General features: G+C 68.4%; 57 protein-coding genes and 1 tRNA gene (2 of these 58 only partly in view). 23 read left to right on the top strand and 35 right to left on the bottom strand.

Annotated features, from left to right (window positions below):
- From mepA to BLW83_RS09445, 3 genes are all read right to left on the bottom strand, one after another.
- Positions 1-343: the beginning of a penicillin-insensitive murein endopeptidase gene (gene mepA / locus BLW83_RS09455; RefSeq protein WP_090847965.1), read on the bottom strand. 509 nt of this gene lie to the left of the window's left edge; the window shows 343 of its 852 coding nt (coding positions 1-343); the start codon lies at positions 341-343; its stop codon lies beyond the left edge, outside the window.
- A complete protein-coding gene (locus tag BLW83_RS09450) occupies positions 340-1,698 on the bottom strand; it encodes an MFS transporter (protein ID WP_090847964.1) in 1,359 nt (452 codons plus the stop codon). The genes mepA and BLW83_RS09450 overlap by 4 nt, the downstream gene beginning before the upstream one ends.
- A 128-nt stretch (positions 1,699-1,826) precedes the next feature.
- Positions 1,827-2,417, bottom strand: coding sequence for an acyl-CoA thioesterase (locus BLW83_RS09445; RefSeq protein WP_090847963.1), 591 nt, complete (start codon positions 2,415-2,417; stop codon positions 1,827-1,829).
- A 164-nt stretch (positions 2,418-2,581) separates the two neighbouring features.
- Here BLW83_RS09445 and BLW83_RS15925 point away from each other — a divergent pair, with 164 nt between their 5' ends.
- A complete protein-coding gene (locus tag BLW83_RS15925) occupies positions 2,582-2,875 on the top strand; it encodes a YggT family protein (RefSeq protein ID WP_073067036.1) in 294 nt (97 codons plus the stop codon).
- Positions 2,875-4,896 (top strand): DNA helicase RecQ, encoded by a 2,022-nt coding sequence (gene recQ / locus BLW83_RS09440; protein WP_245728754.1) that lies wholly within the window; start codon positions 2,875-2,877, stop codon positions 4,894-4,896. Before BLW83_RS15925 ends, recQ begins: the two co-directional genes overlap by 1 nt.
- A 141-nt stretch (positions 4,897-5,037) precedes the next feature.
- Here recQ and BLW83_RS09435 read toward each other — a convergent pair whose 3' ends face one another.
- The 8 genes from BLW83_RS09435 to BLW83_RS09400 all read right to left on the bottom strand — a co-directional run bounded on the left by BLW83_RS09435 (position 5,038) and on the right by BLW83_RS09400 (position 16,099).
- Positions 5,038-8,106, bottom strand: coding sequence for an efflux RND transporter permease subunit (locus BLW83_RS09435; protein WP_090847961.1), 3,069 nt, complete (start codon positions 8,104-8,106; stop codon positions 5,038-5,040).
- A complete protein-coding gene (locus BLW83_RS09430) occupies positions 8,103-9,236 on the bottom strand; it encodes an efflux RND transporter periplasmic adaptor subunit (RefSeq protein ID WP_090847960.1) in 1,134 nt (377 codons plus the stop codon). Before BLW83_RS09430 ends, BLW83_RS09435 begins: the two co-directional genes overlap by 4 nt.
- 2 nt (positions 9,237-9,238) lie before the next feature.
- Complete coding sequence (locus BLW83_RS09425) at positions 9,239-10,333, bottom strand: efflux RND transporter periplasmic adaptor subunit (protein ID WP_090847959.1); 1,095 nt, start codon at positions 10,331-10,333, stop codon at positions 9,239-9,241.
- A complete protein-coding gene (kynU, locus tag BLW83_RS09420) occupies positions 10,333-11,520 on the bottom strand; it encodes a kynureninase (RefSeq protein WP_090847958.1) in 1,188 nt (395 codons plus the stop codon). Before kynU ends, BLW83_RS09425 begins: the two co-directional genes overlap by 1 nt.
- A 197-nt stretch (positions 11,521-11,717) precedes the next feature.
- Positions 11,718-13,850, bottom strand: coding sequence for a glycine--tRNA ligase subunit beta (glyS, locus tag BLW83_RS09415; protein ID WP_090847957.1), 2,133 nt, complete (start codon positions 13,848-13,850; stop codon positions 11,718-11,720).
- Positions 13,847-14,329: a DUF6446 family protein gene (locus BLW83_RS09410; RefSeq protein WP_090847956.1), complete on the bottom strand. Its 483-nt coding sequence runs from the start codon at positions 14,327-14,329 to the stop codon at positions 13,847-13,849. The genes glyS and BLW83_RS09410 overlap by 4 nt, the downstream gene beginning before the upstream one ends.
- On the bottom strand, positions 14,329-15,027 hold the full coding sequence (locus tag BLW83_RS09405; protein ID WP_218139110.1) for an FkbM family methyltransferase: 699 nt from the start codon (positions 15,025-15,027) through the stop codon (positions 14,329-14,331). Before BLW83_RS09405 ends, BLW83_RS09410 begins: the two co-directional genes overlap by 1 nt.
- An 85-nt stretch (positions 15,028-15,112) precedes the next feature.
- Positions 15,113-16,099 (bottom strand): glycine--tRNA ligase subunit alpha, encoded by a 987-nt coding sequence (locus BLW83_RS09400; protein WP_245728752.1) that lies wholly within the window; start codon positions 16,097-16,099, stop codon positions 15,113-15,115.
- A 96-nt stretch (positions 16,100-16,195) separates the two neighbouring features.
- Between BLW83_RS09400 and BLW83_RS09395 the strand changes: the two genes are divergently transcribed.
- Positions 16,196-17,617: a peptidoglycan-binding domain-containing protein gene (locus tag BLW83_RS09395; protein WP_090847955.1), complete on the top strand. Its 1,422-nt coding sequence runs from the start codon at positions 16,196-16,198 to the stop codon at positions 17,615-17,617.
- Here BLW83_RS09395 and BLW83_RS09390 read toward each other — a convergent pair.
- Both BLW83_RS09390 and BLW83_RS09385 read right to left on the bottom strand, forming a co-directional pair.
- On the bottom strand, positions 17,614-18,534 hold the full coding sequence (locus BLW83_RS09390; protein WP_218139109.1) for a glycosyl transferase family 90: 921 nt from the start codon (positions 18,532-18,534) through the stop codon (positions 17,614-17,616). The genes BLW83_RS09395 and BLW83_RS09390 overlap by 4 nt on opposite strands.
- Positions 18,535-18,780: 246 nt before the next feature.
- Positions 18,781-20,229 (bottom strand): TrkH family potassium uptake protein, encoded by a 1,449-nt coding sequence (locus BLW83_RS09385; RefSeq protein ID WP_090847953.1) that lies wholly within the window; start codon positions 20,227-20,229, stop codon positions 18,781-18,783.
- Between the two features lie 85 nt (positions 20,230-20,314).
- Between BLW83_RS09385 and BLW83_RS09380 the strand changes: the two genes are divergently transcribed.
- Positions 20,315-20,388, top strand: a tRNA-Gly gene (locus tag BLW83_RS09380).
- 241 nt (positions 20,389-20,629) lie between these two features.
- Here BLW83_RS09380 and BLW83_RS15715 read toward each other — a convergent pair.
- Both BLW83_RS15715 and BLW83_RS09370 read right to left on the bottom strand, forming a co-directional pair.
- A complete protein-coding gene (locus tag BLW83_RS15715) occupies positions 20,630-21,460 on the bottom strand; it encodes a PIG-L family deacetylase (protein ID WP_177172534.1) in 831 nt (276 codons plus the stop codon).
- 165 nt (positions 21,461-21,625) lie between these two features.
- On the bottom strand, positions 21,626-22,363 hold the full coding sequence (locus BLW83_RS09370) for a class I SAM-dependent methyltransferase (protein ID WP_090847951.1): 738 nt from the start codon (positions 22,361-22,363) through the stop codon (positions 21,626-21,628).
- A gap of 148 nt (positions 22,364-22,511) precedes the next feature.
- On the opposite strand from BLW83_RS09370, the gene BLW83_RS09365 reads away from it, so the two are divergent.
- The 4 genes from BLW83_RS09365 (at position 22,512) to truA (ending at position 26,186) form a co-directional block, all read left to right on the top strand.
- Positions 22,512-22,820 (top strand): hypothetical protein, encoded by a 309-nt coding sequence (locus tag BLW83_RS09365; protein WP_090847950.1) that lies wholly within the window; start codon positions 22,512-22,514, stop codon positions 22,818-22,820.
- A 33-nt stretch (positions 22,821-22,853) separates the two neighbouring features.
- Positions 22,854-24,182, top strand: a complete 1,329-nt coding sequence (locus tag BLW83_RS09360) for a glycosyltransferase family 4 protein (RefSeq protein ID WP_090848164.1) — start codon at positions 22,854-22,856, stop codon at positions 24,180-24,182.
- A 222-nt stretch (positions 24,183-24,404) separates the two neighbouring features.
- Positions 24,405-25,382 carry a 5-bromo-4-chloroindolyl phosphate hydrolysis family protein gene (locus tag BLW83_RS09355; RefSeq protein WP_090847949.1) on the top strand — a complete coding sequence of 326 codons (978 nt, stop codon included), beginning with the start codon at positions 24,405-24,407 and terminating at the stop codon, positions 25,380-25,382.
- A 3-nt stretch (positions 25,383-25,385) separates the two neighbouring features.
- Entirely contained in the window at positions 25,386-26,186 is an 801-nt protein-coding gene (truA, locus tag BLW83_RS09350; protein ID WP_090847948.1) for a tRNA pseudouridine(38-40) synthase TruA, read from the top strand.
- Here the strand turns inward: truA and BLW83_RS09345 are convergent.
- The gene (locus BLW83_RS09345; RefSeq protein WP_090847947.1) at positions 26,101-26,847 is read right to left on the bottom strand and encodes a sugar transferase; all 747 of its coding nucleotides are present in this window, start codon (positions 26,845-26,847) and stop codon (positions 26,101-26,103) included. The genes truA and BLW83_RS09345 overlap by 86 nt on opposite strands.
- A 171-nt stretch (positions 26,848-27,018) precedes the next feature.
- Between BLW83_RS09345 and BLW83_RS09340 the strand changes: the two genes are divergently transcribed.
- From BLW83_RS09340 to BLW83_RS09325, 4 genes are all read left to right on the top strand, one after another.
- Positions 27,019-27,474 (top strand): universal stress protein, encoded by a 456-nt coding sequence (locus tag BLW83_RS09340; RefSeq protein ID WP_090847946.1) that lies wholly within the window; start codon positions 27,019-27,021, stop codon positions 27,472-27,474.
- Positions 27,475-27,556: 82 nt separating this feature from the next.
- Positions 27,557-28,117, top strand: coding sequence for a NifU family protein (locus tag BLW83_RS09335; RefSeq protein ID WP_090847945.1), 561 nt, complete (start codon positions 27,557-27,559; stop codon positions 28,115-28,117).
- Positions 28,110-28,775: a tRNA (adenosine(37)-N6)-threonylcarbamoyltransferase complex dimerization subunit type 1 TsaB gene (gene tsaB / locus BLW83_RS09330; RefSeq protein ID WP_090847944.1), complete on the top strand. Its 666-nt coding sequence runs from the start codon at positions 28,110-28,112 to the stop codon at positions 28,773-28,775. The genes BLW83_RS09335 and tsaB overlap by 8 nt, the downstream gene beginning before the upstream one ends.
- A 154-nt stretch (positions 28,776-28,929) precedes the next feature.
- Positions 28,930-29,361 (top strand): GNAT family N-acetyltransferase, encoded by a 432-nt coding sequence (locus BLW83_RS09325; protein ID WP_090847943.1) that lies wholly within the window; start codon positions 28,930-28,932, stop codon positions 29,359-29,361.
- Here BLW83_RS09325 and BLW83_RS09320 read toward each other — a convergent pair.
- The 9 genes from BLW83_RS09320 to BLW83_RS09280 all read right to left on the bottom strand — a co-directional run bounded on the left by BLW83_RS09320 (position 29,343) and on the right by BLW83_RS09280 (position 36,343).
- Positions 29,343-29,726: a hypothetical protein gene (locus BLW83_RS09320; protein WP_090847942.1), complete on the bottom strand. Its 384-nt coding sequence runs from the start codon at positions 29,724-29,726 to the stop codon at positions 29,343-29,345. The two genes, BLW83_RS09325 and BLW83_RS09320, sit on opposite strands and share 19 nt — an antisense overlap.
- Positions 29,727-29,912: 186 nt before the next feature.
- Positions 29,913-31,007: a flagellar type III secretion system protein FlhB gene (gene flhB / locus BLW83_RS09315; RefSeq protein WP_090847941.1), complete on the bottom strand. Its 1,095-nt coding sequence runs from the start codon at positions 31,005-31,007 to the stop codon at positions 29,913-29,915.
- Complete coding sequence (locus tag BLW83_RS09310; protein WP_090847940.1) at positions 31,004-31,762, bottom strand: flagellar biosynthetic protein FliR; 759 nt, start codon at positions 31,760-31,762, stop codon at positions 31,004-31,006. The genes flhB and BLW83_RS09310 overlap by 4 nt, the downstream gene beginning before the upstream one ends.
- Entirely contained in the window at positions 31,759-33,840 is a 2,082-nt protein-coding gene (locus BLW83_RS09305) for a flagellar biosynthesis protein FlhA (RefSeq protein WP_090847939.1), read from the bottom strand. Before BLW83_RS09305 ends, BLW83_RS09310 begins: the two co-directional genes overlap by 4 nt.
- Positions 33,837-34,133, bottom strand: a complete 297-nt coding sequence (locus BLW83_RS09300) for a hypothetical protein (protein WP_143042804.1) — start codon at positions 34,131-34,133, stop codon at positions 33,837-33,839. Before BLW83_RS09300 ends, BLW83_RS09305 begins: the two co-directional genes overlap by 4 nt.
- Complete coding sequence (motA, locus tag BLW83_RS09295; protein ID WP_090847937.1) at positions 34,133-34,999, bottom strand: flagellar motor stator protein MotA; 867 nt, start codon at positions 34,997-34,999, stop codon at positions 34,133-34,135. Before motA ends, BLW83_RS09300 begins: the two co-directional genes overlap by 1 nt.
- A 3-nt stretch (positions 35,000-35,002) precedes the next feature.
- Positions 35,003-35,539 (bottom strand): MotE family protein, encoded by a 537-nt coding sequence (locus BLW83_RS09290; protein WP_090847936.1) that lies wholly within the window; start codon positions 35,537-35,539, stop codon positions 35,003-35,005.
- Entirely contained in the window at positions 35,532-35,870 is a 339-nt protein-coding gene (locus tag BLW83_RS09285) for a hypothetical protein (protein ID WP_090847935.1), read from the bottom strand. The genes BLW83_RS09290 and BLW83_RS09285 overlap by 8 nt, the downstream gene beginning before the upstream one ends.
- Positions 35,867-36,343 carry a flagellar basal body-associated FliL family protein gene (locus BLW83_RS09280; protein WP_090847934.1) on the bottom strand — a complete coding sequence of 159 codons (477 nt, stop codon included), beginning with the start codon at positions 36,341-36,343 and terminating at the stop codon, positions 35,867-35,869. The genes BLW83_RS09285 and BLW83_RS09280 overlap by 4 nt, the downstream gene beginning before the upstream one ends.
- 113 nt (positions 36,344-36,456) lie before the next feature.
- On the opposite strand from BLW83_RS09280, the gene fliF reads away from it, so the two are divergent.
- The 4 genes from fliF to fliP are packed head-to-tail and all read left to right on the top strand — an operon-like array spanning position 36,457 to position 39,608.
- Complete coding sequence (gene fliF, locus BLW83_RS09275) at positions 36,457-38,037, top strand: flagellar basal-body MS-ring/collar protein FliF (RefSeq protein ID WP_090847933.1); 1,581 nt, start codon at positions 36,457-36,459, stop codon at positions 38,035-38,037.
- Positions 38,034-38,591, top strand: coding sequence for a hypothetical protein (locus BLW83_RS09270; RefSeq protein WP_143042802.1), 558 nt, complete (start codon positions 38,034-38,036; stop codon positions 38,589-38,591). Before fliF ends, BLW83_RS09270 begins: the two co-directional genes overlap by 4 nt.
- A 1-nt stretch (position 38,592) precedes the next feature.
- Positions 38,593-38,844 carry a FliM/FliN family flagellar motor C-terminal domain-containing protein gene (locus tag BLW83_RS09265; RefSeq protein ID WP_090847929.1) on the top strand — a complete coding sequence of 84 codons (252 nt, stop codon included), beginning with the start codon at positions 38,593-38,595 and terminating at the stop codon, positions 38,842-38,844.
- Positions 38,841-39,608, top strand: a complete 768-nt coding sequence (gene fliP / locus BLW83_RS09260; protein ID WP_245728750.1) for a flagellar type III secretion system pore protein FliP — start codon at positions 38,841-38,843, stop codon at positions 39,606-39,608. Before BLW83_RS09265 ends, fliP begins: the two co-directional genes overlap by 4 nt.
- A 14-nt stretch (positions 39,609-39,622) precedes the next feature.
- Here fliP and BLW83_RS09255 read toward each other — a convergent pair whose 3' ends face one another.
- The 6 genes from BLW83_RS09255 to BLW83_RS09230 form a co-directional block, all read right to left on the bottom strand.
- Positions 39,623-40,582, bottom strand: a complete 960-nt coding sequence (locus BLW83_RS09255; RefSeq protein WP_090847928.1) for an acetyl-CoA carboxylase carboxyltransferase subunit alpha — start codon at positions 40,580-40,582, stop codon at positions 39,623-39,625.
- 114 nt (positions 40,583-40,696) lie between these two features.
- Positions 40,697-41,140 (bottom strand): molybdenum cofactor biosynthesis protein MoaE, encoded by a 444-nt coding sequence (locus BLW83_RS09250; RefSeq protein ID WP_090847927.1) that lies wholly within the window; start codon positions 41,138-41,140, stop codon positions 40,697-40,699.
- The gene (moaD, locus tag BLW83_RS09245; protein ID WP_090848162.1) at positions 41,140-41,385 is read right to left on the bottom strand and encodes a molybdopterin converting factor subunit 1; all 246 of its coding nucleotides are present in this window, start codon (positions 41,383-41,385) and stop codon (positions 41,140-41,142) included. The genes BLW83_RS09250 and moaD overlap by 1 nt, the downstream gene beginning before the upstream one ends.
- A 2-nt stretch (positions 41,386-41,387) precedes the next feature.
- Positions 41,388-42,011, bottom strand: a complete 624-nt coding sequence (pgsA, locus tag BLW83_RS09240) for a CDP-diacylglycerol--glycerol-3-phosphate 3-phosphatidyltransferase (RefSeq protein ID WP_090847925.1) — start codon at positions 42,009-42,011, stop codon at positions 41,388-41,390.
- A gap of 45 nt (positions 42,012-42,056) precedes the next feature.
- Positions 42,057-43,337: a YcjF family protein gene (locus BLW83_RS09235; protein ID WP_090847923.1), complete on the bottom strand. Its 1,281-nt coding sequence runs from the start codon at positions 43,335-43,337 to the stop codon at positions 42,057-42,059.
- A 64-nt stretch (positions 43,338-43,401) separates the two neighbouring features.
- Positions 43,402-44,778 (bottom strand): YcjX family GTP-binding protein, encoded by a 1,377-nt coding sequence (locus tag BLW83_RS09230; RefSeq protein WP_090847921.1) that lies wholly within the window; start codon positions 44,776-44,778, stop codon positions 43,402-43,404.
- Between the two features lie 234 nt (positions 44,779-45,012).
- On the opposite strand from BLW83_RS09230, the gene hrpB reads away from it, so the two are divergent.
- Entirely contained in the window at positions 45,013-47,418 is a 2,406-nt protein-coding gene (hrpB, locus tag BLW83_RS09225; RefSeq protein WP_090847919.1) for an ATP-dependent helicase HrpB, read from the top strand.
- Positions 47,419-47,421: 3 nt separating this feature from the next.
- Here the strand turns inward: hrpB and BLW83_RS09220 are convergent, their stop codons facing one another.
- On the bottom strand, positions 47,422-48,630 hold the full coding sequence (locus tag BLW83_RS09220) for a MalY/PatB family protein (protein ID WP_090847917.1): 1,209 nt from the start codon (positions 48,628-48,630) through the stop codon (positions 47,422-47,424).
- Positions 48,631-48,701: 71 nt separating this feature from the next.
- Here BLW83_RS09220 and def (BLW83_RS09215) point away from each other — a divergent pair, with 71 nt between their 5' ends.
- From def (BLW83_RS09215) to BLW83_RS09195, 5 genes are all read left to right on the top strand, one after another.
- The gene (def, locus tag BLW83_RS09215; RefSeq protein ID WP_090848161.1) at positions 48,702-49,220 is read left to right on the top strand and encodes a peptide deformylase; all 519 of its coding nucleotides are present in this window, start codon (positions 48,702-48,704) and stop codon (positions 49,218-49,220) included.
- Positions 49,220-49,720 carry a peptide deformylase gene (def, locus tag BLW83_RS09210; RefSeq protein WP_090847916.1) on the top strand — a complete coding sequence of 167 codons (501 nt, stop codon included), beginning with the start codon at positions 49,220-49,222 and terminating at the stop codon, positions 49,718-49,720. The genes def (BLW83_RS09215) and def (BLW83_RS09210) overlap by 1 nt, the downstream gene beginning before the upstream one ends.
- 64 nt (positions 49,721-49,784) lie before the next feature.
- Positions 49,785-50,678, top strand: a complete 894-nt coding sequence (gene fmt, locus BLW83_RS09205; protein ID WP_090848160.1) for a methionyl-tRNA formyltransferase — start codon at positions 49,785-49,787, stop codon at positions 50,676-50,678.
- Between the two features lie 58 nt (positions 50,679-50,736).
- Positions 50,737-52,116, top strand: coding sequence for an MATE family efflux transporter (locus BLW83_RS09200; RefSeq protein WP_090847914.1), 1,380 nt, complete (start codon positions 50,737-50,739; stop codon positions 52,114-52,116).
- Positions 52,117-52,146: 30 nt separating this feature from the next.
- Positions 52,147-52,383: an Lrp/AsnC ligand binding domain-containing protein gene (locus BLW83_RS09195; RefSeq protein WP_090847912.1), complete on the top strand. Its 237-nt coding sequence runs from the start codon at positions 52,147-52,149 to the stop codon at positions 52,381-52,383.
- On the opposite strand, the gene BLW83_RS09190 is transcribed toward BLW83_RS09195, so the two are convergent.
- From BLW83_RS09190 to BLW83_RS09180, 3 genes are all read right to left on the bottom strand, one after another.
- Positions 52,380-52,847: an NUDIX hydrolase gene (locus tag BLW83_RS09190; protein WP_090847910.1), complete on the bottom strand. Its 468-nt coding sequence runs from the start codon at positions 52,845-52,847 to the stop codon at positions 52,380-52,382. The genes BLW83_RS09195 and BLW83_RS09190 overlap by 4 nt on opposite strands.
- Positions 52,844-53,269, bottom strand: coding sequence for an alternative ribosome rescue aminoacyl-tRNA hydrolase ArfB (gene arfB / locus BLW83_RS09185; RefSeq protein ID WP_090847908.1), 426 nt, complete (start codon positions 53,267-53,269; stop codon positions 52,844-52,846). The genes BLW83_RS09190 and arfB overlap by 4 nt, the downstream gene beginning before the upstream one ends.
- A gap of 159 nt (positions 53,270-53,428) precedes the next feature.
- Positions 53,429-54,190, bottom strand: a complete 762-nt coding sequence (locus BLW83_RS09180; protein WP_090847906.1) for a double zinc ribbon domain-containing protein — start codon at positions 54,188-54,190, stop codon at positions 53,429-53,431.
- Positions 54,191-54,221: 31 nt separating this feature from the next.
- On the opposite strand from BLW83_RS09180, the gene BLW83_RS09175 reads away from it, so the two are divergent.
- Positions 54,222-54,403: the beginning of a class I SAM-dependent methyltransferase gene (locus BLW83_RS09175; RefSeq protein WP_090847903.1), read on the top strand. It continues 661 nt past the right edge of the window; 182 of the gene's 843 nt are visible here — the first part of the coding sequence; the start codon lies at positions 54,222-54,224; its stop codon lies off the right edge, out of view.

Raw genomic sequence — 54,403 nt, 5'->3', positions numbered from 1 at the left:
GGCCGCTGACCATCGGCCCGCCCATCGGCTGGCTCATGTCGCCGATATACAGCCCGGCCCAGCCCAGCTGGGTGGCGGCACGCGACAGGCCCATCAGGAAATCGACCAGCTGCGGGTGGCCCCAGTTGCGATTGCGCGACAGGCGCATCGCCTGCCATGTCGGCCCTGATTCCGGCAACTGGATGCTGCCCGTCGAGCAGCCGCGCGAATAGCCGCCGAAGGCACCGGCGGCGCCTCCGTTCGACTGGCGAAAGCTGCCGAACACATCCTTGGCCAGCGGATCTGCGGCGGCGGGAAGCGCAAGGCAAGACAGGGCCAATGCGGCCAGAAATCTGCGGATCACTGCTCGGGTTCTCCCTCTGGTTTGACCCATCCTAGCAGCCACAGCGACAGAAGGAACATCACGATCAGCGGCGAGATGCCCAGCCGAGGGCTGCCGCTGGCGGTGGTGACAAGCGCGATCAGCATCGGCGCGAGGAACGCCGTCGCCTTGCCCGACAGCGCGTAAAGGCCGAATGCTTCGGTTGCGCGGGCCTTGGTGGTGTGGCGCACCATCATGGTGCGGCTGGCCGATTGCAGCACGCCGCCCGCGCCGCCGATTGCCGCCCCGCAGGCAAAGAACAGCGCGTCGGGCAGGTGCGATCCGGGGGCAAGCGGCAGGCCGAATACCTGCTCGCGGCTCATGCCCACCACCAGCACGCAGACCGCGACCAGCACCAGCGTGCAGGCAGCGATGACCGGGCGCGGCCCCCAGCGCCGGTCGGCGCGCCCGCCCAGCCAGCTGATGATCGCGGCCGACACCGCCGTGACGATGCCGAAGATCCCCGACAGGATCACCGGCCAGCCCAGCACCGTGCCGGCATAGACGCCTCCGAACCCGTAAAGCCCGTTCAGCGCATCGCGCGAGAACATGGACGAGACCAGCCACGCCAGCAGCGACCGCCGCTGCGGCAGGCTGCGCAGCAGCGCCGCCAGATCGCGCAGCGCCGCCCCCAACTGCACGCCGCCGCGCCGCGCGCATGCGGGCTCGCGCACCCACAGAAAGAACGGCACCATGAACAGCACATACCAGATCGCGGTGAACGGGCCGACAAAGCGGGTGCCTTCGCGCGCGGCGCCGTCCAGCCCCAGCGCCGGCGGCCGCCCCAGCAGGGTCAGCCCGCCCGCGCCATCGGCAAACAGCGCCAGCATGATCGCCAGCGCCACCACGCCCCCCAGATAGCCAAAGGCAAACCCCGACCCCGAAATGCGCCCGATCTCGTCGCGCCCGGCAAGCGAGGGCATCAGCGCGTTGGTAAAGATGGTTGCGAACTCCATCCCGATCAGCCCGATGCCGAACAGCACCAGCGCCGGGACCAACCCCGCCCCCGAGGGATGCAACACCCACAGCCCGGCCGAGCCTGCGACATAGAGCCCCGAAAACAGCCAGATCCAAGGCAGCCTGCGCCCCGAACGGTCGGCCACCGCCCCCAGCACCGGGGCAAGCACGGCGATCACCACCCCCGCGCCCGCCAGTGCCCAGCCCCACAGCGCCTGCGCCTGCGCGCCCGCATGTATCTCGTCGGCGCCCTGCGCGACGAAATACCCGCGCGCGACCTCAGAAAAATAGATTGAAAAGACAAAGGTCAGCAGCAGCGTCGCATAGGGCTGGCTCGCCCAGTCGAAAAACCACCAGCCCCAGATGCGTTTGCGGTTCATGCTCCCCCTCCGGGCATATGCCGGCGAGATAAGACCGCAAGACCACCCTTACCGCAAGCCGGCGGCGTGGCTTCTTTCTGGGATAAATACCCCGGGGTGCGGGGCAGCGCCCCGCGTCCTCAAGCTGCTCAGCCCGCCCGAGCGTCCGGCAGGTCTGGCGATTGCCCCGCGATCCCGCCGGGCAGTTCAGGGGGCCAGGGGCGCAGGGCGTCGGCCTCGATCCAGGCGGCGACCCAGGCGGGCAGTTCGGGGCTGGGGCCGTGGTGGCCCAGCGCCTGCATGAAATCCTGCGGTGCGACCAGCCCCTTGCGGGCGGCGCCGCCGACGATGGCCACGCGCAGCAGCATGTGGTTCACGCAGTCGCCCGCGCTCCACATCGACTGTTCCATATAGACAAAGCGGTTGTCCCAGCCCAGCACCCGGGACACCTGCGTCACCCGCTGAAACACCCGGATACGGCGGCGATAGCGCACGGTGTTGCCGGCGACGGTGAACCCCCAGCCCTTGCGTTTCAGCGTGTCGATGATGCCCAGCCGCACCGCCATGGGGATGCGGCCCAGATCATACAGCGTCAGGGTGCGGCCGTTGTTCAGCTCGCGCCACGGGTCGATGTCCAGCGGCGAGATCCGGTGGGTCGAGACATGCGCATCAAGCGGCGCCAGCGGCGCGGCGCGGCGGGCGCTGAGGATTTCGCGGGCGAAACGCAGAAACGGATACATGGCGGCTCCCTTCGCGGTCGGGCGGTAGTCAGCGGCGCGCCGCGCGTCAACCGCAACGCTGCGGAAACCGCGGCGAAACCGGCGCAATGATCCGGCTAATGCTTGCGCCGGCGCGCCGGCTGCCCTACCTCGGAGCCGCGGGATGCAAGGGAAGGCTGGCAGGAATGACGACGCTGTTTCAGGCGCTGATGCTGATACTCGACGTGGTCTGGTTCATCATGATCGCGCATATCATCATGTCGTGGCTGATCAATTTCGACGTGCTCAACCTGCGCCAGCCGCTGGTCGCACAGGTCTGGGACGGGCTGTCGCGGCTGCTCGAACCGATCTACCGCCCGATCCGCAACGTGCTGCCCAACATGGGTGGGCTGGATCTGGCGCCGCTGGTGGTATTCATCGGCATCATCATCCTGCAACGGGCACTGGCGAACAACGCCGGGTTCTTTCTGGGCTACTGATGCCCGCCGATCTGTTGCGGCAGGTCTGGGGGTTCGACGGATTCCGCCCCGGCCAGCAGGAAATCGTCGAAACCGTGGCCGCGGGCCGCGACGTGCTGGCGATCATGCCGACCGGCGGCGGCAAGTCGCTGTGCTATCAGCTGCCGGCGCTGATGCGCGACGGGGTCACGGTGGTGATCTCGCCGCTGATCGCGCTGATGCGCGACCAGGTGCGGTCCTTGCGCGAGGCCGGGGTGGCGGCGGGCGCGCTGACCAGTGGCAATACCGACGCCGAAAGCGACGAGGTATTCGCCGCCCTGCGCGACGGCAGCCTGCGGCTGCTTTACATGGCGCCAGAGCGGCTGGCCTCGGGCGCGACGGTGCCGATGCTCAGGCGCGCGGGCGTCACCGCGATTGCGGTGGACGAGGCGCATTGCGTCAGCCAGTGGGGCCATGATTTCCGCCCCGATTACCTGCGCGTGGGCGAGCTGAAGCGCGCGCTGGGGGTGCCGCTGGCGGCCTTCACCGCCACCGCCGACGCCGAGACGCGCGACGAGATCGTGGCGCGGCTGTTCGACGGCGCCGCGCCGCAGGTGTTCCTGCGCGGCTTTGACCGCCCGAACATCCATCTGGCCTTTCAGCCCAAGGACGGCCCGCGCCGGCAGATCATGGATTTCGCCCGCGCCCGCCGCGGACAGTCGGGCATCGTCTATTGCGCCACCCGCGCCCGCACGGAAACCCTGTCCGCTGCGCTGAACGCCGAAAACATCGCCGCCGTCGCCTATCACGGCGGGATGGAGGCCGACCAGCGCCGCGAGGTCGAGGCGCGGTTCCAGCGCGAGGACGGGCTGATCGTCACCGCCACCGTCGCCTTTGGCATGGGCATCGACAAGCCCGACATCCGCTGGGTGGCGCATTCCGACCTGCCCAAATCCATCGAAGCCTATTACCAGGAAATCGGCCGCGCCGGCCGCGACGGGGCACCCGCGGAAACCCTGACGCTGTATGGTCCCGACGACATCCGCCTGCGCCGCACCCAGATCGACGAGGGGCTGGCCCCGGCCGAGCGGAAAGAGGCCGACCACGCGCGGCTGAACGCGCTGCTGGGTCTGGCCGAGGCGATTTCCTGCCGCCGCCAGCATCTGCTGGGGTATTTCGGCGAAACCGCCGAGCCTTGCGGCAACTGCGACCTGTGCGACACCCCGCCCGAGATCTTTGATGCCACCCAGCCGGTGCGGATGGCGCTGTCGGCGATTCTGCGCACCGGCGAATGGTTCGGGCAGGGGCATGTGATCGACGTGCTGCTGGGCAACGCCACCGACAAGGTGGCGGCGCGCGGGCACGACCAGCTGCCGACCTTTGGCGTCGGCAAGGCGGTGCCCAAGGGCGAATGGCAGGCGATCCTGCGCCAGATGCTGGGCCGCGACCTGATCCGCCCCGACCCTGAACGCCACGGCGGGCTGCGCATCACCGCCGCCGCGCATCCGGTGCTGCGGGGCGAGGAAACCGTGACGCTGCGCCGCGACCTGATCCGGCGCGCGAAACCGGCGGCGGTGATCCGCACCCAGGTCTCGGACGAGGACGCGCCGCTGCTGTCCGCGCTCAAGGCGAAACGCCGGGCGCTGGCCGAGGCGCAGCGGGTGCCGGCCTATGTGATCTTTCCCGACCGCACCCTGATCGAGATGGCCGAAAAACGCCCCCGGACGCTGGACGAGATGGCCCATATCAACGGCGTCGGCGCGAAAAAGCTGGAAAGCTACGGCGAGGCGTTCCTGTCGGTGATCGCGGGCGAGGTGGCGCCCATGCACCCGGCCCGCCGCGCGCTGGCCGGGCAAGAGGCCGGGGCGCTTTACGACCGTCTGGCCGAGGCCGCGCTGCGTCTGGCGCGCGGCGAGGACGGCACGCTGAAACCGCTGTCGCTGCCCGCCAGCAAGCTGCGCCGTATCGCCACCGACCGCCCGCGCGAGCTTGCGCGCTATCTCGACGCCCCGGCGCTGGAACGCTTTGGCGCGGCCTTTGCCGAACTTATCGCCGAGGCGTGACCCTCACCGCCGGTTCGGGGGCCAGCCCCCGAACCCCCGGGATATTTGAAACCGCCCGAAGACCACGCGCAGGATTTCGGGCGGTCCGAAATATCCTCCGGGGGTGCGGGGGTGGAAAACCCCCGCTTGCGGCGTTGCCGTTCAGGCAGGCGGTGCCTGATCGGGCGCGGGCGGGCGCACTCCGAACACCACGCAGTAAAGTGCCGGCACGAACAGCAGCGTGATCAGCGTGCCGGCGATGATGCCGCCCATCATCGCATAGGCCATCGGTCCCCAGAACACCTGCCGCGAGATCGGGATCAGCGCGAGGCTGGCGGCCGCCGCGGTCAGCAGGATGGGCCGTGCGCGGCTGTCGGATGCCTCGAACACCGCGTTCCAGCGCGAATGGCCGCGCGCAATCAGCACCTGGATTTCATGGACCAGGATCACCGAGTTGCGGATCAGGATTCCCACCAGCGCAAGGATTCCAAGGATCGCCACGAACCCCAGCGGCACGCCGAACGGCAGCAGCGTCGCCACCACTCCGATCAGCCCCAGCGGCGCCGCGGCGAACACGATCAGCGACAGGCGGAACCCCTGCATCTGGATCATCACCAGCGTCGCGATGACCAGCAGCATCATCGGCACCACCGCCGCGATGGGGGCCTGGCTTTCGCCCGAGGTCTCGACCGTTCCGCCCACGTTGATGCGGACCGAAGCCGGCAGCCCCGCCGCGTATTCCGCCACCTGCGGCGCCAGCGCGGCGACGAGGGTCGCGGGCTGGTCGGCGGTCTCGACCGCTGCCTTGACCGTCACCGTGGGCACGCCGTTGCGCTGCATGACCAGCGGCGCCTCGGTGTCGTAGCTGAGCCGGGCCAGTGCCCCCAGCGGGATGGGCGAGGCGGTGGGCCGCGCCAGTTCGAGGTTGCGGATCGATTCGAGCGACTGGCGGTCGGCCTCGGCCCCGCGGGCGATCACGTTGATCAGGAAGATGCCGTCGCGCAGCTGCGTCACGATCTTGCCGGAAAACAGCGCCGCCAGCGCGTTCGACACGTCCTGGCTGGACAAGCCCAGCTGGCGGGCGCGGTCCTGGTCCACCTCGACCCGCACCACGCGGGCGGGCTCGTTCCAGTCCAGCGCGATGTCGCGCAGCCGCGGCTCGGTCGCCAGCACCGCGGCCAGCCCGCGGGCGGCGTCGCGGGCCTCGTCGGGGTTGGCAGAGCTGACCCGATACTGCACCGGCTTGCCGACCGGCGGGCCGATTTCCAGGTTCTTGATGTAGATGTCCGTCCCGGTCAGCTCGGATTCGGCGAATTCGGCCAGCTTCAGCTTCAGCGAATTGCGCGCGGCGATGTCGGGGGTCTGCACCACCATCTGACCCATGAACGGCCCCGGTGTCTGCACGTCCATCGCCAGCACGAATCGCGGCGCGCCCTGACCGACATAGCTGGTCCAGAACAGCGGCTCGGGCTGCTGCGACAGGAACGCATCCAGCGCCGCGACCGAGGCATCGGTGCGCGCGATCGAGGCGTTGTGCCGTTCGGTGATGTCGATCAGCACCTCGGTCCGGTCGGACGAGGGAAAGAACTGCCGCTCGACCCCGCCCATGCCGACCACCGACAGCAGAAACAGCGCCAGCGTCGCCAGCACCGTCGTCCAGCGAAACCGCATCGCCAGCCTGAGAGCCGCGTGAAAGCCGCGGCGCAGGGGGCCGGCGCGGCCCGTGTGGTGTTTCAGCTTTGCCGGCAGCAGCGTGACGCCCAGCAGCGGCGCAAACAGCACCGCCACCACCCAGCTGACCACCAGCGACACCGCGATCACCACGAACAGCGAAAACGTGAACTCGCCCGCCATCGAGTCGTTCAGCCCGATGGGAATGAACCCCGCCACCGTCACCAGCGTGCCGGTCAGCATCGGGAATGCGATCGAGGTCCAGGCATAGCTGGCCGCATCCCCAAGGCTTGCGCCCTGTTCCAGCCGCGAGATCATCGTTTCAATGGCAATCATCGCGTCGTCGACCAGCAGCCCCAGCGCGATGATCAGCGCGCCCAGCGACACCCGCTGCAAGGTGATGCCCCAGACATTCATGATGACAAAGGTGATGGCCAGCACCAGCGGGATCGTCAGCGTGACGATCAGCCCGGCGCGCAGCCCGAGGCTGAGAAAGCTGACCAGCAGCACGATGCCGACCGCCTCGGCCAGCGCCTTGACAAAGGTGCCGACGGCCTTTTCGACCACCTGCGGCTGGTCGGCGAATTTATGCATCTCGATGCCCACCGGCAGGTCGGCGGCGATGCCGGCCATCAGCGCGTCCAGTTCCGCGCCGAAGCTCTGGATGTTTTCGCCCTGACGCATGGCGATTTCCAGCCCGATCGCCTCGGCGCCGTTATGGCGAAACAGGGTCGAGGGCGGGTCGGCATAGCCCCGGCTGACCCGCGCGACCTCGCCCAGGTTGAAGAAACGGTCGCCGATGCGCAGGTTGACCGCGGCGATGGCCTCGGCCGTGTCGAACTGGCCGCCGACGCGCACCAGCACCTGTTCCGGCCCCGCTTGCACGATGCCCGACTGCGCGATGGCGTTCTGCGCGGCCAGCGTCTGCAACACCTGCTGTTCGTTCAGCCCCATCGCCGCCAGCCGCGCCGAGGAAAATTCCAGATAGATTTCCTCGTCCCGCACCCCCAGCAGCGCGGTCTTGCCGGCGGAGGGCAGGGCCTGCACCTGCTTGCGGATCGCCTCGACCCGGTCGCGCAGCTCGCGCTGGGTAAAGCCGTCGGCGGTGAATGCGTAGATATTGCCGAACACGTCGCCGAACCGGTCGTTGAACTGAAAGCCGGCGAATTCCTGCGGAAACTCGGGGCGCAGGTCGTTCATCATGTTGCGCACCTGCTGCCAGGTGCGGGTGACGGCCTCGCCGCGCACGGTGGGCAGCAGCTCGACATAGACCACGGTCTGTCCCGGCATGGTGACCGAGCGGGTGAATTTCAGCTCGTCCAGCTCTTCGAGCTTGGTCTCGATGCGGTGGGTGACCTGTTCCAGCGTCTCGGCGGTGGTGGCGCCGGGCATGGCGGCCGAGATCACCATGATCTTGACGGTAAAGCTGGGGTCTTCTTCGCGGCCGAGGCCGCGATAGGCCAGCGTGCCGGCGATCATCGACACGATCAGCAGGAACCACACCAGCGAGCGGTGGTGCAGCGCCCAGTCGGACAGGTTGAACGAACGGCGTTCTGTCACGGGTTGACCCTTCTGCCGACCTGCTGACCCTCGGTCAGCGAATTGACGCCGCGGATCACGACTTCGTCGCCCGCGGCGAGCCCTTGCGTCACCTCGACCCGTGCCGCCATCTGTCCGCCAGCCTGCCCGCCGGTGACGACGGGTTGCAGCGTGACGGTGGCCGCGTCGGGGCCGATCCGCCGCACGACCCAGACGGCGCTGTCATTGTCGCCCGAGGGCCGGGCCACCAGCGCCTCGACCGGCACGGTCAGCGCGTCCGAGGCATCGGCGGCGCGGCGGACCCGGATCAGGCTGCCCAGACGAAAGCCGCTGCCAGAGGGCAGGGTGATATAGACCCGCCGCGTCCGCGTCTGGCGGTCCGCGACCGGAGAGATGCGGTTGACATGGCCGCGCACCGGCTCTTCGGTCTCGCGGTCGCGCCAGATCAGACATTCGGTGCCGCGGGCGATGCCCTGCAACTGTGTCTCGGTCAGGTCGATGGTGGCCTCCAGGTCGTCCTCGGACGACAGGGTCAGGATCGGATCGCCCGCGGCGACCACAGCGCCCGGGGTGGCGCGCACGGCGCTGACCACGCCGGAAATCGGGGCGGCCATCACGGCGTAGCCTTCGGCGTCGCGGGCGCTTTCCAGCCGCGCCCGCGCCTGATCCACGGCCGACAGCGCCGCCGACAGCGCCTGCTGCGCCTGTTCCAGCTGCGCGGCGGGCGCGACGTTGCGTTCCGACAGCGACCGCACGCGGTCCGCGGTGTTGCGCGCGGTGGTCAGGTTGACCTCGGCCGCGGTCAACGAGGCGGCGGCGGCGCGGGTATTGCCGGCCAGATCCTCGGGATCGAGCCGGGCAAGCACGTCGCCGGCCGCGACCCGGTCGCCCACGTCCACCGGGCGTTCGATCATCCGGCCAAGGGTCTGGAACGCCATCTGCACCTCGGTCGCGGCGGCGATCACCCCGGGGACGCTGCGCCTCAGCGCGCTGTCGTTCGGGGCAACGATCTCGGTCACGACGGGGCGGGGGGCAGGCGCGTCGGCGGTCGCCGGGGTGCGGGCGAAAGGCAGCTCAAGCGCCATTGCCGCGGGTGCCGCCAGTGCAAGAACCAGCGTGAAGGCCGGTGCAAGGATATGGGCGTTGCGCATCGTCAGCGTCCCTTTCCGGGCCGGACATGGCGTCCGGGATACATCAGCTGCGAGCCCTCGCCCACGACGATATCGCCGGGGGCGACCCCGGATTTCAGGACCACGCCGCCGGTGGTGAAACGCTCGATTTCGACCGGGGTGACATGGACCGCGCCGGCGTCGTCGATCCGCCAGACTGCCGGACCTTCGCCGGTCGCGGTCAGGGCGGTCCACGGGATGTCGATGCCGGTGCCGGCTTTCAGGTGGACCACGCCTTCGACCGCGGCGCCCAGCAGCCCCCCGTCCAGCACCTCACCGATCGCGGTTGGGTCGATGGTCGCGCGCACCGTCACGGCGGCGGTGGCCGGATCGACCAGCGGCGCGATTTCCGTCACCGTTGCCGACAGCGTCGCCTGTGGCCGGTCCAGCGGCACAAGCGAGACCGGCGCCCCCAGCGCCTGATCCAGATGCGGCGCGTCGGGGACGTTGAACACCGCCTCGAACCCGGTCAGCGCGGCAAGCGTCAGGATCGGTTGCGCGGCGCCGACGACCTGCCCCGGCTCGGCCATGCGGGCGGTGACCATCGCGGTGCGGGGGGCATGGACCACCGTGTCGTCAACGGCGCGCTGCGCCTGATCGGCCCCGGTGCGGGCCGAGGCCAGCTGGCCCTGCGCGGCCGACAGCGCCTGACCGGCCATGTCGCTTTCGGCGCGGGTGCCGACGCCCCGGCGCAGCATCTCGGCGGCGCGGATCGCGGCCTGGTCGGCCTGCTGCAGCATCGCCTCGGCCGCGGCGACGGCGGCCAGCGCCTGGTTCAGCGCCTGCTGCTGCTGGACGCCGTCGGTGCGCGCCAGAGGATCGCCGGCCCTGACCCGGTCGCCGGCGCGGACCGTGATTTCGGTGATGCGCCCGCCGGCGGGAAAGGACAGGTCGATGCTGTCGCTGGCTGCGATGGTGCCGACCAGCCGCAGGTCCAGCACCAGCGGCTGCTGGCTGACCTCGACGAATTCGACGGCGAGCGGCTGCTGCGCAGGCTGCGCCGGGGCGGCGACAGGCACCGCGGCCCCCGCCAGCAGGGCCAGCACCGCCGGGCCGATGTAATGCGCGCGCCCCGCCATCAGGTCACGTCGGCGCGCTGGTGGAACTCCGGCCGGTCCCAGCGCCCGTCGCGCAGGATCGCGGCCAGCCTATCGACGGCCCGCGCCACGTCGTCCAGATCGTTGTAAAGCGGCGCGAAACCGAAACGCAGCACGTCGGGGGCGCGGAAATCGCCGATCACCCCCTCGGCGATCAGCGCCTGCATCACCGCATGGGCATGGGGGTGGCGGAACCCCACCTGGCTGCCGCGCCGGGCGGGGTCGCGCGGAGAATGCAGGGTGACGCCGGGGCAGGCGGCCTCGACCCCGTGGATGAACGCCTCGGACAACTCGATCGAACGGGCGCGCAGGTCGGGCAGCGCCACGCCGTCCCACACGTCCAGCGCCGCATCCAGTGCGGTCAGCGCGATCACCGGCGGCGTGCCGACCCGCATCCGCTCGATCCCCGGGGCGGGGGCATAGGACTGGTCGAATGCAAAGGGCGCCGCATGCCCCATCCAGCCTTGCAGGCAGGGCTGCGCAGCATCGGCATGGCGCGGATGCGCCCAGATGAAGGCAGGTGCCCCCGGCCCGCCGTTGAGATATTTATAGGTGCAGCCCACCGCGAAATCCGCATCCGCGCCCAGCAGGTCCACATCGACCGCCCCCGCCGAATGCGCCAGATCCCAGACCGCCAGCGCGCCGGCGTCATGCGCGGCGGCGGTCAGTGCGGCCATGTCGTGGCGCCGGCCGGTGCGGTAATCGACCTCGGTCAGCATCAGCACCGCCAGATCGCTGTCGATATTCGCCGCGACATCCTCGGGGGCCACCACCCGCAGCTCGGCCCCCACCGCATCGGCCAACCCCTGCGCGACATAGAGATCCGAGGGGAAATTGCCGCTGTCCGACAGGATCACCCGCCGTCCCGGACGCAGCCGCAGCGCGGCGGACACCGCCTGGAACACCTTGACTGACAGCGTGTCGCCCATGACGACCTGCCCCTCGCCCGCGCCGATCAGCCGCGCGATGCGGTCGCCGACGCGGCGCGGCTGCACATACCAGCCGGCGCGGTTCCAGCCGGTGATCAGCATTTCCGCCCATTCGTCCCGCATCATCGCGGCCGCGCGGTCGGCGGCGTGGCGCGGCATCGGCCCCAGCGAGTTGCCGTCCAGATAGGTGATGCCCGGGGGCAGGTGAAAGGCGCGGCGGGTGGCGGTGAAATCGGTCATGCGGTTCCTCCTGCGCAGACGCTAGCAGCCTGTGGCGCCGCTGCAAGATGGGGCTTTGCCCCCGGCCCGTGCCGGGCCTCCCCCAGGATATTTGAGAACCGCCCGAAAGGGGGCTTCGGGCGGTTTTGAAATATCCTCGGGGGAAGAGGCCGCAGGCCTCGCGGGGGCAGACGGCCCCCGTCCGGCGGAGCTGCGGGCTACCCCTCGATCCGGCTGAAATCGGCGATGAGGCGGCCGGTTTCGCGAATGCGCGACAGCAGGTTCAGGCGGTTGCGGCGCAGGATCTGGTTGTCGCTGTTGACCTGCACCGCCTCGAAGAACGCATCGACCGGGGCGCGCAGGGCGGCGATGGCGGACATGGCGGCGGGGAAGTCCTCGGCCTTGACGGCGGCGCGGATGGCCGGTTCGGCGGCGTCGAGGGCGGCAAACAGCCCGCGTTCCTGATCGGTGTCGGCGTATTTCGGATCGGCCCCGAAGGAGTATTCGACGCCGTCCTTGTCCTCGGCCTGCGCAAGGATGTTGTTGGTGCGCTTGAGGCCCTGCAACAGGTTGGTGCCGTCCTCGGTTTTCAGCATGTCGTTCAGGGCAGTGGCGCGGCTGACGACCAGTGTCAGGTCGTCATTGCCGGGCATGTGCAGCAGCGCGTCGATGATGTCATGGCGGATGCCCTGGTCGCGGAGGTGGACTTTCAGGCGATCGTGGAGGAAGGCGAGGAGGTCCTGTTCATCATTCGTAAGGGATTCGCTGGCAGTCTCGGGGGCATGAGGCTGATTCGAAGCATCCTTGCCCTCCTGCGCCTGATGATGGGCGCCGAACGCCGTGTTCATCCACGCGGACAGGCTTGCGCGCGCTCCGTTCCCCAACACCAACCGTATCACCCCCAACGCCGCCCGACGCAGCGCGAACGGGTCTTTCGAGCCGGTGGGTTTTTCGTTAATCGCCCAGAACCCCGTCAGCGTGTCCAGCTTGTCGGCCAGCGCCACCGCGACCGATACGGGGGCCGAGGGCACCTCGTCCGATGGACCCAGCGGCGAATAATGATCGCTTGCGGCATCGGCTACCGCATCGGGCAGGCCGGCGGCCTTGGCGTAATAGCGGCCCATGGTGCCCTGCAATTCGGGGAATTCGCCCACCATGGCAGAGCGCAGATCCAGTTTCGCAACCCGCGCCGCCTGTTCGGCCAGCGCCGGGTCCGCCCCCACCGCGGGCGCGATCTCGCGCGCCAGCGCGGCGATGCGTTCCACCCGGTCGGCCTGCGAGCCGAGCTTGGCGTGAAAGGTCACGGCCTTGAGCCCCTCGGCCCAGTCCTGCATCCCCGCGCGGGCCTCGCGCAGGTCGTTGTCCCAGAAGAACGCGGCGTCCGACAGGCGGGCGGCCAGCACGCGCTGGTTGCCGTGCAGGATGGTGGCGCCGTGGTCCGGGGTCTCGATATTGGCGACGGTGACATAGCCCTCGATCCGCCCCGTTTTCGGGTTGCGGGCGGACAGGAATTTCTGGTGTTCGCGCATCGAGGTTTGCAGCACCTCGGGCGGCAGGTCGAGAAATTTCGCCTCGATCACCCCCATCAGCGGCACGGGCCATTCGACCAGCCCGGCCAGTTCCGCCATCAGCCCCTCGTCCGGGACGATTTCCCAGCCGCGGGCAAAGGCGAGATTGGCGGCCTCTTGCCGGATCGCGGCCTCGCGCTGGGCGGAGTCCAGCATGACCTTGGCGCGCAAAAGCTTGGCGGCGTAATCGTCAAAGCCGGAAACGCGGATCGGGTCGGGGGCTATGAAGCGATGCCCGCGCGTGGTGTCGCCGGCGGCGATGTCGTCGATGGTCAGCGGCACGACCTGCGCGCCGGCCTCGTCCGACAGGATGCACAGGATCGAGTGCAGCGGCCGGACCCAGCGCAGGTTGCCGCTGCCCCAGCGCATCGACTTGGGCCACGGGAAATTGCGGATCGCGGATTCGAGCACCTCGGCCACGATGTCGGGCGCGCCGCGGCCGGGGCGCTCGATGATGGCGAAATACGCCTCGTCCTTTTTCTCGGGGCGGCGTTCAAGCTGGTCCAGCGTCAGGCCGGTGGCGCGCAGGAAACCCTCGATCGCCTTTTCGGGCGCGTCGGTGCGGGGGCCCTTGCGTTCCTCGCGCACGGGCTTGGACTGCGGGGTCAGCCCCTCGACCGCCAGCACCAGCCGGCGCGGCGTGGAAAATGCGCCGGCGGAAACATAGGTCAGCCCGGCCTCGACCAGCCCGTCGGTGACAAGGCGCCGCAGATCGTCGCGTGCGCGCGGCTGCATCCGGGCGGGGATTTCTTCGGAAAACAGCTCGATCAGCAGATCCATCAGTCCATGACTCCGCGCGCAGGGTTCTTTTCGTTGAACTGGTGCCAGCCAAAGGCGCGGCCGTCTGGATAGACCACGATCACCCGGTCCACGTCGGGGCGGATCTCGGACTGGCCCAGCACCGCGACCGCATTGCCGGCGGCGAGATCGCTGGTCAATGCGCGGGCGGAATAGCAGCGAAACCAGCCGGGACCGTTCAGGGGGGTCGCGCCCTCATACGGCACGGCATCGGCGACCTGCGCCGGGTCCAGCGTGAAACACGCCCGCCAGCGGATCGGAGAGGACGCCGCGTCGATCGCGTGAAACCCGCCGACCGGCACCGCACGGGAGGTTCCGTCGGGCAGCGTCACTACCATCTCGGCGGCGCCGGTGATTTCGTCCACCTCTTCGTAAAACCCGTAGACCTGCAAATACCAGACCGCCGCGCCGGTCAGCGCCGCGACCAGCAGCAGCATGGAAATCATGATCTTGCCGGTGCTCATCAGATCCAGTCCATCTGAAATTTCGGATGGCTTCGGGTGCGAGCCATTTCCCGGAAATGCGCCGCAGTTGCCTCTCGACTAGGGTCCGACCATTCATGCGTCTCGACCAGAACGTGATCGATTCGGTCGAAGGAACCTTCGCGGTCGAGATGCGGAATCAGATCCCATTCGCCCCCCTCGATATCCATCTTCAGCAGGGCTATGTCTTCGTCGATGTCACGAAGATATGCGGCAAGATCGACGACGCGCACATCCACGGCATCTTCGGCTTTTCGTCCGCTGGTCTCGACCAGTGACGAACCTTCTGAGCCGTATAACGTCTCTGGATTCCATTCCTTGTCACGCATCAGCGTTGCTGTTCCTTCGGCAGTGCCGGCCGCTGCCTGCACCAGCGTAGCCCCCGCGCGCGTCCCAACGTTTTCGGCAAGCACCTTGAATGTTGCAGGATCAGGCTCAAAGGCGATAACCCGGTGCCCATGATCCAGCAGGATGTCGGTGATCGTGCCGATATTGGCGCCCAGATCCACGCACAGAGAGTTGGGTGGAAGGCTTTTCGCCAGATCGAGAAAATCCCGTTCGATCATCCGTTTCAGCGACCGACGCAGTTTGCGCGCGGCACTGCGGCCGGCGGCGCCCGGAAGATGCATGGAACGCCACAAGACAGTCTGCCAAAGGCCGCGTGGCTGGCGCTTGGTCATCATTGCCCGAAACCAAGGCTCTTGCAAAAGATGAGTTGTTCTGGACGAGCTCATTGCACGGCCCTCTCGATGTGCTTTTTGCTGCTCATGCCGCGTCCTCCGTGCTGGCGCCGGTGGCGGCCTCGGTGGTCAGGAACAGGTCGGCGCAGCCCTTGGCCAGCGCCCGCACCCGGCCGATATAGGCTTGCCGTTCCGTCACGGAGATCACCCCGCGCGCGTCCAGCAGGTTGAAGATATGGCTGGCCTTGATCGCCTGGTCATAGGCCGGATGCGCCATCGGGATGCGGCGGCCGGCGGCGTCGGTTTCGGCGGCGGACAGGATGCGCGCGCATTCGGCCTCGGCGTCCTTGAAATGCTGAAACAGCATGTCGGTGTCGGCAACGTCGAAGTTCCAGCGCGAATATTCACGCTCGGTCTGGCGGAAAACGTCGCCGTAGGTCAGCGGGATCGGCGCGTCGGGGTCGTTGAAGGGCATGTCCATCACATGCTCGACCCCCAGCACATACATCGCCAGCCGTTCCAGCCCATAGGTCAGCTCGCCCGAGACCGGGCGGCAGTCATGGCCGCCGACCTGCTGGAAATAGGTGAACTGGCTGACCTCCATTCCGTCGCACCAGACCTCCCACCCAAGGCCCCAGGCGCCCAGCGTCGGCGATTCCCAGTCGTCCTCGACAAAGCGGACATCGTGGATCAGCGGGTCCAGCCCGATGGCGCGCAGGCTGCCCAGATACAGCTCTTGCAGGTTGGGGGGCGAGGGTTTGATGATGACCTGATACTGGTAATAATGCTGCAACCGGTTGGGGTTTTCGCCGTAACGCCCGTCGGTCGGCCGGCGCGAGGGCTGCACATAGGCCGCCGCCCACGGCCGCGAGCCCAGGGACCGCAGGGTGGTCGCCGGGTGAAAGGTGCCGGCCCCGACCTCCATGTCATAGGGTTGCAGCACGGCGCAGCCGGTGGCCGCCCAATAACCCTGCAAGCGCAGGATCACGTCCTGAAAACACCGCGGCCGGTCGGGCGGCGGCGGGGGGGAATTGCCGATGTTGGCGCTGCGGGTCGGGTCGGGGCTGGTCATCCCTGCGTCCTTTCGCATATCTGACGCGAATGCAGGCCGCTAATAGGGGGCGGCCGGGGCCGGGTCAATCAGACCGCCGGAACAGGGGGACCGCCAATGCGCAGGCTTGGGTTTCTGATCGTCGCGATGTTGCCGGGCATGGCCCTGGCCGAACCGGTGGTCCTGCGGGTCGAGGCCAAGCGCGGCCCCGACACCGCCGCCGTGGTGGAAAGCTGGTCCGCGCGTTTCCCCGAGGTGGTGACATTCCCGCTGGCCGGCGGCTGGACCGGCATCGGCATCGGCCCGATGGAACGCGAGGCCGCGCAGGCCGAGATTTCCCGGCTCAAGCGGGCCGGGCAGATTCCGGCGGACAGTTTCATCGTGCCGGTGCCGTCGGGCGCGGTGCCCGTCACCGCGCCAGAGGGTGGTGCAGAGGCCGCGGCAGATGTCGAGGCTGGCGAAGATGATGGGCCGGATGGGGCGCCGGACGCGGGACCGGCGGCGGGGCCGGCCGCAGGGGCATCGACCTTTGCGTCCGGGGCCGAGGCCGAGGACGCAGCCGAGCCCGAACCGGCAGTCGAGTTGCCCTCGGGCGATTATCTGCGGCTGCAACGCTATGACACCCGCGAATCGGCGGATGCGGCGCTGGCCGAATGGCGCGCGGATTTCCCCGAGGCGGGGCTGTGGCAGCAGCAAGACGGCGGCTTTGCCATCACGCTGGGTCCGGTCGCGCCGGGCGTGGCCGAGCCGTGGCTTGCCGCATTCCGCGCGGCCGAGCGGGTGGGGCGTTTTGCCGCTGTGCTGCCGGCCTCGGATCTGGGCGAGCCGCTGGACGAGGGCGCCGACCCGCAGCTGCCGCCCGCCGGCAATGCCATGATGCCGCCGATGGACGAGGTGCAGCGCGCCCTGCGCTGGGCCGGGCGATACGAGGGCGAGATCGACGGTGCCGCCGGCCCCCAGACCCACGCGGCCATCGCCGCCGAGGTGCTGACCCTGCGCGCGGCCCCCGACGCGGGCTCGGCCATGCAGGCGTTGATCGAGCGCCGCGAGGCGTGGCGCGCGGACATGCAGCTGACCACGCTGAATGACCCGCAATCGGGGCTGAGCCTGACCGCGCCGATGGACCGCATCCAGTTCCTGCGCAACGAACAGGGGCTGTCGATCTATGGCCCGCGCAACGAATCAGGCGCGGCGCTGATCCTGTATCGCGCGCCCGGCGGCCAGCAAGAGATGCTGGATTTCACCGGGCTGGTCACGGCGCTGGGCTGGGTTCCCGCGCCCGAGCGGCGGATCGCGCAAGGAAACGCCAGCCTGATCGGCCGCAACGACACCCATATCGGCCAGGCCGAGGCGCGCGTCGTGAACGGCCAGGTCGAAGGCACGGTGCTGATCTGGCCGCTGGCGGATGCCGAGGACCAGCCCCGCCTCGCCGCCGAAATCGCCGACAGCCTGCGTTTCGCGCCGGTCGAGGGGGCGGCGGGCGACGGTGCCATTGCTAAGAGCGCGGGCGAGGAGCTGCCTGATACCGCAGCGGATTAACCAGCCGCCGTTGCCGTGATCCGCTCGGTCACGCGCTGGATCACACCGGCCAGCGCCTCTGCCCGCAGATCGGTGCGGTCCAGCAGCGCGCAGACCCTGGTTGCCCGCTGGACCATGGCCCGGCATTCCTGCTGGTTTGCCTCGGCCCAGTCCAGCCGCGCGGGCAGGTCGCTGCCATCCTCGGCAAAGGGGATGTAATGTTCCCACGGGCGGAAATGCCCCGAGGCAAAGGTCTCATACGGCGTTTCCTGAACGAACCCCACGCTGCCGCTGTTCATGGTCCAGTAAAAGCTGGACCCGACATCATTGCCACGCAGCACCGCGATATAACGAAAGCGCTGCATGTCTTGCGGCGTCAATCGGGGACGTTCCAAATATGCGTGCAGTGGGGTGTCGGAAATGACATAGTCGGCAGAATCCACGAAACCCAGATCGAAACGCGGGTCGTCCTTGACGCGATCCAGCACCAGCCAGCGATGGGTGCTGCGGATTACCCGCTCGAGCTTCCGCCGGCCAAGCGTGCCGGCGCGATGGCGACGAAGGGCAGAGATCAGGCGCATCCCCTCGCCGTGGCCGGCGCCGCTGCCAAGGGCGCGACCCCCGGTGCCGCCACGCCAGACCACCCGGGGCAGCCTGTCATCCCAGTCGATACGACCCGATTCGAGATTGCCCAGAAAGCCGGCGCTGGAGGGATCGTGAAAACCCGCCAGCGGCCACAGCACCCGGCCCGGCTCACCCGCCAATCGGTTGAAGCTGAACACCGGAAATGGAGGGGTAATATTGTCGCTGGTGCTGCGGGTGCGGCGGTCCCACATGTCCACGATGTAGCCGAAGCGCGGATGAAAGGTGCCGATGTCCGCGCTTGCGGCAATGGATCTGGGCGACACCGCCTTGGGGCGGGCGGGTTTTATGCGCAAACCGTCGCCAGAAAGCGTGTGGTATCGTGGGTCAGCCGGCAGGAGCGCGACGGCAGAGGCGCTCGACCCCCGCAAGGCGCGCAGCATTACGCCCTCGCCCTGCGCGAAGCCCGAGGGGTTGCTGCCCAGCATCAATGCGATGGATTGCTCGACGAATCCTTGCTCTGCGGCGGTCCGGCCTGTCGTCGCATACTTCCGTCATGCGTTTTGTGGCACGATATTGTTATCATGCAATAATGCAATGCATTACCGCCGCCAGAACCGCGGCATCAGCACCACGAACACGGTGATCAGCTCAAGCCGGCCCAGATACATCCCCGCGATCATCAGCCATTTGGCCGAGGGCGGAAATTCCGCCACCCCGCCGTTGGCGGACACCTCGGGGCCCCATACGGGGCCGATATTGGCGATCGCGGTCCAGGCGGCGGTCAGGGCGGTGCGCGGGTGCAGGCCGGTCAGCGCCAAGGCCACGATCAGCACCCCGAAGCTCAGCACAAACATGGTGAAAAAGGCCATGACCGAGTTCACCACCTCGGGGTCCAACCGTCGCCCCTGCAACCGCAACGGCCGGACCCGGTGGGGCGATTGCATCTGGGTCAGCTGCCCGCGCAGTGCCTGAAACAGCACCTGATAGCGAAAGACCTTGATCGAGCAGACGGTCGATCCGGTGCAGCCCCCGACCAGCCCCACAAAGAACAGCAGTGCAAAGGGCAGATACCCCCATTGCGTCACATCGACCGAGGCAAAACCCGTGCCCGAGATGATGGTGACGACGTGAAACATCACCTCGCGCGCAAGCTCGGCCGAGGGCAGGACCGACCGCCACAGCGCCTCATACACCAGAATCAGCAGCCAGACGGCGGCGATGATGCCCAGATAGGTGCGGATCTGGCTGTCGCGCCACAGCGGCGCGGGGTCGCCGTGGACCAGTTGCAGCATCCGCACAAAGGGGATCGACGCGAGGATGGTAAAGAACGACGCCGCCAGCTCGATCGGGCCGGAAAACGCCGCGAAACTGGCGTCATAGCGCCCGAAGCCTCCGGTCGAGCAGGTGGTCAGCGCGTGCATCACCGCATCGAACCCGCCCATCCCCAGCGCGGCATAGGTCGTTGCGCAGGCAACGGTGATGCCAAGGTAAAGCTGCGACATCTCGGCCGCGATCTGGCGCGCGCGGGGCATGACCTTGCCCATGGTGTCGAAGCCCTCGGAGCGGAAAAACTGCATCCCGCCGACCCGCATCACCGGCAGGAACACCATCGCCACGACCACGATGCCCAGCCCCCCCGACCATTGCAGGGTGCCGCGCCACAGATGCGTGCCCAGCGGCAGTTGGTCCAGCCGGCGAAAGACCGTGGTGCCGGTGGTGGTCATGCCGGACATGGATTCGAACATCGCGTCGGTCCAGCCCGCCGCCGGCGCCCCCAGCATGAAGGGCAGCGCCCCCAGCACCGGCAGCACCACCCACAGCCCGGTGGTCAGCAGAAACGCCTGTTCGATCACCAGCGGGCTGCCGTCGCCCGGTGTCGCCAGCGCCACCAATGTGCCCAGCACGATTGCGCCGCTGCCCGCCATGGCAAAGGCGCGCCAGTTCGGGTCGCCGTTCGCCCAGTCGATCACCGCCGGCGCCAGCATGAGCACGCCCATCGCAACGCAGAGTTTCGAGATGGTGTGGACCACCGGGCGAATGTCGATCATGCCGACCTGAGTGCCCCCACCGCCCCCTCTGGTCAAGCGCAGCCGCTTGCGCGGGGCGCAGCGGTCGGGTAATCCTGCGGAGGTCGCGGGTGTAGCTCAATGGTAGAGCAGCAGCCTTCCAAGCTGAATACGTGGGTTCGATTCCCATCACCCGCTCCAAAAACCTTTTGAAACCAGATGCTTGACCCCGCGGTCGCCGATGTTTTCGCATGGGTGGACACAGGCGAGGCAGATCTTGGGGAAATCCCGGCGGTTGCAACGGGGTAGGGACCGGTCACCCGGCAGGCGGGCGGGGAACGCTGCCGAAATCTGTGTCACGACGCCCGAATTGCCAATTCCTGTTCCGAATTATCCCGCCGGTCATGGTATTCGGGAAATGGTCATCGCGGCGGGGTTTCCGTTATTCATTCCTGATTGATTCAAGAACGCGGCCAAAGCCCGGGGAACGTCGCACCAGCCGGTATTTCACATGGCGCAGGCTGCTTTTGATAAATCCGGCGATGCGCCCCAACGGCTTGAATTCAAAGCGGATCATGTTCATGTGAACCGACTGCACCTGGCAGGGGGAAACCGGCGGGGCCTCGGTCGAATTTGGCAACAGCGGATAGAACCATTCCTGATCCGGCCAGATATAGGCCTGGGGCCAGGTCCAGCAGCCGTTCTCGGTATAGATCTGGCGCAATTCATCGCCAAGCGCCTTGTCTGTGCCAAGTGGTGCCGAGGGCTGACCCAGCCGATAAAGATGGCGCTGCATCAGGATCACGGCCTTGTCGCTGACATAGCAGCTTACCCAAATCCGGAAACCCAATTTCCGCTGCACTGTCTCGACGGCGCGAAAGACCTGAACGTGATCTTCGTGCCCATATTCGCCCCATGGATTATGGGTCACGACATCTGCCACTTCGGCAAGGCGATCTTCGAGCAGGCGGCAAAGAGTTTCAAAGTTTTCCCGATAGGCGGTCAGCCCGGCGCCATGCAGGTTGAACGGCAATTTCCGAAGCGCCAGCCCCTCGGGGGTATCTTGGGGAATGGGCCAGCTGGCTTGATCGAATGCCGACGCCTCAACAATCTCAAGCGTTTCAACCCCGTTCAACGGCAGGGCGTCGACCGCGCGGCGTCGCCCCTCTGAAAAGGCGGGACGGCCCGGGGAATCGCCGAAACACAGGATCACCCGGCCTGCACTTGCCAGAACCGAGCTGGCCCAAAGCACCTCGTCATCGGGATGGGCCATTACGACGGCACAGCCGGGGGGCGGCGAAAGCATCATGTCCGTGGATGTCATGGCGGTTATGCAAGCCTTTCCTGCGGGACAAGCCGGGTTTGAAAAATAATGACTGCCGAATGCTTCAATGACGAGGCTGCTTTCGTGAATTTGGCAATTCCGTGTTTCTCGGACTCAGCCCGCAGATTTCTGCGCCGTCAGCATTAGGCCGTTGCGCAAATGCGGCACCAGGCTGACCGGAGCAATCAATTTATGCGCCACCCGCGCCAGCAGCGTCTCGCCCCGCCAGCCGCAGGAATATTGCCGGGCGGATGACACGCGCATTCCCGAGCGTTCCAGCTGCCATATCATCTGGTTAAGCGTATATTCATGCTGCACGCCCAGGGCTTCGGTCCCTTGGGGGTATCGGAAATGATCCAATACCTGCCTGCCGGCCAGCAGATACAGCACATTGCGGAACCGCGATCCATTCGGCGTCGTCAGGAAAAGAACGCCGTCCTTTTTCAGGAAACTCTGGATCCGCTTGAACACGATATAGGGCGGGTGCGGCAAATGGCCGACGACCTCTTGCAGGATGACCAGATCGAATTGCTCTTGCGGAAGCTGCGTGTCCGACAAAAGATTGAGTTCGATGAAACGGATGCCGAATCCGTTTATATCATCGGCCGCGCGTCTGTTCACGTCGCCCACGGTAACCTGCATGCCGTGGATCCGAGCCAGCAAAACCCCCATGATACCGCCGCCGATGTCAATGACCCGGGCCGAAGACGGCAGATTCAGCCGCTGGATGCGATCAAAGGCTTTCCACAGGCGGGACACCGAATTTTCATAATATGACTCGGATTCCACAAACTCTTTGCCACGGATCAATTCTCTATAATATTTTACAAAGTCAGTCTTATTGCAGATCATCGTAACCGTCCGTAACAAGGCATATCGTGGTATGCTACAGTATTTGAAGTGAAATCTGAACACAAGAATCCTTGGTATCGTTCACGCGGGACGATGTGCGGCGATGGGTCGTCCGCCCGATACCGCTGCACGGCCCGGCCAGAGCAGGATGCATGGGGCGATCAAATTTCGCGGCCGCGCGACCCGCCGGATGGCGCGAGAACATGATGTGGACGCGAAAACGAACGACGTTTGCAACCATGGCGTGTGCAGCAGTGCCGTGTTCGGCCCCGGCACAGAAAAATTTGGCGGCAATATCATGGAATTTAGGCAAGATGCCGCCTTTCTTTCCTGCCGATATGTTCGTTATGCTGGGCAATGCGACACTGACGCCGCTGAAGTGGATGGTGTGACGACAGCAATGGCCATGCCCGGCCTGGACGAATTCGGTTGCGACAAAGGCAGCCGCAAAGAGTGATGCGACGAGCGAGGCGAACCCATGGCGCGGGAAATGACAGGCACGGCAGCGCCAAAGGTTCTGGTGATCGCTGAGGCGGCCAATCCCGAATGGGTGTCGGTTCCGTTGGTCGGCTGGTCGCTGGCGCGGGCACTGCGCGACGTGGCCCAGGTGCATCTGGTCACCCAGATTCGCAACCGTGAGGCGATCCTGCGCGCCGGTCTGGTCGAAGGGCGCGACTTTACCGCCATCGACAGCGAGGCGCTGGCCCGGCCGCTGTGGAAACTCGGCGCCTTCCTGTCGGGCGGCGAGGGGCGGGGCTGGACGATCCAGCAGGCGGTGAACACGATCAGCTATCCGTATTTCGAGCATCTGGTGTGGCGGCGGTTCGGGCGCGCGATCCGCGCGGGGGAATTCGACCTGGTGCATCGGGTCACGCCGCTGTCGCCGGTGCAGCCAAGCCCTATGGCCGCGAAATGCCGCCGTGCGGGGGTGCCGTTCCTGCTGGGCCCGATCAACGGCGGGGTGCCGTGGCCCAAGGGGTTCGAGGCCGAGATGAAGCAGGAAAACGAATGGCTGTCGCGCCTGCGCTGGGTGTCTCGGATGCTGCCCGGGCGGCGTAACACCCTGCGGGCGAACGCCATTCTGGCCGGATCGCGCCAGACGATCAGCGATATTCCCGCCCGGCACCGGGACAGGGTGATCTATCTGCCCGAAAACGCCATCGACCCGGCCCGGTTCTGGCGGCGCGCCGATCATGGGCCGACGCTGGCCGGGGGGCCGCTGCGCGCCTGTTTCATCGGCCGTCTGGTGCCGCTGAAAGGCGTCGACATGCTGATCGCGGCGGCAGAGCCGCTGCTGGAATCGGGCCGGATGCAGCTGGACATCATCGGGGACGGCCCGATGCTGCCCGAGCTGAAAGCGCGCGCGCGACACCTGGGCGGCGCAGTGCGCTTTCACGGCTGGAAGAAACACCAAGAGGTGCAGGACATCGCGGCGGAATGCACGGTGCTGGCCTTTCCCTCGATCCGCGAATTCGGCGGTGGCGTGGTGCTTGAGGCGATGGCGCTGGGTCTTTGCCCGGTGGTGGTCGATTATGCCGGCCCGGCCGAACTGGTGACGCCGGAAACCGGCTATGCCGTCCCGATCGGAGACCGCGCCGAGGTGGTCGCCGGGCTGCGCGCGGCATTGCAACGCTGCGCCGACAACCCGGACGAGGTCGCGCAAAAAGCCTCGGCGGCGCGGGCGCGGGTCGATGGGTTGTTTACATGGGCACACAAGGCCGCGCAGGTGCGCGAGGTCTATGACTGGGTGATGGGCGTGCGGACCGTGCGGCCCGATCCGATGGCGGTTCGCGTGGCTGCCGGTCGTGGCGAGCCGTGATCCGGGTCCGGCGCGGACCCGGCCATTGCCACGGAACGACTTGCGCCGCGCGGGGTTGACCGTCCGGCCGGACCCGTGCGACCGCAGTAAGGCCCAGTGAAACGCCAGCCGAAAGGCCCTGCCATGTCCCGTCCCGCGATTCAGCGCCTTTCGTTCTTTCTGTTGATGGGGGTGACGCTATACGCCTCGCTCTTCGGTGCGGGCTGAAGGGGGCCAAGGGGCATGGCGATAAGATTTGGTGGCAGGTATTCACCCGACGGGCAGCCGGGGACCGGACCCGCAGCGGGCACGGGGCTTGCCCGCCCCGCGCCGGGCCAGGCCCGCCACCGCTACGAATCGCGCACGAAATGGGTGACGGCGATGGCGGCGCCGCTGCTGGTGGGGGCATTCTTTCAGGGCGATCCGGTGGCGATGGCGTCAAGCCTGCTGGGCTTTGGCATCATCGCGGCCGGAATGTGGATGACCCGCGAAGGCTTGCAGGCCGAGGCTGCCTATGACGCGCGGCGCATCGCGCGCCGCCCGGCAATTCCGCGCAAGCTGTTCGGCGGTGTCCTGACCGGGGTGGGCATCGCGGTCGGCGCGTCCGAGCCGGGCGCCTTTGCCGGCGCGGCGGTGCTGGGGGTTACCGGCGCGGTGCTGCACTGGCTGGCCTTTGGCCCCGACCCGATGCGCGACAAGGGGATGGAGGGCATCGACGGTTTCCAGCAGGATCGCGCCGCCCGCATGGTCGAAGAGGCCGAGACCCATCTGCGCGGCATGACCGATGCGATCCAGCGCACCCGCGACCGCAAGTTGCAGGCCCGGGTCGCGACCTTTGCGGCAACGGCGCGGGCGCTGTTCGAGCGGGTCGAACAGAACCCCGGCGCGCTGACTGCGGCCCGACGCTATCTGGGTGTCTATCTGATCGGCGCCCGCGACGCGACGGTGAAGTTTGCCGATCTCTATGCCCGCAGCCCCGACCCCGGGGCGCTGCGCGACTATGAGGCGCTGCTGGCCGATCTCGAAACCAGTTTCCAAGCAATTTCGCAGCGGCTGCATGACGGGGTGCGCACCGACATGGATATCGAGATCGAGGTGCTGCGCGACCGGCTGGCGCGCGAAGGGGTGCGGCCTCCGCCCGGTGCGGCGCTTGAGGATCACAGCGCCGAACCCACCGCCGCAGAGCTGCTGCGCAGCGCCGATCACGAGCGCACGCGCTAGGCGATGCCTCGTTTCGCCCTGAAAATCGAATATGACGGCGGCCCCTTTGCCGGTTGGCAGGCGCAGGCCGGGCAGCCCTCGGTCCAGGCGACGGTCGAGGCGGCGTTGGCGCGGCTCGACCCCGGTTTCGCCGCGGGCGCGCGGATTGCTGCCGCCGGGCGCACCGATGCCGGCGTCCACGCGCTGGGGCAGGTTGCCCATGCCGATCTGGAACGCGACTGGGATCCGTTTCGGCTGGCCGGCGCGCTGAACTGGCACCTGAAGCCCGCGCCTGTGGCGGTGCTGGCGGTGGCGCGGGTGGATGAAAGCTTCCACGCCAGGTTTTCGGCTATTGGCAGGCGCTATCTGTTCCGGCTGCTGTCGCGCCGGGCGCCTGCGACCCATGACCGTGGCCGTGTCTGGCAGGTGGTTCATCCGCTGGATGTCGGGGCGATGCGCCAGGCGGCGGGGCTTTTGACGGGGCTGCATGATTTCACCACCTTTCGTTCGACCATGTGCCAGGCGGCAAGCCCGGTGAAGACGCTCGACCGCATCGACATCCAGGAAACCGTGCTGCCCCATGGCGCCGAATACCGCTTTCATCTGGCGGCGCGTTCGTTCCTGCATAATCAGGTCCGCTCGATCGTAGGCACGCTGGAACGGGTCGGCGCCGGGGCATGGAGGCCCGAACGGGTCGCGCAGGCGCTGGCGGCGCGCGATCGCGCGGCCTGCGGTCCGGTCAGCCCGCCGCACGGGCTGTATCTGGTGGGCGCGGATTACCCGCAAGACCCCTTCGCCGCCGGTGTTTCCACCCCGGCCGGATGACCGTCGCAACCGTATTGGCGATGATCCACAGATCCAGCCACAGCGTCCGCCGGCGCAGATAGACCATATCGAGCCGCAGCTTCATGGGCAGGCAGCGGCGGTAATAGGCGGATTCAGTGGCGGCTGGCGACAGGCAGCGCGCAAGAATGCGATCCTCATGCGCGTGGCAGATCAGTGTGGCGAGCCCGGTCACCCCGGGGCGCATCTGCATGACCTGCCCATAGCGCACCGGAAAACGCTCGACATATTCCCGCAGCGGCGGGCGGGGGCCGACAAAGCTCATGTCGCCGGCCAGGATATTGAAGATCTGCGGCAATTCGTCACACCGGCTGCGGCGCAAGATGCGGCCCAGCCGGCTGATCCGCCAGGATTTATGCCCCCCGGTGGCGCCGCTGTCGCTGTCCACGGGGATCATGGTGCGGAACTTGATCAGCCGGAACACCTGTCCCGGCGCCCGCATCCGTTCGGACAGATAAAATACCGGCCGTCCCTGCGCCAGCAGCAACACCCCGGCCACCCCCAGCATCACTGCCGATAACGGCAGCAGCAGCGCCAGCGCCAGCGCCACGTCAAACAGCCGCTTGCCCGTCGGCCCTTGCAGCCGCGCGGTCCGGATCGGCACTAGCCCTGCGTCCGCGTGCCAGTCATGATGGATCGTCATCCGCGCCACCGCCCCGTTTGTCCCGTCGAATCCACCTCGTCCTGTCCGGCGTAACGCAAAGTCCTCAAGGAATAGCTAACGCCCGAAACATTCCGGACTTGTGGCAGCGTTGCGGTTTTGCGAGTTTGCCGGACAGGCCGACCGCAGGGTCGCGCGCAGAAGGAGCAGACGATGCGCAAGTTTCTGGTGGTGCTGGATGACAGCAAGGAATGCCTGAACGCCATCCGTTTCGCCGCGCTGCGGGCGGCCGCGACCGGCGGCACGGTGCAGGTGCTCTCGGTCATTCCGGCCAATGAAATCCAGCACGGCATGGGGGTGGCCGAGGTGATGCGGGCCGAGGCCCGCGAACGGATCGAGGCCCAGTTCGAGGTATTTGCAAAATGGATGCGCGACCGCCCCGGGGTCGAACCCGAGCTGGTCCTGCGCGAGGGTGACCCGGGTGCCGAGCTGGTGGCCCAGATCTCTGCCGACCCCGATATCGCCGCGGTGGTGCTGGCGGCGGCGGTCGACAGCGGCGGCCCGGGGCCGCTGGTCACGCGGCTGACGCGAGAGCTGGGCTCGCTGCCTTGCCCGCTGACGATCGTGCCGGGCGATATCTCGCGCGAGCGGCTTGAACAGATCACCTGACCGCCGCGGACAGCGAAAACCGGCCCGACCTTGACTTGCACCCCACCGGGGAACCATATCTCTCGGGACCGAGGAGCATCCCATGTTCATTCAGACCGAGACGACCCCGAACCCCGCCACGCTGAAATTCCTGCCCGGAGAAACCGTGCTGGCCAGCGGGACAGCCGATTTCCCCGACGCCGAACAGGCCGCCGGCAGCCCGTTGGCACGGCGCATCTTTGCGGTGCCGGGGGTGACAGGCGTGTTTCTGGGGTCGGATTTCGTCACCGTCACCAAGACCGATGCGACGGCCTGGGACCAGATCAAGCCCTCGATTCTGGGCGCGATCATGGACCATTACCAGTCCGGCGATCAGGTGATGACCCAAGCGGCGGCGGCTGGTGGCGGCCATGCCGAACACGACGGGCCGGATGTCGAAATCGTCAACCAGATCAAAGAGCTGCTGGATACCCGCGTGCGCCCGGCCGTGGCACAGGACGGCGGCGATATCACCTTTCACGGCTTTGACCGCGGCGTGGTCTATCTGCATATGCAGGGGGCCTGCGCCGGCTGCCCCTCGTCCACGCTGACCCTGAAGATGGGGATCGAGAACCTGCTGCGCCATTATATCCCCGAGGTGGTCGAGGTTCGCCCCGTTGCCTGACCGGCGGCGGGTTCTGGGGTTCGACACGTCGGCCGCGCATTGCGCGGCCGCTGTCATTTGCGGCGACCGGGTATTGGCGCAGCGGATCGAACCGATGGCGCGCGGGCAGGCCGAGCGGCTGTTTCCCTTGCTGACCGAACTTCTGGCCGAGGCCGGGCTGGGCTGGTCCGATCTCGACGCCATCGGCGTGGGCGTGGGGCCGGGCAATTTCACCGGTGTGCGCATTTCCGTCGCGGCGGCGCGTGGGCTGGCGCTGTCGCTGGGTATTCCGGCGGTCGGAATCACGGTGACCGAGGCTTCGGCCTGCGACGCGCCCCGTCCCTGCCGAGCCGTCGTGACGCTGCGCGGGGATGAAATCGCCTGGCAGGATTTCCCGGCGTCCCCCCCCGACTCATCCCTCGGCTCTGCCACAGGAACCCCGGCGCCTGCCGCGCTGGGACGAAATGACACGATTCCGAACGGACCCGAGGCTTGCCGCTCGCCCCACCCCTTGCCGGTGGCGATCGCAATTCTGGCAGCAAGACTTGTGGCCGCATCAGCGGCGGAGCCTGTGGGCGCGCCGGCTGATCGGGCGGCCATCGCGCGCCCGGCGCCGCTGTATCTGCGCCCCGCCGATGCGGCCCCGCCGCGCGATCCACCGCCGCTGATCCTGCCGTGATCGCCGCGCGGCCGAATTCTGCCGCGGGATCTTTGCGCCCGCTTGACCCAATGCGCGGCAGATGGCGGTGGGTGTGCCGGGGGTGGGGCCGGTGAAACGCCGCGCGTATCGACCGCCGCGCCGTCGTGCGATCTGGTGAAAGGGCCGCATAACCATGACGCCGCAACAGCTTGCCGCGCTGCACGCCAGCTGCTTCACCCGGCCCCGACCGTGGAGCACGGGGGAATTTGCCGCGCTGCTTTCGGCGCCCGGCGTTGTGCTGCTTGTGCGTCCACAAGGTTTTCTGCTGGGCCGCATCGCAGCGGGCGAGGCCGAGCTGCTGACGCTGGCGGTCGCCCCGCCCGCCCGCAGGACCGGAGAGGCGCGCGCCTTGGTCCGGCGTTTCCTTGCCGATTGCACGGCCCAGGGGGCGGCGGCCGCATTCCTGGAGGTCGCGGCCGACAATGCGGCGGCGATCGGGCTTTATCGCGCGACTGGCTGGCAAGAGGCCGGGCAGCGGCGGAATTACTATGCGCCGGGGCTGGCTGCGCTGGTGATGCGGCATGATCTTGCGGATCAGGCACCGCATCAGCCCCCCCGCCGCTGACGGTCAAGCTGGATCTGCGCGCGGGTCAGCGCCTGCAATTGCGTCAGGGCCTCGGCCCGGCCAAAGGCCCGTATCGCTGCCTGACGTGCGGTTTCCAGACCGGGCCTGATGCGGGTCAGCGCCGCCTCGGCCTGCTGCAATTGCTCGGAGCGATAACCGACCAGCGCGGTCGTCCGCCGCCACTGCTCAAGCGCGTCCGAGCCGGGCGAGGCGATGGCCTGCCTCAGCTCGTCGCGAACTGCGTCAACCTGACGCTGCATCGCGTCGGCCTGCGCGCGCCGGGCCGAATAGGTCCGCAGCTCGCCATCCGCCTTGACCCGCGCAATCCGGGCAAGCTGGCCCAGCCGGTCCGTATTCCTACCCATGACCCGCCCCGTGTTCGCAGCATCTTTCAAGGCATCTTTCGCGCCGCCGTGACCGCAGGCGGCCGCCGGGCATCGCCCCGCGCTGCCGATCCGGGCCAGAGCGTCCTGGCGCCCGGACACGCAAAGCCGCCACGCCCCTGGCCGTCGCGGCCCTCGGGATTTCCAACGGCTTGCCCAGCGCTGGCGTCATCTGGCCGCCCCATCCAGTCCGCCCTCGTATCCACGGCGCATCTTGGCCCGCATGGCCTCGGCAAAGCGGATTGCGGCGGCGACGGGGCCGAACTGTTCCGGCGGGATTTCGTCGCCGATGCGGGTGGTTGCGTGCAGCGCCCGGGCGCAGGGCGGATCGGACCAGATCGGCACCCGGTGTTCGCGCGCCCGCTCGCGGATGCGGGCGGCGATTTCGTCGACGCCTTTGCCAAGACAGACCGGCGCCCGACCGCTGCCCCGTTTCCATTCCAGCGCGACGGCATAATGCGTCGGGTTGACGATCACCACATCCGCACGCTCGACATCGGCCAGCATCGAGCCAAGCGCCAGATCGACCGCCTTTTGCCGCCTTGCGGCCTTCATGTGGGGATCGCCTTCGGAATCCTTGTGCTCGTCCTCCAGTTCTTTGCGGGTCATCCGGTTGCGGCGGCGGAAATCATAGTGTTTCCAGAACAGATCGACGGCCGCAAAGACCACGGCGACGGCCAGCGCCAGCACCAGCACCTGACGGATCAGCTGCGGGATCGCGGTAATCCAGGCGGCGGCCCCCATGCTGGCCGATTGCACGATGGTCCGGCCGAGGTTGGTGAACAGGACCACCCCACCGGCGCCCACGCCCGCCAGCTTGGCCACCGAGATCGCAAAGGCCACCAGCCCCGACTTGCCGAATTTCTGCCCGAAATTCTTTACCGGATTGATCCGCTTGATGTCTGGCGCCAGTTTCGAGGGCGTAAAGACCAGCCCCCGTTGCGCAATCAGGCCCAGCATCACCACCAGCGCGACGGCCAGCGCCACCCCCACCACCGCGCCCGAGGATAACAGCCCCAGCGCGCGGACCAGCGGCGCGCCGCCTTGGGGCAGGTGTTCGCCCCCCATCAGCCGCTGCGCCATCCGCAGCCAGGCGGGAACGATCACGGCCGAGCCGACGGTAAAGGCCAGTAGAAAGCCCAGCCAGGACAGTGCGGCCGTCACCTCGGTCGAACGCGGAATATCGCCTTTTTCCCGGGCTTTGCGCAGTTTCTGCTCGGTCGGTTCGTGCTGGCGGTCGTCCTTGTCGGGGGAATCGCTCATCGCAGCACCGCCGGTTGCAGGGACAGCACGTCGCGGGCCCAGATGCTCAGCAGGCCCGGTGCCAGCAGCGTCAGCACCGTCAGCCCCAACAGGATGGCGGCGGGGGCGGCGACAAAGACGATGGGCATGGCCGGCATGACTCGCGCCACCACCCCCGCCAGCGTCTGAAAGAGCAGCCCCCCAAGGATAAAGGGCGACGCGATCAGCATTGCCAGCGTCAGGCTATGGATCACCAGCCGCCAGAACTCGGGCCAGATCGCGCCGATATCGGGCCACAGACCCGCGGGTTTTAGGGCGAAGCTGTCGGTCAGAACCTGACAGATGAACAGCGGCAACCCCAGCGCCATCAGCGCGGCCATTCCGGCCATATGCAGCAGATTTCCGATCGGATGCGGGGCCATTTCATCCGAAACTCCAAGCATTGCCGACAGCGAGGCGCTTTGCGCGATTGCGGTCGCACCGACGTCCAGCGCCATCGCGACGACCCGGACCATCAGTCCCAGAACAAGCCCCGAGGCGATCTCGACCCCCATCAGCGCCGCCAGCGGCAAAAGCCCCGGCGGCGGCATCGCGGGGGCGGCGCCTGCGTAAAGCGGCACCAGCGCCACCGCCGCAGCAACCCGGACACGGACCGGCAGCACCCGTTCGCCGATTGCGGGCATTGTCATCAGGCAGGCCTGAATACGCGCATAGATCAGCAGCAGCGGGGTCAGCCAGCCCGGCAGATCCAGCGGAAGTGCCGCGTGCAGCATCATGGCTCGACCGTTCCGACCAGCCGGACCCTGGCCTGAGGGTCGACCTCGTCGATCCCCAGCACGGGCCAGCCCAGACCTGCCCCCGCGACCACCGCCCGCACCAGACGCCGTCGATGATCGGGCACGACCAGCGCCGGCGACATCCCCGGAGAAAGGGCGCCGGCCGCAAGTCGCAGGCTTTCGGTCAGTTTCTGCATCAGCGGCGGGGTCAGCGCCCCTTGCGCCCGGCCGGGTTCGGATTCGGCGCGGTGGAATTCGGCCTCCCAGCCCGGGTGCAGCTGCATCACGTCCAGCCGGCCGTCGGGGTCGGACAGCTGCTCGGTGATCTGGCCGCGCAGGCGGCGGCGGACGAACTCGGCCACTGTCTCGGGGTCGGACGAGCGGCTTTCGTGGATTGCCTCGACGATCAGCGGCAGGTTGCGGATCGAGACCCGGTCCTCAAGCAGGATCCGCAGCACCGACAGCAGCTGCTCGGGCGCGACCTTGTCAGGGATCAGGCTGTCAAAGACGCGCTGATACGCTTGCGCGCGCGTCTCGTCGCTGAGCGAGCGCAGCTCTTGCATCAGCCGCTGCATCGAGCCCAGCGTCAGCAGTGCCGGCATCTGCGCCTTGACCGTTTCCATCAGATGGGTGGACAGCACCTCCATCGGGGTGACCACGCTGGCGCCGGCAATTGCCGCCTCGTCCTGGCGGGCAGGGTCGATCCAGCGGGCCGGGCTGTCGTAGACGGGTTCCCGCGTGCGGTCGCCGGGCACTGCATCCAGCGTCTCGTCATTGCCAAGCGCAAGGATCTGATGGGGCACCAGCAGTCCGCGCGCGCGGATCACGCCATGCACGCGGATGACATATTCGCCCCCCGTCAGGCCGGGGCCGTCGGTTATCCGCACCTCGGGCAGGATCACCCCGTAACTGCGGGCGATATGGATGCGCAGGTTGTTGATGCGGCTGCCAAGGCCCCTTGCCGGGTCCAGCGCCGATGCGATCAGATCGGCGCCGATCTCGACGCTGATTTCGTCGGTGTCGATGATGTCGCCGATGCGGGGGCGCGGCTCCTGGGCGGGTGTGGGCGGCAGAATTTCGCCGTCGGCCGCGGAACTGGCCATCCGCGTGGCGTTGCGCCAGGCAAACAGCCCTGCAACAGCGGCGATGACCAGAAACACCAGCGTCGGCATTCCGGGCACGAGGCTGAGCACCGCCATCGCCCCCGCAGCCAGCGCCGGGGCGTGCCAGCCCTGGGCCAATTGCCCCGACAGCATGTCGGCGGTCGATTCCGTCGCACCGCCGCGCGACAGCAGCAATGCGGCCGCCATCGAGGTGATCAGCGCCGGCACCTGCGTGACCAGCCCGTCGCCGATGGTCAGCTTGGAATAGGTGGCCAGCGCCTCGGCCATGGGCATTCCGTGCGACAGCAATCCGACGCCCAGCCCGACAAAGAAATTCACCGCGGTGATCAGCAGACCTGCAATTGCGTCGCCCTTGACGAATTTCGATGCCCCGTCCAGCGAGCCGAAAAAGCTGATCTCGCGCTGGTCCTGCGCGCGTCGCTGCTTGGCCTCGTCATGGGTGATCGCGCCCGAATTCAGGTCGCCGTCGATGGCCAGCTGCTTGCCGGGCAGCGAATCCAGCGCGAAGCGGGCCGAGACCTCGGCCATGCGCCCCGAGCCCTTGGTGATCACCATGAAATTCACGATCGAGATGACCGCAAAGACAGTGATCCCGACCATCAGCGAGCCGCCGGCGACAAAGCGCGAAAAGCCCAGGATGACCTCGCCCGCTGCATGAGGCCCGGTATGGCCCTCGGTCAGGATCAATCTTGTGGACGAGACGTTCAGCGACAGCCGGATCAGCAGGGAAATCAACAGCATCACTGGAAATGCCAGGAAATCTGTCGGCCGGCTCACCACGCTGGCCATGACCAGGATCAGGGTCGAGGTGGCAATCGAGAGGGCAAATCCGACATCCAGCAGCCCGGCCGGAATCGGGATCACCATGGATATCACGATCAGCACCAGCCCGCCGGTGATGGCCAGCGGCCTGGTCGAGGCGGGTATGCGGGACACGGGGGCGATCGCGCTCATTCATGCGCCTTTGCGTTGTCGGAGCCGAGGGCGGCGTCGGAGTCGGTGGCGGGGTCGGGACCGGCAGGCGACAGGATCCAGTCGAGCGGCATGACCACATCGGCGAGATAGCCCGCGCGGCGCAGATGCACGATCGCCAGCAGCCGCTGGTCCGGTGGCAGCGCTTGCAGCCGGACCGGAAAATCCGGGGACAGCTCTTCGCCGGCGATCAGCCGCGCTGTCGCATCCTCGACGAATGCGGTCGCCGCAGGGCTGAGCGCCTGTGCGACCGCAAGAACCAGCGCCTGAAGCATCATGCCGCCCTTTTCAGCTCGCGTAGCGCATCCTCGACCTCGAGAAAGCTGGGCCGCAGATGTTCGGGGGCGGCCTGCCGCCCGACCTCGACGCACAGCGTGGTGGCGTGCTGGTGAAGCCCGGCGATCAGCACCGACTTGATGACCTCGTAAAAGGCAAGATCCTGCTTCATCACTGCGGCCAGCCGCTGCGACAGCGGTGCGACCAGCCCGTAAGCCAGGAACACCCCCAGAAACGTGCCCACCAGCGCGCCGCCGATCATGCCGCCCAGGACTTCCGGCGGCTGGTCGATCGAGCCCATGGTCTTGATCACCCCCAGCACCGCCGCCACGATCCCCAGCGCCGGCAGTGCGTCCGCCATGTGCTGCAAGGCGTGGGGGACGTGCATGGCCTCTTCCCTCATCAGGTTCAGGCGGCGGCTGAGCATGTCCTCGACCTGATAAGGATCGTCATAGTTGAGGCTGGCAGAGCGCATCGTGTCCGTGATCAGCGTCACTGCGTTTTCATCGGCCAGTATCGTGGGATAGGCTTGGAAAATGGTCGAATCCGCGGGGGCTTCGATGTGTTCTTCAAGCTCGATGGGATTGGCCCGGGCGATCTTGAGCAGCTGGAACAGCAGACACAGCATCTGCGTGTTGTCCGATTCCGTCCATCGCGGTCCCTTGAAGGCCCGGACGATCCCCGGCAGCGTGTGTTTCAGCACGCCTCCGCTGTTCGACAGCAGATAAGAGCCGATCGCCGCGCCGCCGATGATCATCATCTCGAAGGGCAGCGCGTGGGTGATCACCGCCATCTTGCCCCCGGCAAGAATATAGCCGCCGAACACCATGGCAAAAGTCAGCGCGATTCCGACAATCCCTGCCATGGTTCAGTTCCCGCTCAGCCGGCGCGAACCCATATGGGCGGTCAGGACCGCAGCATGGGCCGGCTCGATTCGCGCGATGATCCGGGCACCGGCGTCGGGTTGGACCCGTGCGAGGATCTCGGCCGCGAAATCGGGGGGCAGGGCGGCCAGAATCATGGCGGCATCGGCGGGCTTCATCGCGTCATAGACGGCGATCAGGCGCTCGATCCCGGCGGCGGTTCCGCTGTCGCGGGCAGTCCGCGCATCCCCCACCGAAGCCTTGGCCTGTTTCAGCGCCGTGAGCCGCCGGATCAGCTGCTGCTCGGCAGCGGCCAGATCGTCCTTGCGGCGGTCGAGGTCGGCCAGCACCCGGTCCACCGCGATCCCGCGCAGCCGCAAAGTTTCGGCCAGAGCCACGGCCTCGGGGACGTCGGTGCAGCCGCCCAGCAAGGCCCCGGGGGCCGCCAGAGCCATCGGTGCGCGGGCAATCCAGCCCCCGGCCGCCGCGGTCATGCCCACGGCAAGAAAGGTAATGCAGGTCCAGAACAGCCGGTTACGCATCGGCGGCCTCCGTCGTGCGGCGGCGGCGCAGTCGGCGGGACTGGGCGGCCTGCGGCATGAATTGTTGTTGCAGCGCCCAATAGGCGCGTTCGGACTTGGCCTTCTCGATTTCGCGCGCAAGACCGTCCGACGCATGGGTGGCCCCTGCCTGCGCCACGGCCAGCGCGGTTTCCAGTCGGGAAATCTCGGCCGCCATGACGGCGATGGCACCGCCCAATCCGGTTTCCAGGTCATTGAGCTTGCGCAGCCTGCGCGCAAGCACGTTGCAAAAGCCGGCGACGGACAGTCCGGCGACCACCAGCGCGGCCTGAAGGAAAAGGGTCATCGTCATTGGATTCTGAACTCGGTGATCAACAGGTCGCGGACGGCGGTGTCGCCCAGAATAAAGCGGGTCCGCGTGGCAAGCTCTTCGCGGATGATTTCCAGAATGCCGCGACGACTGAACGCCGCCGCGTCGATCTGGGAAAGAAAACCGTTAAAACTGTCGGTAATTCGCGGCATCAGCAGATGCGCGGTGGCGGCTGCCGCCGGCTCGACGTCGATGACCACCGCCAGCGCCAGCGTCTGTGTCCGTTCGCCCGGAATGGTCAGGATGATTCGCGGCACATCCAGAAACACCACCTCTGGTGTCGTCTGCTGGGCCGGCGCGGATGGCGCAGTCAGCATGGACAGTGGCGACAGCAGGCCCGAATAGGTCGCGCCAAAGCCGACCCCCAGCGCAAGCACCGGCAGCATTATCGGCAAAAGCCTTTTCCCCAGCGATTTTCGCGGCACGTCTTCGATCGGTTCGCTGATATCGGTCATCTGATTCTCCGTCCTGTGAGGATCAGATAGCAGCTTCCCACTAACCGATTATTAATCGGCGCCGTGCAATCACCGTCCTGTCGAAGCGAGAAACGATTCGTAGGGGCGTCGGAATGCAGAAGCTGGCCGAATACTGGAATGAACGCAGCAGCAGCCAGAAGCAGCTGATCGTCGCGGCGTTCCTGACCACGTTCATGGTGGTGTCGGGCTTTGCCTGGCTGGCCAATCGAACGCCGATGGCGCTGCTTTATGGGGGACTTGATTCGGCCCGCGCCGGCGAGGTGATGGCCGAACTGGACCGCACCGGCGTGAAATCCGAAATCCGGGGTGATTCGATCTGGGTGGATTCGGCGCAGCGCGACCGGATGCGCATGACGCTGGCCGGCATGGGGCTGCCTGCGGCAGGTGGCGCGGGCTATGAAATACTGGACGGGATGTCCGGATTCGGCACAACCTCGCAGATGTTCGACGCCGCCTATTGGCGCGCCAAGGAAGGCGAGCTGGCCCGGACGATCCTGACGGTGCCGAACGTCAAGGCGGCGCGGGTCCATATCGCCCCTCCCGCCTCGCGCGGGTATCGCGCCGAAGCCGGCGGGGCGGCCTCGGTGACGGTCACCATGGGGGGTGGCACGCTGGACGCCCGGCAGGCGCGTTCGCTGCAATTCCTGGTGTCCTCGGGGGTGCCGGGGCTTGACCCCGACCGGGTCAAGGTCATCGACAGTGCCCGCGGCATCGTCTCGACGGGCGAAGAAACCGTCGCTGCCGACCGGGCCAGCGAAATGAAACGTAACGTCGAGCGGATTCTTGAACCCCACGTCGGGCCGGGCAATGCCATTGTCGAGCTGAACGTGGATCTGGTCACCGAAACCGAGCAGCTGTCCGAGCAGACCTTTGACCCCAACGGCCGCGCGCTTGTGTCGCAGGAAAGCGAAGAGACCAGCGACCAGGCCTCGAACGCGGATCAGGGGGCGGTCACGGCATCCTCGAACCTGCCCGAGGGGACGGGCAGCAGCGGCGAACAAAGCAGATCCAGCAGTTCGGAAACCCGGCAGCGCCAGAATTTCGAGGTCAGCCGCGTCACCCGCGAGGTATTGCGTCAGCCCGGCGCGACGCGGCGGCTGACCGTGGCGGTTCTGGTGAACGGCACCGAGCAGAAGGCCGCGGACGGCACCGCCAGCATCGTCCCGCGGGCCGAGGCCGAGCTTGAGGCGCTGCGCGAGCTCGTCGCCTCGGCCGTGGGCTTCGACGCGGCGCGGGGCGATGTGATCACGGTCAAGTCGCTGCCATTTTCGGCGATCGGCTATGACGGCACCATGGCGCAACAACGCGGTATTCTGGCCAGCCTCGCGCTGAATGATCTGGCCCGGCTGGCGCTGATCGGCCTGTTTGCGCTGGCGGTTGCGATGGTGGTGCTGCGGCCGGTGCTGCGCGCCCGCCCGCCGGCAATTGCATTGGATGATTCGGGGACGGCACCCCGCGCGGTGCTGGCGCCCGCGGCCTCCGCCGCGCATGTGGACGAGACCCAGGCCGCACTACCCGCCCCCAGCGTGGCGATCACCGCTGCGGACTTTGAGCTGCCGCCGCCTTCAGGGCAGGCGGATGCGGTGGCGCGGCTGCGCGAGCTGATGCGCGAACGGCAAGATGAAAGCGTCCGCATCCTATCGGGCTGGATCCGGCAAAAGGAAGAGGCGTGATGGGCGCGATCCTGCAACTTGAACGATTCGACCGCGGGGGCCGGTCGGCGTCCCCCATGTTCCGGCAGGCGCAACTGGATGCGGCGTTTGCCGATGGTGTGGCCGAGGGGTTGCGTCAGGCTGAGGCGATGCGATCGGACCAGCTTGGCGCCGTGCTGACCGAGCTTTCGGCAAATCTTGAAAGCGGCCGGGCGATGCACGCGCAATCGCAGGTCGCCCAGATGCTGGCCATGGCCCCGTTGCTGGATGCCATGCTCGAACAGCTGACCCCTGTGGTCGCGAGGGCGCGGCTGCGCGACGCCGTGCTGGCGCAGATGGCGGATATTGCCGGCGCGGTGTCGCCGCTGGGCGTGAAAATCCGCTGTGACGCCGGGACGGGCGAGTTTCTGTCGGCCCATCTGGCGCGGCTGGGGCTGTCTGCCGTGCAGATCGACGCCTCGGGCCCCGAAGGCATCGTCGAAGCCGAGATGACCGGTGGCGAAATCACCTGGGACGAAGCAGCCATTTCCACGCAGCTGCGCCGCCTGATCGAAGAAATGATGGAGACCGATTGACATGGACCTTGGCCAAACGCTTATCCCCACGCATCAGATTCAGGTCGAGATCGCGATCCGCATCGGCCGGACCCGGCTGTCGGTCGCCGACCTTGCCCGGTTGCAGGCCGACGATGTGCTTCCGCTGGATCAGGATGCGACGGACGGGGTCGAAATTTGTATCGGCGACCGGGTCGTCGCGCGTGGCGAGTTGATCGACCACGGCGGCGAAGGCCGGTTGGGGGTGCGGATTCTTGGCCCGGTCGAGCAATGAGCGCCCGCGCGGACCATGGGTTGCGCGCCATCGCCATGCTGCTGGTGATGTTGACGGCCGCGCCCGTGGCCGCGCAGGAGTTCTCGGATTTCGCAACCGGCGCGGTTAACGGAATCAGCCAGAATGCCGTGCTGCTGGTGGTCGGCCTGACGCTGCTGTCGCTGGCGCCGGCGTTGGCGATTATGGTGACCTGCTTTCCCTTTATCGTCACCGTCCTGTCGATTCTGCGCCAGTCGATCGGGCTTCAGCAATCCCCGCCCAACATGCTGATCGTCAGCCTTGCGATGTTTCTCAGCTGGTATGTCATGGACCCGGTGCTGCGTGACGCCTGGCAATCGGCCGGGGCACCGCTGCAACGCGGGGAAATCGCACTGGACATCGCGTTCGAGCGGGGGATCGAGCCTTTCCGGCGCTTCATGGCGGAACGCATCGACCCCGACACCATGCGCGCCCTGGCCGAGGTGGCGCCGCAGCCTGCCGCGGCTCAGCCTGCGGGGCTTGACCCTGAAACGGCGCCGCTGTCGCTGCTGGTGCCGTCCTTCATGTTAAGCGAGATCGAGCGCGCCTTTGCGATCGGCTTTCTGGTGTCGCTGCCGTTCCTGATCATCGACCTGGTAGTGTCGGCGATCCTGATGTCGATGGGGATGATGATGGTGCCGCCGGTGGTGGTGTCGCTGCCGTTCAAGCTGGCGTTCTTTGTGGCGGTGGATGGCTGGGGGCTGATCGCCGCGGCACTGGTCCGCGGCTATCAGGGGGGCGGGTGATGCCGGCGCCCGCCTCAGGCGGCCAGGCCGCGCGCGCCCATGTCCAGGTATTTTTGGCGCCGCTTGCGGATAAGATCGGCGCGGTTTGTTCCCTCAAGTTCGCCCAGCAGCCGCGCGATCTCGTCGCCGACCTGCCGGATCGCCTCATCCGGGTCGCGCTGGGCGCCGCCCGTCGGCTCTGGGATCACCGAATCGACCACGCCCAGCTTGCGCAGATCCTGCGCGGTCAGTTTCAGCGCCTCGGCCGCCTCGCGCATCTTCTCGGCGTCTTTCCACAGGATCGAGGCGCAGCCTTCGGGCGAAATCACCGAATAGATCGAGTGTTCAAGCATGGCGAGGCGGTCTGCCGTGGCAAAGGCGACCGCGCCGCCCGACCCGCCCTCGCCGATGATGATGCTGACCAGCGGCACCCCGATCTGAAGGCATTTTTCAGTCGAGCGGGCGATCGCCTCGGACTGCCCGCGCTCTTCGGCGCCTTTGCCGGGATAGGCGCCGGGCGTGTCGACCAGCGTGATCACGGGCAGGCCGAAGCGGTCGGCCATGTCCATCAGCCTGATCGCCTTGCGATACCCCTCGGGGCGCGACATCCCGAAATTGCGATGGATGCGCGAGCGGGTGTCGTTGCCCTTTTCATGCCCGATCACCACGACCGCCTGATCGCGGAACCGGCCCAGCCCGCCCATCACCGCATGGTCGTCGCCAAAGGCGCGGTCGCCGGCCAGCGGTGTCCATTCGGTGATCAACGCCTTGATATAGTCGATGCAATGCGGCCGGTCGGGGTGGCGCGCGACCAGGGTTTTGCGCCATGGGTCCAGATTGCGATACAGGCTGCGCAGCATGTCCCCGGCCTTGAGGTCGAGGGCCGCGGCCTCTTTTTCCAGGTCCACGCCCTCGCCCTTGCGGGCCAGCGCGCGCAGTTCTTCGGCCTTGCCTTCGAGATCGGCCAGCGGCCGTTCGAACTCCAGATAGGTCATCGTCGCGCCTCTCGGTGGTCGGCTGGTTTTATGATGGGCCTGCGCACGGATTGCAACGCAAGAGGATGGCATCGCGTGGCGCGCGGCAATCGGGTCACTGCGCCCGGCGGCGGGTCATTGCGGGTTTGTCCAGCGGTCCAGTGCGGCCTCGTCCGTATCCTTGGCAACGACCCAGCCGCGCGGGCCTTCGGCGCCGATTTCGCGTTTCCAGAAAGGTGCGCGGGATTTCAGCCAGTCCATCAGGAAATCCGCCGCGTCGAATGCCTCGCGCCGGTGGCGGGCGGCGGTGGCGACCATCATGATCGGCTCGCCCACCGCGATGCGGCCGTGGCGATGCGCGACCAGCACGTCGCTCAGGGCAAAGCGTTCGGCTGCGGCCTGCGCGTGACGGGTCAGCGATGCCTCGGTCATACCGGGGTAGTGTTCGATTTCCAGCGCCACCAGCCCGTCGTCGTCGCGCACCAGCCCGGTAAAGGTGACAACCGCCCCGGCGCCGGCGCCAAAGCCCTGCATCAGCGCGGTGGCGTCGAAGGGTTCGGTTTGCACAAGGATCCGCATCAGCCGCCCGTCATCGGCGGAAAGAATGCGACCTCGCGCGCGCCGCCCAGGGGCGCGTCGAGGTCGGACAGCACCTGGTCCACGGCGACCCGAACCGCGCCCAGATCGGACAGGGCGGCGGCATGGCGTTCGCCGCGGGCAACCAGTTCCGCCACCAGGTCGCGGACCGTTGCGGCCGAGGTCTCGATCTGCTCGCGTGGGGCGCCGATCCGTTCGCGCAGCCATGCGAAATAAAGGATATCCAGCGTCATTTCGCGTCCTTCAACCAGGGGAGGGCCTTGCGGAAGTAATCCCACCCGGTGATCGCGGTCAGGATCGCCGCGATCCACATCAGCAGCAGCCCCGCCTGCGTCGCCAGGTCGGACCAGTCGGTCGACCAGGGCAGGCTGCGCTCGCCAACCCGCGGCGGGTGCCCGGTTTCATAATAGTCCAGCCCGGTGCCCATGAACATCGTGGCGATGGCAATCATCTGGGCAGTGGTTTTCCATTTCGCAAGCGGGGTGACCGCAAGATGCCGGGAATCCGAGCCGAGGAACTCGCGCAGACCGGCGACGAAGACCTCGCGGAACAGGATGACGGTGGCCGGCAGGATCAGCCACGGGTTCATGCCGGAATAGCCTGTGATCACAACCAGCGCGATCACCACCATCGCCTTGTCCGCGATGGGATCCATGGCGGCGCCAAAGCGGCTTTCCTGCTGCCAGCTGCGCGCCAGATGCCCGTCGATCCAGTCGGTTATCGCGGCGACCACGAACAGCGCCAGTGCCGCGAAATCGGCAAATGGGCGGCTGAAATACAGGAACATCAGCGGGACGCCCGGGGCCGCAAGCAGCCTCAACAGGGTCAGGATATTGGGGACGGTCCATCTCATGGCGACAGGCTAGTGCCTTGGCGGCTGGGGCGAAAGTCCCTGCGTTCACTTCTTTGTCGGTGCATCGTCGTCCCCGAACAGCCCCTTGAGCCCGCGCGCGATCAGATTGCCGACCCGGGGGCGGGGCTGGCGGACAAAGGGCAGGGGGCGACAGACCTCCATCGCGGCGATGCCGACGCGGGCGGTCAAGGCGCCGTTGACCACGCCTTCGCCAAAGCGGCGGCTGACCTTGGCCAGGATGCCGCCGCCGGCGACAGTGTGGATCAGGTCGTCGCCTGCGGCCACCGCTCCGGTCGCGATCAGATGCGCGATGACCGTGCGGGCCAGCCGCCAGCCGCCCACCGCCCCGGCGCGGCCGCCATAGATTTCCGCCATCCGCCGGATCATCCGCAGATTGGCGGCCAGCGCGGCAAGGATGTCGACCAGTGCCAGCGGAATCAGCGCGGTGGCGGCGGCGACGGTGCGGGCGGCGGATTCGATCTCGCGCCGCGCCTGTTGATCGAGGGGGGCAAGCAGCGCGGCCTCGGCCTGAGCCAGCACCAGCTCGGCATCGACGGGTTCGGCGCGGTGGGCGGCAAGGGTTTCGCGGGCGCGGGAAAGTTCCGGGCGGCGGGCGTAGAGGGCGTCGAGCCGGTCCACCACTGCGTTCGCCCGCGCCAGATCGCCCGCGGCCAGCGCCGCGCCCGCGTCGCGGGCGATGGCGTCGATGCGGCCGAACCGCGCCCAGGCGGCGTATTCGCGCAGCGCCACCGCCAGCGTGGCCAAGGTAAAGGCCGCGAACAGCCCCACCCCGATCCAGCCAAGGATGGACGAGCGCGCCATCAGCCCGTCAAAGAACCGCAGCGCCGCCATCGACAGCATGAAGGTCAGCAGCGCGACGAGGCTGTTGAGGAAGAATCGCGTCACCCGCGAAGGGCGGGCGCCGGCGATTCGTATCATCGCCTGCATCGCGCGGGGGTCTGGCAGCGGCCCGTCCTCGATCAAGGGCGCGTCGGCGGGGGACGGGCCGGGCGGGGCGTCCTTGATGCGCGGCGCGCGGGCATCGCGGGCGCCTTGGGCGGTTGCGGTCGAATCTGCGCCGGGGGTTGGGGTGGCGGTGCCGGAGCCTCCGGCGGGGATATTTTCAGACAGAAGATGGCGCTGCGCAGGGGTTGCAGGCGCTGCGCTGGCCGGGGGTGCTGCGCGGTCATGCGGGCGCGGAGGCTGCGCCGCGGCCGGTGCGGAGGGGCTGGCGTCGGCGGCGTTTTGATGCGCGTCAGCCGGGGCGGCGCCGGGGCGGTATTCGACCAGCAGCGGGCCGCGGCGGGGGGCGGGGGGCTCAGCCATGGGGGCGGCGTCCTGTCGTGTCGGTGCCGGGTGCGGAAATCATTTCCATGCGAGGTATCCCCCTTTACAGCCGGTCGCCGAGCAGGAATTCGGCGGCGCGGTCCATGCGGATATGCGGCGGCCCCGCGCCCGGACGCAGCGTGTCGGGGGCGGGGGCAAAGGTCATCACATTGTAATCCGCGTCCAGCCAGTGGCTGGCCCCTTTGGCCGCCGGGTGCAGCAGCTCGGCGGGGTTGTCAGGCAGTTCGCCCGGGTAGAGCGCGGCCTGCCGCCCGTCCATCAGCGTGCCGCGGACCGCCGGGAAATCCTGGCCGTTCTGATGCAGGATTTCCTCGGTCGTGCTGCGCAGGGCGGCGATGGCCAGCGCCTCGGTCCGCGCGCCCTGGAAATCGGCGCGGTCGCGGGCCTCGCGCAGCATCGCGGTCAGGATCGCGGCCAGCCGCGGATGCTGGGTGTGGTGCAGGTGGTCGGCCTTGGTCGCGGCAAACAGGATGCGTTCCACCCGCCGCGTGCCCAGCAGCTGCGCCAGCCAGCCGGCGCGGCCGGGGCGAAAGGCCGACAGGATGTCGGCCATGGCGCGGCGCATGTCCTCGACCGCGCGGGGGCCGGCGTGGATCGCGCCCAACACATCGACCAGCACCACCTGCCGGTCGATGCGGGCGAAATGGTCGCGGAAAAACGGGCGCACGACGCGGGATTTATACGCCTCGAACCGGCGGCGGAATTCGCGCCACAGGGGCGAATCGGGCAGTTCGGGCAGGGGGGAAAAGGTCAGGGCGGGCGAGCCCTCCATCTCTCCGGGCAGCAGGAAGCGGCCAGGGGTGGTGTCGGAAAACCCGGCGTCGCGGGCGGCGGCAAGATGGGCGACATAGGCGCGGGTCAGCTGCTGCGCGGCGGGTTCGTCGAACCGCGCGCCGGGGTCGATGCGGGCGATTTCGGCAAGGAATACATCGGCGCCGGGCCGGCCCTGCATCCGTTCAAGCACCTCGGCCGACCATTGGGCGAAGCTGCGGTCCATCAGCCGCAGGTCCAGCAGCCATTCGCCGGGATAGTCCACGATATCCAGGTGCAGGTTGTGCGCCCCCTTCAGCCCCGACAGCATCCCGCGCGGTTGCAGCCGCAACGACAGCCGCAGCTCGCTGACGTGGCGGGTGCCCTCGGGCCAGTGCGGGTCGGGCCCGGTCAGCGCCGCCAGGTGGCGTTCATAGTCAAAGCGGGGCACGGTGTCGTCGGGCTGGGGTTGCAGCCACGCCGCCGCGATCGAGCCATCCACCGCCGCCCGCAGCCCAGGCATCCGGCCGCGGTCCAGCAGATTGGCGACCAGCGAGGTGATGAACACGGTCTTGCCCGCGCGCGACAGCCCAGTGACGCCCAGCCGGATCACCGGGTCGGACAGGCCGAGGCCGCGCATCAGGGTGCTGGCGGTGTCGGTCAGGGCCATGTGGTGCTCCGGTTCAGGTCAATGGGTTTCAGATAGGTGGTTGCGGGGGTAACGGCCAGATGGTGCGACGGGTTGCGGTGTTGCGACCGGGGCGCTGCCCCCGGGGGCTTTGCCCCTTCCTCGCTGGAAATGGTCCACCGGACCATTTCCCGGGCGCTCGGAAGCCCGGGATATTTCCTGACAGAAGATGCGTGCCGGTTTGCAGCCGCGCGCGATTTCGGCGACGAGAGGCGGATGGACGAGAGACTGCCCATTGACGAGGTGATCCCCCAGCTGCGCGCGGCGTTGTCCGCGCAGGGGCGGGCGGTGCTGGTGGCGCCGCCGGGGGCGGGCAAGACTACACGGGTGCCGCTGGCGCTGCTGGACATGATCCCCGGCCGCATCGTCATGCTTGAGCCGCGGCGGCTGGCAGCGCGGGCGGCGGCCGAGCGGATGGCCTCGACCCTGGGCGAGGCCGTGGGGCGGCGCGTCGGCTATCGCATCCGCGGCGAATCGGTGCCGGGCAGCCGTATCGAGGTGGTGACCGAGGGTATCCTGACCCGGATGATCCAGTCCGACCCGGAACTGTCCGGCATCGGCTGCGTGATCTTTGACGAGTTCCACGAACGCAGCCTGAACGCCGATCTGGGGCTGGCGCTGGTCTGGGAATCCCGCGCCGCGCTGCGCCCCGATCTGGCGCTGCTGGTGATGTCGGCGACGCTGGACGCCGCGCCGGTCGCCGCTTTGCTGGACGGGGCGCCGGTGGTGCGATCCGACGGGCGGGCGTTCCCGGTCGAAACCCGCTGGCTGCCTCGTCCGCTGCCTGCCGGCGCGCGGCTGGTGCCCGAGGCCGCGCGGCTGATCGCCCAGGCCGAGGCCGAGACCCGCGCGCTTGGCGGCAGCATCCTGGCGTTTCTGCCCGGCGAGGGCGAGATTCGCCGCGTCGCCGCCATGCTGGACGTGCCGGCCGAGGTGGTGCCGCTTTACGGCGCCATGGAGCTGTCGGCGCAGCGGGCGGCGCTGGCCCCTGCACCGGGGCGGCGGATCGTGCTGGCGACGGCGATTGCAGAGACCTCATTGACCATTCCGGGGGTGACGGTGGTGGTCGATGCCGGGCGGGCGCGGCGGGCGCGGTTCGATCCGGGGTCCGGCATGACCCGGCTGGTGACCGAACGGGTCAGCCGGGCCGAGGCCGAACAGCGCCGCGGCCGCGCCGGGCGGGTGGCGCCGGGCATCTGCTATCGCATGTGGGCGGCGGCCGAAGAGGGCGCCTTGCCCGCATTCGCCCCGCCCGAGATTGCCACCGCCGATCTGGCCGCGCTGGCGCTGGAGTTGGCGGCCTGGGGCTCGGACGCGGGGCTGGCGTTCCTGACCTCTCCGCCCGCTGCCGCGCTGGCCGAGGCCCGCGCGCTGCTGACGGGCCTGGGCGCGCTGCGGAACGGGCGGATCACCGACCACGGGCGGGCGCTGGTGGCGCTGCCGGTGCATCCGCGGCTGGGGCATATGCTGCTGCGCGCGGGCCGCCGCGCCGCCGATCTGGCCGCGCTGCTGGCCGAGCGTGATCCCCTGCGCGGCGCGCCCGCCGATCTGGCGCTGCGGCTGGCGGCCTTGCGCGACCCGCGCGCCTATACCGACCGCCACCCCTGGCCGCTGGATCGCGGCGTGCTGGAGCGCATCCGGGCCGAGGCTGCACGGCTGCGCCGGCTGGTCCCCGACCGCCCGCCGATGCCCGCGGGCGCCATGGCGGCGCTGGCCTATCCCGACCGCATCGGCCTGCGCCGTAAGGGCGATGCCCCGCGCTATGTGCTGTCGGGCGGCAAGGGCGCGGTGCTGGCCGAGGGCGATCCCTTGGGCTCCGAGCGGCTGATCGTCGCCACCGACCTTGACGGCGACCCGCGCGAATCGCGGGTGCGCGGCGGGGTGGCGCTGGCCGAATCCGACCTGCGCGCGCTTTACGGCGACCGGATCGAGACGGTCGAATCGGTCAGCTGGTCGCGGCGCGAGGGCCGCATCCTTGCCCGCCGGCAAGAGGTTTTCGGCGCGCTGGTGCTGTCGGATCGCGCGCTGGACGACCCTGACGCGCAGGCGGTGGCGCTGGCGGCGTGGCAGGGGCTGGCCGATCTGGGCCTGCCCTGGACCCGCGCCGCCGCGCGGCTGCGGGCGCGGATCGCCCTGGTCGAGGGGCTGGCGGATGTGTCCGACGCCGCGCTGCTGGCCGACCCCGGCTGGCTGCTGCCGTGGTTGGGGCGGATGCGCAGCGCTGCCGATCTGCGCGCTTTGGACCTGACCGAGGCTCTGAAGGCGCTGATCGGCTGGGACGGCCAGCGGCTGCTGGACCACGCCGCGCCCGCTGCCTTTACCACGCCGCTGGGCCGCCGCATCCCCATCGACTATGACGCCGAGACCCCGACCATCGAGGCGCGGCTGCAAGAGCTGTTCGGCGTCACCACCCACCCCATGGCCGGCAGCCGTCCGCTGCGCATCCAGCTGTTGTCGCCGGGGGGCAAGCCGGTGGCGGTGACCACCGACCTGCCGGGGTTCTGGCGCGGCGGCTACGGCGATGTGCGCAAGGACATGCGCGGCCGCTACCCGCGCCACCCCTGGCCCGAGGATCCGACTGTCGCCGACCCGACGCTGCGCGCCAAGCCGCGGGGGACGTAGGCGTTATTGCAGGTCGGCGAATGCCGCCTGCAACCGCTCGACCGCCTCGACCACCCGCGCCCGCGGCGTGGCGAGGTTGAAGCGCATGTGCCCCGCGCCGCCCAGACCGAAGGTTTCGCCGTGGTTGGCGGCGATGCGCGCGCCCTGCTCGATGCGGCGATGCAGCTCGGTGGGCGCCATGCCGGTGGCGGTGAAATCGACCCATGACAGATAGGTGGCCTGCAACTGCATCGGCCGCACCCCCGGAATCGCCGCCAGCCCCCGGTCGAAAATCGCCGCGTTTCCAGCAAGATAATCGTTCAGCGCATCGACCCAGGCCGCGCCCTCGGGCGAATAGGCCGCGGTTACCATCGGCAGCCCGAACAGCCCCGGCGAAATCCCCAGCGCCGCCATCCGCGCCGCATAGCGCTGTCGCAGGGCGGGGTCGGTGATGATCGCATTGCCGACATGGGCGCCGGCGATGTTGAAGGTCTTGGTGGCCGAACTCAGCGTCACCAGCCGGTCGCTGATGTCCGGCGCGGCCAGCGCGGTGACGGTGTGGCGGGGCGCGCCGGGCATGACCAGATCATGGTGGATCTCGTCCGAGACCAGGATCAGGTCGCGTCCGCGGCAGAAATCCGCGATCTCGCGCAGCTCATCCGCGGACCAGACCCGCCCGCCGGGGTTGTGGGGCGAACACAGGATCAGCATCTTTTCGCGCCCGCTCAGCCGTGCGGCCCAGCCGTCCCAGTCCAGCGCATATTGCCCGTCCCGCAACGCCAGCGGCAGTTCCGTCACCTGCCGCCCCGCGGCTTTGATGACGCGGGCGAAGGCGTGATAGACCGGGGTCATCAGCACCACCGCCTCGCCCGGCCGGGTGAAGGCATCGACCGCAAGCGCGGTGCCGTTGACCAGCCCGTGGACGGTCAGGATATCCTCGCGCCCGATCTGCCAGTGATGGCGGGTCCGCATCCACCAGCGGATCGCGTCCAGATAGGGCGTATTCTCACCCGGATAGCCGTAGACGCCATGGGCCACGGTGTGTTCCAGCGCCCTGCGCACGCCGGCAGGTGCCGCGAAATCCATGTCGGCCACCCACATCGGCAGCGCGTCGGGCGCGTCCAGCCCGAAGACATGGGCCATGTCGTCCCATTTGTTCGACATGGTGCCGCGGCGCTCGATTGGCGTGTCGAAATCGGGGGCGGGGAAAATATCCTGGGTCTGGGTGGTCATCGGCTTCTCCTGTCGCGGTCCGAACATAGCGGGTTGTTGCGCGGGCGGAAGCCATGGCCTATCTGCCACGCATGACGCGCCCCATTCTTCTGTTCCCCGACCCCAGGCTGCGCAAGACCTGCGCCCCCGTTGGCCGGATCACGCCCGAGATCGAAGCCCTCGCCGCCGACATGCTGGCGACGATGTATTCCGCGCCCGGCGTCGGGCTGGCCGCGCCGCAGGTCGGCGTGCTGAGCCGGCTGTTCGTCATGGACTGCAACAAGGATCCTGACGCCCCGCGCGAGCCGGTGGTGATGGTGGACCCCGAGGTGGTTTCGGCCTCCGAGGTGCTGAACGCCTATGAGGAAGGCTGCCTGTCCTTTCCCGATCAATATGCCGAGGTCACCCGCCCGGTCGAGGTGCGGATGCGCTGGACCGGTCTGGACGGCAAGCTGCATGAGCGTGATTTCGACGGGCTGTGGGCCACCTGCGCCCAGCACGAGCTGGACCACTTGAACGGGCGTCTGTTCATCGACCATATCGGCCCGATGAAGCGGCAGATGATCGCGCGCCGCATGACCAAGATGAAGCGCGAACTGGCGCGGGCCTGATGAGCGTGCGCGCCTGCATCCCCTATGCCGACCGGCGCCTGCACCGCCCGGCCGCCCCGGTCGAGGCGGTGACGGACGAGATCCGCGCCCTCTGGGCCGATATGATCGACACGATGGAGGCGATGCCGGGCGTCGGCCTTGCCGCGCCGCAGATCGGGGTGATGCTGCGGCTGGCGGTGGTCGATGCCTCGGCCGAGCGGGGGCAGGCGGTGCGCATGGCCAACCCGCAGGTGCTGCACGCATCGGTCAAGCTGCGCGCGCATGAGGAAGCCTCGCCCAACCTGCCCGGTGTTTCGGCGATGATCGAGCGGCCGCGGGCGGTGACGGTGCGGTTCCTGAACGCCGAGGGCGAGGTCGAGGACCGCGATTTCGTCGGGCTGTGGGCGACCAGCGTGCAGCATCAGATCGACCACCTGGAGGGGCGGATGTTCGTGGACCACCTGTCGCCGCTGCGTCGGCGGATGCTGGTCGCGAAATCGGCGAAGCTTTCGCGCGGATAGCGCGGCCGGACCGGGGCGCTGCCCCGGACCCCGGGATATTTTCATGATGAAGAAGGAGCGGGCGATGCGCGTCGTGTTCATGGGAACGCCAGAGTTTTCCGTTCCCGCCCTGCGCGAGATCGCGGCGCGCCATCAGGTGGTCTGCGTCTATTCGCAGCCGCCGCGGGCCGCCGGGCGGGGGCAGAAGCCGCGGCCGTCGGCGGTGCATGCGGCGGCCGAGGCGCTGGGGATCCCGGTGCGCACGCCCCTGAGGCTGAAGGATGCCGAGGCGCAGGCAGAGTTCGCGGCGCTGGGCGCGGATGTCGCGGTGGTGGTGGCCTACGGGCTGATCCTGCCGCAGTCGGTTCTGGACGCGCCGCGGCTGGGGTGCCTGAACATCCACGCCTCGCTTTTGCCGCGCTGGCGGGGGGCGGCGCCGATCCATCGCGCGGTGATGGCGGGGGACGCGGAAACCGGCGTTGCCATCATGCAGATGGAGGCCGGGCTGGATACCGGCCCGGTTCTGGCCGAGGCGCGCACCGCCATCGGGCCCGAGGAAACCACCGCCGATCTGCACGACCGGCTGGCGGCGATGGGGGCCGCGCTGATCGCCGATGTGCTGGACCGCCTGCCGCTGCCCGCCGTGCCGCAGCCGGCCGAGGGCGTGACCTATGCCGCCAAGATCGACAAGGCCGAGGCCAGGATCGACTGGACCCGACCGGCCGCCGAGGTGGACCGGCTGATCCGCGGGTTGTCGCCCTTTCCCGGCGCCTGGTGCATGGCGGGGGACGAGCGGCTGAAGCTGCTGCGTTCCCGCGTGGTGGCGGGGTCGGGCGCGCCGGGCGAGGTTCTGGGCGGCTTTACCGTCGCCTGTGGCGAAGGCGCAGTCGAGATCACCGAGGTCCAGCGCGAAGGGCGGCGCGCCGTCCCCGCCACCGAGGCGCTGCGGGGCATGGCGCTGCCGCCCAGGCTGGACTGAGGGCTGGATTGACGGCGGCGGGCTTTCCGCGCCGCCCGTTCCGGGCTATCGGGCATGCATGAGCCTGCGCCCCCATCTGACCGCCACCCTGCTGCTTGGCCTGCCGCTGGTCGGCACCCATGTCGGCCGGATGCTGATCGGCGTCACCGACACCGTGCTGATCGGCCGCTACGGCGTGGTCGAACTGGCGGCGCTGGTGCTGGCGACCTCGTATTTCTTTATCCTGGTGATGCTGGGTTCGGGCTATGCGCTGGGGGTGATGGGGGTGATCGCCAGCGCCCGCGCGCAGGGCGAGGCGGCCGAGCTGCGCCGCGCCACCCGCATGGCGCTGTGGGTGTCGGTGCTGCATTGCGTGGTGATTGCGCCGCTGATGTGGTGGTCGGGGCCGATCCTGATCGCGCTGGGGCAGGAACCGCAGGTGGCGGCGCTGGGGCAGCTGTGGCTGCGGGTGATGCTGTTTGCCATGCCTCCGGTGCTGGCGGGGATGGTGTTCAACAGCTACCTTGCCGCGCTGGGGCGGCCGAACCTGGTGCTGGCGATCACCGTCATCGGGCTGCCGGTCAATGCGCTGCTGAACTGGCTGCTGATCTTTGGCCATTGGGGCCTGCCGGAGCTGGGGGTGCGCGGATCGGGGCTGGCCAGCCTGACGGTCAACTGGTTGCAGCTGGCGGCGCTGGCGGGCTGCGCCGCCTGGCTGCCCGAGGGGCGCGAATACCGCCTGTTCCAGCGGCTGTGGCGTCCCGACTGGCCGGCGTTCCGGGCCGTTCTTGCGCTGGGGCTGCCGATCGGGCTGACGCTGGTGGCGGAAACCGGCATGTTCACCGGCGCCAACGTGCTGATGGGCTGGTTCGGGGCCGAGGCGCTGGCCGCGCACGGCATCGCGCTGCAAATCGCCGGGCTGACCTTCATGGTGCATCTGGGGATCTCGAACGCCGCGACGATCCGGGTGGGCACCGCGCATGGCGGGGGCGACGCGGCCGGGCTGCGGCAGGCGGCGCTGGCGGCGATCATCCTGTCGGCGGGGTTCGCGGTGCTGCCGATGACCGCGTTTCTGACGATCCCCGAGCTGCTGACCGGGCTTTACCTGAACCCCGCCGACCCGCGGGCGCCGCAGATCGTGGCGCTGGCGGCCTCGCTGATGGTCTATGCGGGGCTGTTCCAGCTGGTCGATGCGATGCAGGCCATCGCGCTGGGGATCCTGCGGGGCATGCAGGACACGCGGGTGCCGATGTGGCTGGCGATCTTCAGCTACTGGCTGGTCGGGCTGCCCGCCGGCTGGGCGCTGGCCTTTCCGCTGGGGATGGGGCCGCCCGGCCTGTGGCTGGGGCTGCTGTGCGGGCTGAGCGCGGCGGCGGTGCTGCTGATGACGCGGTTCTGGCGCGCCGCCCCGCGGCTGGATGGCGCCGCCGCTCTGGTCCGGGGCGCGCAACCCCGCTAGACTGGACGCATCCCGGCAACCGAGGTTCCCATGCGCCCCGTCTTCGTCCAGTTCCGCTGCACTCCCGGCAAGACCTATGAGGTCGCCGACGCCATCTACGACCGCGAGGTGGTCAGCGAGCTTTATTCCACCTCGGGCGAATACGACCTGCTGGCCAAGGTCTATGTCCCCGAGGATCAGGACGTCGGCCATTATCTGTCCGAGCGGCTGTTCGACATCCCCGGCATCAGCCGCACGCTGACCACCATGACCTTTCGGGCGTTCTAGACCGCGCGTTCGGGGCCGGCCGCGTCGAGGCTGCGCAGCAGCGCGGCCAGTTCGGGTTCGGCGACCAGACCAGCGGCCTCGGTCGGCGGCATCCAGCGGCGGGTGCGCTGGCCCTGTTCGGGGAAATCCTCGGCCAGTTCCAGCACCGGCACCAGAAAACTGCGCACCTCGACCGGGATCGGCGGGCCGTCGCCGTCGTCGGGGATCTTGTCATAGCGGTAGCTGCCGATCTCGTGCGCGTCATCGGCGCGGACGCCCGCTTCTTCCCATGCTTCTTGCAGCGCGGCCTCGGCCAGACTGCGGTCGCGCATGGTCCAGCCCTTGGGGATGATCCAGCGCCCGGTGCCGCGGCTGGTGATCATCAGCACGCGCCCGGTTTCCGGGTCGCGACAGATCGCGCCGACTTGCAGGGCGCGGTCGCCCCCCGCCAGCAGCCGCCGCAGGCGGCGCCCCCAGGATTTCATTCGCCGTCCCTTTCGACCGGGCCGCGCAGGGCCTTGATCGTGCCGCGGATCGTCTTGGCGGCCAGCCGGCGGCGCTGGCTGCCCAGCGTCGGCCGGGTGGGGATGCGTGGGCGGGGCGCGATCAGCGCCTTGCGGATCAGCTCGGCCAGTCTTTCGCGCGCGATTTCGCGGTTGCGGGCCTGGCTGCGGGTGTCCTGCACCGCGATCAGGATGGCCCCGTCCGAGGTCCAGCGCCGCCCCGCCAGCCGCCGCAGCCGCGCCTTGACCGGCGCGGGCAGATGCGGCGAGCGCTCGGCCTCGAACCGCAGCTCGACGGCGGTCGAGACCTTGTTCACGTTCTGCCCGCCCGGCCCCTGGGCACGGGTGAACTGTTCCGAAAGCTCCCAATCGGCAAGGGTGATGGTGTCGTTGATGCGCAGCATGTGGGCAAGATGCGGTCGCGCCGCCGCAATGGGAAGGGGCGCGGGCTGGATAATCGTCGGATGACGCGGGCAGGGGCGGGGAAACCTGCGCGGGGGCGGCGGGTGCGGGGGCGGCGGGTGCGGGGCCGGGCGACAGTGTTTGCGGGGGTGCGCGCATGATCAGCCCGCCAGCCGGTCGCTGTAAACGGCGCGCCGGGGGCCGTCCTTGACCGCGCGTGCCAGCACCGCGACCGCAACCGGCCCGGCGCCTGTGGCCGTCAGCGCCCCGGCTGCCGCCGACAACGTCGCGCCCGAGGCCATCACGTCGTCGATCAGCAGCACCGGCCGCCCCGCCAGCACCTGCCGCGCCCGAATCGAGACGGTGATCGCGTCCTCGACATTGGCAAAGCGGTCGGAAACCGAGCGGTGGTCCTGCATCGGCGTATGGCGCTTGCGGCGTAATGCCGCGGGCAGCGCCCGCAGCCCATGCGCCCGCGCCACCGCCGCCGCCAGCAGCGCGGCCTGATTGTATTTGCGCCGCAGCAGCCGCAGCGGATGCATCGGCACCGGCACGACCAGCGTGTCCGGCCCGACCAGCGGCGCCGAGGCCACCGCCAGCCACCGGCCCAGCGCCGGCGCCAGATCGGGGCGGTCCGCGTGTTTCAACGCCAGCGCCAGCCGCCGCCCGGCGCCGTCATAGACCAGTGCGGCGCGGCCCTGCGCCCATGGCCGCGGGGTCGCAAGGCAGTCGTCGCAGGCCAGCGGCTCGTCGCCCTCGTCCGCTGCGAGACCGGGCAGCGGTGTTCCGCAGCGGCCGCAAACGCAGCCGCCGATGAAATCTGCCTCGGCCCAGCAGCTGGGGCAAAGCGCCCCCGAATCGGCCACCGGCCCGCCGCAATCAAGGCATTGCGGCGGAAACACTGTCGCGACCGTGGCTTTCATCGCCGGGCGAAGCGCCTTAATGTCCAGCCTCATGTCTGCGTCGCACCCCATTAATCCCACGGCCCCGCCGCGCCTGACCGACCGCGCCGCGCTGCTGCGCAACCGCGCCCGCGCCGACCGTGCGGGGCGCGAGAACTGGCTGCACCAGCTGGCCCTGGCCGAGGTGCAGGATAGACTCGCAGACATTAACAGAAGGTTTACGGCAACCGCCGT

The organism is Paracoccus alkenifer, from assembly GCF_900108405.1.
GTDB lineage: Bacteria > Pseudomonadota > Alphaproteobacteria > Rhodobacterales > Rhodobacteraceae > Paracoccus > Paracoccus alkenifer.
Note: the sequence above shows the minus strand (reverse complement) of the source record. Positions and strands in the feature narration are given on the sequence as shown.

Bases quoted from the DNA above. Each gene is read 5' to 3' on its own strand.
- BLW83_RS09450 (WP_090847964.1), bottom strand. From the start codon at position 1,698: ATGAACCGCAAACGCATCTGGGGCTGGTGGTTTTTCGACTGGGCGAGC.
- BLW83_RS09445 (WP_090847963.1), bottom strand. From the start codon at position 2,417: ATGTATCCGTTTCTGCGTTTCGCCCGCGAAATCCTCAGCGCCCGCCGC.
- BLW83_RS15925 (WP_073067036.1), top strand. From the start codon at position 2,582: ATGACGACGCTGTTTCAGGCGCTGATGCTGATACTCGACGTGGTCTGG.
- recQ (WP_245728754.1), top strand. From the start codon at position 2,875: ATGCCCGCCGATCTGTTGCGGCAGGTCTGGGGGTTCGACGGATTCCGC.
- BLW83_RS09430 (WP_090847960.1), bottom strand. From the start codon at position 9,236: ATGCGCAACGCCCATATCCTTGCACCGGCCTTCACGCTGGTTCTTGCA.
- BLW83_RS09425 (WP_090847959.1), bottom strand. From the start codon at position 10,333: ATGGCGGGGCGCGCGCATTACATCGGCCCGGCGGTGCTGGCCCTGCTG.
- kynU (WP_090847958.1), bottom strand. From the start codon at position 11,520: ATGACCGATTTCACCGCCACCCGCCGCGCCTTTCACCTGCCCCCGGGC.
- BLW83_RS09410 (WP_090847956.1), bottom strand. From the start codon at position 14,329: ATGAGCACCGGCAAGATCATGATTTCCATGCTGCTGCTGGTCGCGGCG.
- BLW83_RS09405 (WP_218139110.1), bottom strand. From the start codon at position 15,027: ATGACCAAGCGCCAGCCACGCGGCCTTTGGCAGACTGTCTTGTGGCGT.
- BLW83_RS09400 (WP_245728752.1), bottom strand. From the start codon at position 16,099: ATGACCAGCCCCGACCCGACCCGCAGCGCCAACATCGGCAATTCCCCC.
- BLW83_RS09395 (WP_090847955.1), top strand. From the start codon at position 16,196: ATGCGCAGGCTTGGGTTTCTGATCGTCGCGATGTTGCCGGGCATGGCC.
- BLW83_RS09385 (WP_090847953.1), bottom strand. From the start codon at position 20,229: ATGATCGACATTCGCCCGGTGGTCCACACCATCTCGAAACTCTGCGTT.
- BLW83_RS15715 (WP_177172534.1), bottom strand. From the start codon at position 21,460: ATGGCCCATCCCGATGACGAGGTGCTTTGGGCCAGCTCGGTTCTGGCA.
- BLW83_RS09370 (WP_090847951.1), bottom strand. From the start codon at position 22,363: ATGATCTGCAATAAGACTGACTTTGTAAAATATTATAGAGAATTGATC.
- BLW83_RS09365 (WP_090847950.1), top strand. From the start codon at position 22,512: ATGCATGGGGCGATCAAATTTCGCGGCCGCGCGACCCGCCGGATGGCG.
- BLW83_RS09360 (WP_090848164.1), top strand. From the start codon at position 22,854: ATGACAGGCACGGCAGCGCCAAAGGTTCTGGTGATCGCTGAGGCGGCC.
- BLW83_RS09355 (WP_090847949.1), top strand. From the start codon at position 24,405: ATGGCGATAAGATTTGGTGGCAGGTATTCACCCGACGGGCAGCCGGGG.
- truA (WP_090847948.1), top strand. From the start codon at position 25,386: ATGCCTCGTTTCGCCCTGAAAATCGAATATGACGGCGGCCCCTTTGCC.
- BLW83_RS09345 (WP_090847947.1), bottom strand. From the start codon at position 26,847: ATGACGATCCATCATGACTGGCACGCGGACGCAGGGCTAGTGCCGATC.
- BLW83_RS09340 (WP_090847946.1), top strand. From the start codon at position 27,019: ATGCGCAAGTTTCTGGTGGTGCTGGATGACAGCAAGGAATGCCTGAAC.
- BLW83_RS09335 (WP_090847945.1), top strand. From the start codon at position 27,557: ATGTTCATTCAGACCGAGACGACCCCGAACCCCGCCACGCTGAAATTC.
- BLW83_RS09325 (WP_090847943.1), top strand. From the start codon at position 28,930: ATGACGCCGCAACAGCTTGCCGCGCTGCACGCCAGCTGCTTCACCCGG.
- BLW83_RS09320 (WP_090847942.1), bottom strand. From the start codon at position 29,726: ATGGGTAGGAATACGGACCGGCTGGGCCAGCTTGCCCGGATTGCGCGG.
- flhB (WP_090847941.1), bottom strand. From the start codon at position 31,007: ATGAGCGATTCCCCCGACAAGGACGACCGCCAGCACGAACCGACCGAG.
- BLW83_RS09310 (WP_090847940.1), bottom strand. From the start codon at position 31,762: ATGATGCTGCACGCGGCACTTCCGCTGGATCTGCCGGGCTGGCTGACC.
- BLW83_RS09305 (WP_090847939.1), bottom strand. From the start codon at position 33,840: ATGAGCGCGATCGCCCCCGTGTCCCGCATACCCGCCTCGACCAGGCCG.
- BLW83_RS09300 (WP_143042804.1), bottom strand. From the start codon at position 34,133: ATGCTTCAGGCGCTGGTTCTTGCGGTCGCACAGGCGCTCAGCCCTGCG.
- motA (WP_090847937.1), bottom strand. From the start codon at position 34,999: ATGGCAGGGATTGTCGGAATCGCGCTGACTTTTGCCATGGTGTTCGGC.
- BLW83_RS09290 (WP_090847936.1), bottom strand. From the start codon at position 35,539: ATGCGTAACCGGCTGTTCTGGACCTGCATTACCTTTCTTGCCGTGGGC.
- BLW83_RS09285 (WP_090847935.1), bottom strand. From the start codon at position 35,870: ATGACGATGACCCTTTTCCTTCAGGCCGCGCTGGTGGTCGCCGGACTG.
- BLW83_RS09280 (WP_090847934.1), bottom strand. From the start codon at position 36,343: ATGACCGATATCAGCGAACCGATCGAAGACGTGCCGCGAAAATCGCTG.
- fliF (WP_090847933.1), top strand. From the start codon at position 36,457: ATGCAGAAGCTGGCCGAATACTGGAATGAACGCAGCAGCAGCCAGAAG.
- BLW83_RS09265 (WP_090847929.1), top strand. From the start codon at position 38,593: ATGGACCTTGGCCAAACGCTTATCCCCACGCATCAGATTCAGGTCGAG.
- fliP (WP_245728750.1), top strand. From the start codon at position 38,841: ATGAGCGCCCGCGCGGACCATGGGTTGCGCGCCATCGCCATGCTGCTG.
- BLW83_RS09255 (WP_090847928.1), bottom strand. From the start codon at position 40,582: ATGACCTATCTGGAGTTCGAACGGCCGCTGGCCGATCTCGAAGGCAAG.
- BLW83_RS09250 (WP_090847927.1), bottom strand. From the start codon at position 41,140: ATGCGGATCCTTGTGCAAACCGAACCCTTCGACGCCACCGCGCTGATG.
- pgsA (WP_090847925.1), bottom strand. From the start codon at position 42,011: ATGAGATGGACCGTCCCCAATATCCTGACCCTGTTGAGGCTGCTTGCG.
- BLW83_RS09235 (WP_090847923.1), bottom strand. From the start codon at position 43,337: ATGGCTGAGCCCCCCGCCCCCCGCCGCGGCCCGCTGCTGGTCGAATAC.
- BLW83_RS09230 (WP_090847921.1), bottom strand. From the start codon at position 44,778: ATGGCCCTGACCGACACCGCCAGCACCCTGATGCGCGGCCTCGGCCTG.
- hrpB (WP_090847919.1), top strand. From the start codon at position 45,013: ATGGACGAGAGACTGCCCATTGACGAGGTGATCCCCCAGCTGCGCGCG.
- BLW83_RS09220 (WP_090847917.1), bottom strand. From the start codon at position 48,630: ATGACCACCCAGACCCAGGATATTTTCCCCGCCCCCGATTTCGACACG.
- def (WP_090848161.1), top strand. From the start codon at position 48,702: ATGACGCGCCCCATTCTTCTGTTCCCCGACCCCAGGCTGCGCAAGACC.
- def (WP_090847916.1), top strand. From the start codon at position 49,220: ATGAGCGTGCGCGCCTGCATCCCCTATGCCGACCGGCGCCTGCACCGC.
- fmt (WP_090848160.1), top strand. From the start codon at position 49,785: ATGCGCGTCGTGTTCATGGGAACGCCAGAGTTTTCCGTTCCCGCCCTG.
- BLW83_RS09200 (WP_090847914.1), top strand. From the start codon at position 50,737: ATGAGCCTGCGCCCCCATCTGACCGCCACCCTGCTGCTTGGCCTGCCG.
- BLW83_RS09195 (WP_090847912.1), top strand. From the start codon at position 52,147: ATGCGCCCCGTCTTCGTCCAGTTCCGCTGCACTCCCGGCAAGACCTAT.
- BLW83_RS09190 (WP_090847910.1), bottom strand. From the start codon at position 52,847: ATGAAATCCTGGGGGCGCCGCCTGCGGCGGCTGCTGGCGGGGGGCGAC.
- arfB (WP_090847908.1), bottom strand. From the start codon at position 53,269: ATGCTGCGCATCAACGACACCATCACCCTTGCCGATTGGGAGCTTTCG.
- BLW83_RS09180 (WP_090847906.1), bottom strand. From the start codon at position 54,190: ATGAAAGCCACGGTCGCGACAGTGTTTCCGCCGCAATGCCTTGATTGC.